34 protein-coding genes (1 of these 34 running past the window's edge) are annotated in these 57,671 nt (G+C 45.9%); 24 read left to right on the top strand and 10 right to left on the bottom strand.

All coding sequences use genetic code 11. The features are described from left to right. The 5 genes from C0033_RS20220 to C0033_RS20200 form a co-directional block, all read left to right on the top strand. A protein-coding gene (locus tag C0033_RS20220) for a galactitol-1-phosphate 5-dehydrogenase (protein WP_103229719.1) crosses the window boundary here: on the top strand, positions 1–489 show its 3' portion. The gene continues 570 nt to the left of window position 1, outside the view; only the last 489 of its 1,059 coding nucleotides appear in the window; the start codon falls outside the window, past its left edge; its stop codon occupies positions 487–489. Next, positions 486–1,424 (top strand): 1-phosphofructokinase family hexose kinase, encoded by a 939-nt coding sequence (locus C0033_RS20215; protein WP_103229718.1) that lies wholly within the window; start codon positions 486–488, stop codon positions 1,422–1,424. Before C0033_RS20220 ends, C0033_RS20215 begins: the two co-directional genes overlap by 4 nt. A 411-nt stretch (positions 1,425–1,835) precedes the next feature. Further along, positions 1,836–5,066 (top strand): chondroitinase family polysaccharide lyase, encoded by a 3,231-nt coding sequence (locus tag C0033_RS20210; protein ID WP_103229717.1) that lies wholly within the window; start codon positions 1,836–1,838, stop codon positions 5,064–5,066. Positions 5,067–5,232: 166 nt separating this feature from the next. After that, on the top strand, positions 5,233–6,858 hold the full coding sequence (locus tag C0033_RS20205) for a sigma-54-dependent transcriptional regulator (RefSeq protein ID WP_103229716.1): 1,626 nt from the start codon (positions 5,233–5,235) through the stop codon (positions 6,856–6,858). Between the two features lie 104 nt (positions 6,859–6,962). Further along, positions 6,963–8,279 carry an MATE family efflux transporter gene (locus C0033_RS20200; protein ID WP_103229715.1) on the top strand — a complete coding sequence of 439 codons (1,317 nt, stop codon included), beginning with the start codon at positions 6,963–6,965 and terminating at the stop codon, positions 8,277–8,279. A gap of 1 nt (position 8,280) precedes the next feature. Here the strand turns inward: C0033_RS20200 and C0033_RS20195 are convergent, their stop codons facing one another. Then, entirely contained in the window at positions 8,281–9,180 is a 900-nt protein-coding gene (locus tag C0033_RS20195) for a LysR family transcriptional regulator (RefSeq protein WP_103229714.1), read from the bottom strand. Between the two features lie 294 nt (positions 9,181–9,474). On the opposite strand from C0033_RS20195, the gene C0033_RS20190 reads away from it, so the two are divergent. Next, a complete protein-coding gene (locus C0033_RS20190) occupies positions 9,475–10,803 on the top strand; it encodes an enolase C-terminal domain-like protein (RefSeq protein WP_103229713.1) in 1,329 nt (442 codons plus the stop codon). A 95-nt stretch (positions 10,804–10,898) separates the two neighbouring features. Here C0033_RS20190 and C0033_RS20185 read toward each other — a convergent pair whose 3' ends face one another. After that, a complete protein-coding gene (locus C0033_RS20185) occupies positions 10,899–11,795 on the bottom strand; it encodes a LysR family transcriptional regulator (protein WP_103229712.1) in 897 nt (298 codons plus the stop codon). Between the two features lie 13 nt (positions 11,796–11,808). Next, positions 11,809–12,789, bottom strand: a complete 981-nt coding sequence (locus tag C0033_RS20180; protein ID WP_103229711.1) for a LysR family transcriptional regulator — start codon at positions 12,787–12,789, stop codon at positions 11,809–11,811. 231 nt (positions 12,790–13,020) lie between these two features. Between C0033_RS20180 and C0033_RS20175 the strand changes: the two genes are divergently transcribed. Both C0033_RS20175 and C0033_RS20170 read left to right on the top strand, forming a co-directional pair. After that, positions 13,021–14,814, top strand: a complete 1,794-nt coding sequence (locus C0033_RS20175; RefSeq protein WP_103229710.1) for a prolyl oligopeptidase family serine peptidase — start codon at positions 13,021–13,023, stop codon at positions 14,812–14,814. 9 nt (positions 14,815–14,823) lie between these two features. Next, positions 14,824–16,125 carry an SLC13 family permease gene (locus C0033_RS20170; RefSeq protein ID WP_103229709.1) on the top strand — a complete coding sequence of 434 codons (1,302 nt, stop codon included), beginning with the start codon at positions 14,824–14,826 and terminating at the stop codon, positions 16,123–16,125. A gap of 13 nt (positions 16,126–16,138) precedes the next feature. On the opposite strand, the gene C0033_RS20165 is transcribed toward C0033_RS20170, so the two are convergent. Continuing rightward, positions 16,139–16,672, bottom strand: a complete 534-nt coding sequence (locus C0033_RS20165) for a methylated-DNA--[protein]-cysteine S-methyltransferase (RefSeq protein WP_103229708.1) — start codon at positions 16,670–16,672, stop codon at positions 16,139–16,141. A gap of 390 nt (positions 16,673–17,062) precedes the next feature. Here C0033_RS20165 and C0033_RS20160 point away from each other — a divergent pair, with 390 nt between their 5' ends. The 7 genes from C0033_RS20160 (at position 17,063) to C0033_RS20125 (ending at position 38,088) form a co-directional block, all read left to right on the top strand. After that, positions 17,063–17,749, top strand: a complete 687-nt coding sequence (locus C0033_RS20160) for a FadR/GntR family transcriptional regulator (RefSeq protein ID WP_103229707.1) — start codon at positions 17,063–17,065, stop codon at positions 17,747–17,749. A gap of 186 nt (positions 17,750–17,935) precedes the next feature. Continuing rightward, complete coding sequence (locus tag C0033_RS20155) at positions 17,936–19,411, top strand: NAD(P)/FAD-dependent oxidoreductase (RefSeq protein WP_103229706.1); 1,476 nt, start codon at positions 17,936–17,938, stop codon at positions 19,409–19,411. A gap of 3 nt (positions 19,412–19,414) precedes the next feature. After that, a complete protein-coding gene (locus tag C0033_RS20150; protein WP_103229705.1) occupies positions 19,415–20,650 on the top strand; it encodes an FAD-dependent oxidoreductase in 1,236 nt (411 codons plus the stop codon). Continuing rightward, positions 20,644–21,006: a DUF1667 domain-containing protein gene (locus C0033_RS20145; protein WP_103229704.1), complete on the top strand. Its 363-nt coding sequence runs from the start codon at positions 20,644–20,646 to the stop codon at positions 21,004–21,006. The genes C0033_RS20150 and C0033_RS20145 overlap by 7 nt, the downstream gene beginning before the upstream one ends. 155 nt (positions 21,007–21,161) lie before the next feature. Further along, the gene (locus tag C0033_RS20140; RefSeq protein ID WP_103229703.1) at positions 21,162–22,361 is read left to right on the top strand and encodes a uroporphyrinogen decarboxylase family protein; all 1,200 of its coding nucleotides are present in this window, start codon (positions 21,162–21,164) and stop codon (positions 22,359–22,361) included. A gap of 1,100 nt (positions 22,362–23,461) precedes the next feature. Then, entirely contained in the window at positions 23,462–23,911 is a 450-nt protein-coding gene (locus C0033_RS20130) for a helix-turn-helix transcriptional regulator (RefSeq protein WP_103229701.1), read from the top strand. Between the two features lie 425 nt (positions 23,912–24,336). Then, the gene (locus C0033_RS20125) at positions 24,337–38,088 is read left to right on the top strand and encodes a doubled motif LPXTG anchor domain-containing protein (protein ID WP_103229700.1); all 13,752 of its coding nucleotides are present in this window, start codon (positions 24,337–24,339) and stop codon (positions 38,086–38,088) included. Between the two features lie 316 nt (positions 38,089–38,404). On the opposite strand, the gene C0033_RS26760 is transcribed toward C0033_RS20125, so the two are convergent. The 3 genes from C0033_RS26760 to C0033_RS20105 form a co-directional block, all read right to left on the bottom strand. Continuing rightward, positions 38,405–38,914: a hypothetical protein gene (locus C0033_RS26760; protein ID WP_146043799.1), complete on the bottom strand. Its 510-nt coding sequence runs from the start codon at positions 38,912–38,914 to the stop codon at positions 38,405–38,407. A gap of 193 nt (positions 38,915–39,107) precedes the next feature. Beyond that, positions 39,108–40,625, bottom strand: a complete 1,518-nt coding sequence (locus C0033_RS20110; RefSeq protein WP_103229697.1) for a tripartite tricarboxylate transporter permease — start codon at positions 40,623–40,625, stop codon at positions 39,108–39,110. A 12-nt stretch (positions 40,626–40,637) separates the two neighbouring features. After that, positions 40,638–41,132, bottom strand: coding sequence for a tripartite tricarboxylate transporter TctB family protein (locus C0033_RS20105; protein WP_103229696.1), 495 nt, complete (start codon positions 41,130–41,132; stop codon positions 40,638–40,640). A gap of 258 nt (positions 41,133–41,390) precedes the next feature. Between C0033_RS20105 and C0033_RS20100 the strand changes: the two genes are divergently transcribed. The 3 genes from C0033_RS20100 (at position 41,391) to C0033_RS20090 (ending at position 46,558) form a co-directional block, all read left to right on the top strand. After that, complete coding sequence (locus C0033_RS20100) at positions 41,391–42,335, top strand: NAD(P)-dependent oxidoreductase (RefSeq protein WP_103229695.1); 945 nt, start codon at positions 41,391–41,393, stop codon at positions 42,333–42,335. A 111-nt stretch (positions 42,336–42,446) separates the two neighbouring features. Continuing rightward, on the top strand, positions 42,447–44,495 hold the full coding sequence (locus C0033_RS20095; protein WP_103229694.1) for an alpha-amylase family protein: 2,049 nt from the start codon (positions 42,447–42,449) through the stop codon (positions 44,493–44,495). Next, entirely contained in the window at positions 44,483–46,558 is a 2,076-nt protein-coding gene (locus C0033_RS20090; RefSeq protein ID WP_103229693.1) for a hypothetical protein, read from the top strand. Before C0033_RS20095 ends, C0033_RS20090 begins: the two co-directional genes overlap by 13 nt. On the opposite strand, the gene C0033_RS20085 is transcribed toward C0033_RS20090, so the two are convergent. Both C0033_RS20085 and C0033_RS20080 read right to left on the bottom strand, forming a co-directional pair. Continuing rightward, the gene (locus C0033_RS20085; protein WP_103229692.1) at positions 46,545–47,240 is read right to left on the bottom strand and encodes a response regulator transcription factor; all 696 of its coding nucleotides are present in this window, start codon (positions 47,238–47,240) and stop codon (positions 46,545–46,547) included. The two genes, C0033_RS20090 and C0033_RS20085, sit on opposite strands and share 14 nt — an antisense overlap. A gap of 12 nt (positions 47,241–47,252) precedes the next feature. After that, entirely contained in the window at positions 47,253–48,806 is a 1,554-nt protein-coding gene (locus tag C0033_RS20080; protein ID WP_103229691.1) for an ATP-binding protein, read from the bottom strand. A 257-nt stretch (positions 48,807–49,063) separates the two neighbouring features. On the opposite strand from C0033_RS20080, the gene C0033_RS20075 reads away from it, so the two are divergent. From C0033_RS20075 to C0033_RS20060, 4 genes are all read left to right on the top strand, one after another. Continuing rightward, a complete protein-coding gene (locus C0033_RS20075; protein WP_180994831.1) occupies positions 49,064–50,461 on the top strand; it encodes an extracellular solute-binding protein in 1,398 nt (465 codons plus the stop codon). Between the two features lie 82 nt (positions 50,462–50,543). Continuing rightward, on the top strand, positions 50,544–51,929 hold the full coding sequence (locus tag C0033_RS20070; RefSeq protein WP_103229689.1) for an FAD-dependent oxidoreductase: 1,386 nt from the start codon (positions 50,544–50,546) through the stop codon (positions 51,927–51,929). Between the two features lie 57 nt (positions 51,930–51,986). After that, entirely contained in the window at positions 51,987–52,889 is a 903-nt protein-coding gene (locus tag C0033_RS20065; RefSeq protein ID WP_180994830.1) for a sugar ABC transporter permease, read from the top strand. Positions 52,890–52,902: 13 nt separating this feature from the next. Further along, complete coding sequence (locus C0033_RS20060; protein ID WP_242984563.1) at positions 52,903–53,772, top strand: carbohydrate ABC transporter permease; 870 nt, start codon at positions 52,903–52,905, stop codon at positions 53,770–53,772. A 242-nt stretch (positions 53,773–54,014) separates the two neighbouring features. Here C0033_RS20060 and C0033_RS20055 read toward each other — a convergent pair whose 3' ends face one another. Further along, on the bottom strand, positions 54,015–55,184 hold the full coding sequence (locus C0033_RS20055) for a sugar diacid recognition domain-containing protein (protein ID WP_180994829.1): 1,170 nt from the start codon (positions 55,182–55,184) through the stop codon (positions 54,015–54,017). A gap of 459 nt (positions 55,185–55,643) precedes the next feature. On the opposite strand from C0033_RS20055, the gene C0033_RS20050 reads away from it, so the two are divergent. Beyond that, positions 55,644–56,753, top strand: a complete 1,110-nt coding sequence (locus C0033_RS20050) for an iron-containing alcohol dehydrogenase family protein (RefSeq protein ID WP_103229686.1) — start codon at positions 55,644–55,646, stop codon at positions 56,751–56,753. Further along, positions 56,750–57,568, top strand: coding sequence for an aldolase/citrate lyase family protein (locus C0033_RS20045; protein ID WP_242984562.1), 819 nt, complete (start codon positions 56,750–56,752; stop codon positions 57,566–57,568). Before C0033_RS20050 ends, C0033_RS20045 begins: the two co-directional genes overlap by 4 nt. Positions 57,569–57,671: the final 103 nt, after the last annotated feature.

Genomic DNA, 57,671 nt, shown 5'->3' with positions numbered 1-57,671 from the left:
GATATCAGCCCGGAACGGCTGGAATTATCAAGAAGACTGGGAGCGGATGAAGTGGTGAATACTTCTTCGGAAGACTATATGGAGAAGGCTATGGAACTAACCGGAGGCCGGGGATTTGACTATGTATTTGAAACAGCGGGGCAGACGGCCACAATGTACATGGCATACCGGTTGGCAGGAAACCATTCCCGCATCTGCTTTATCGGCACGCCCCATGAGCCGCTCGCATTTTCTCCTGAACTGTGGGAACAGATGAACAGGAAGGAATTCAGGATGACGGGATCGTGGATGTCCTACAGCGCGCCGTTTCCGGGACAGGAATGGACGCTGACAGCACATTATTTCGCCTCGGGACAGCTGAAATTTGATGAAGGGCTGATCGGGCGCAGGATGAAGATGAGCCAGGCACAGGAGGCATTTCAGCTTTTTAAGGTTCCTGGAGCCGTGAAAGGCAAGATTCTGCTGGTAAATGAGGAGACGGACGTATGATATTGACGGTTAATTTAAATGCTTCCATCGATAAGCGGTATGTCGCTGATCAATGCAGGGAGGGAGAGGTAAACCGGGTGGTCTCCTGTACCAATACGGCAGGCGGAAAAGGGTTAAATGTGGCCCGGGTGGCCGTTATGCTGGGGGAACCGGTTATGGCGGCCGGAATCCTGAGAGGCCATTCAGGCCAGTTTATCGCAGAACAGATCGCCCGGCAGGAAATCTTAAACTGCTGTATCCAGGCTTCCGGCGAGAACCGCTGCTGCATCAACATTCTGGACCTGTCTACCGGAAAACAGACGGAGTATCTGGAACCGGGAGAGCCGGTCAGTCCGAAAGATGGAGAGAGGTTTTTGGAGAGCTTTGGAAGGCTTTTGAAACAGACGGATGCGGTTGTCATATCCGGCAGCGCAGCGCCAGGAATAGGGAAAGAGATGTATGCGGAAATGGTGCGTATGGCCAAGGACGCAAAGGTACCGGTGCTGGTGGACGCCAGCGGAGAGTTTCTGAAAAGCGCAGCAGAGGAAGGGCCGGATCTTATCAAACCGAATCGGGATGAGATACAGGCGTATGCCGGAAGGAAGTTGGAAAAGGAAGAGGAATTTATAGATGCGGGAAGAAAACTTTTGGAAAAAGGCGTTGGAACCGTGGTGATTTCCCTGGGATCTGAGGGGAGTTTGGTGATGAATGCGCGCCGGGTATACCGGGTAGAGTCCCCAAAGGTGGCCTCAGTTAATACAGTCGGCTGCGGGGATGCGATGACGGCAGGATTCGCTGTGGGAACGGCCCGCGGAATGGATGAGGAGGAGATGGTAAGGCTGGCGTCCGCGGCCGCTGCGGCAAATGCGGCGGATGAGAGAACCGGCTATGCGGATTGGAAGCTGGTAAAAGAATTGATGCCGGAGGTTCGGGTAACTGAGATATGTTTGCGGTAAAAAATGGCTCTTTTTTGATGAGGATTGTGTGTAAACAATTCTTTCTAAAAAAGAGCATTTTTTATGGCATTTTCAAGGCCGCACTTTGGGCCGGATACTTGCCCGAAGGAGAAATCAAGCCGGAATCAGGCTGAATTTGCCTGTATTGGATTATAGTTTTTTGACAAATACCATTATTTTGAGAAAGAAAACAGCTAATATTGTAAATATAACGGGTTATAAAATAATGGTATTTTACAAAATGTTCCAAATTGTTAAGTATTCAAAATCATGTTACTCTAAAAATGTAGTTGTCAGAAAGTTTGTCCGTTCCCATCACCCGACGGGGTGAATGGAGGGAACAAAACGGGAGAAAGGCGCCAGTACCTGTTGAGACTTTCGGCTCAAATTACCAAAAAGGAGGACGCAGTTTTGAAGAAAAAAGCAAAACAACTGCTTGCGGTTGCCGTGGCATATGCTGCAATGGCTTCATTGGCAGGCTGCACAGCCGGGGAGACGGCGGGAACCACCGCGGCGGCTGAGGGACAGACGACTGTCCAGACATCTGAGGCAGCAAAAACACAAGAAACTTCCGCCGCTAAGAAGGAGGAGAAGGCGAAGGAAGTGCCCAAAGGCAACAAAGGGGGAGTGCCGGAGCACATTCAGTCATTTGAAGGGGGAGTGCCGGACAATTGGAGCGCAGTTTCCGGAAACCTGGAAATTTCAGATAAACACTATAAACACGAAAAAACATCGTTGAAGTGGCAGTGGGAATCAGGAGGAAGCCTTCTCGCACTCAACGAAGTCAATATGGATGTGGCAAGTGAGACAGAACACGGCGGGCTCATCGCATGGGTCTATAATGAAACTCCGATAAAGGACAAATTAACCGTGAACCTGGGCACCCAGTCCCAGATTGCAGAGGGAAATCCGGCGTATACATTTGATTATTATCTGGATTTTGAAGGCTGGCGCGCCCTGTGGATTGATTTTAAGATGGATGCGGTCAACCCGGAATTTAAAGGAGAGCAGCCGGTAACCATTGAGCAGATGGAAATTGTATCTCCTGAAAGCGTGAAACAGGGAGAATTGTATCTGGATCTTGTGGAATTTGTGAATAACTTACACTGGTGCCGGGCGCAGGACTATCAGATACCGATCCAACGTGCCAATTCCAACGGGGGGCTTGGAGGCACATGGGAGAGAGGCTATTACTATATCAAGCAAAAACCTCGTACGGAACTGACGCCATTGACGGAAGAAGAGCTGGCAGACATTAAAACCATCGAAAAACGGTTTGATGAATGGGTCTATGGAACCGGCCGGTATAGCGGACAGGGCCCTATGGAGATGCGTAAAGAGGCATTGGACGCTTATATAAAAGAGGGGCTTGAAGATTACGAGACCTTGGAAATCAAACGCCATGAGGACGGATCAATCACAGGAGTGCCTTTATTTGCCAGCCGTTCGCCTTATATTAAAATGGGAAAACAGTTTGGATCAGAAGTTTCCACAGAAATCTTTTTGCCGCTGGTATTTGATTATAAATTGAATCAGAACATGGAGAGTTTTGAGAAACTGATGACCTTATTTGACTATTACCATGACCAGGGCTGGGCGGAAGGCAGCGGCCTGGGAACGCCTGACCATGAAACCAACCGGTCGTCCGGATATTTTGTGGCTGTTTACCTCATGAGGGAAGAACTGAAAGAAACGGGACGTTTTGACCGGGAAATCGGCGCGATGAACTGGTATACGGATTTCGGCAAGGTGTATGGAGAATATAAAGTGGATTATACCGAAACCACGGCGGATGAAATGCGGACCCACTTTTTATACAGGCTGCTCTATGCTATGGCCATGGAGGACACACCGGAAAAGGTTCAGGCTATCAATGCATACAGAGAGTGGGTGGAAAGCGCATTGGAGCTGAATCCCAACTTCGCAGGAACCATTAAACCGGATTACACAGGCTTCCACCACAGAGGAATCTATGTGAGCGCCTATGCGCCTCATGGTTACCATATGGCGGCGGTGATCAATTATTTGCTGCATGACACCGTATTTGAACTGGATCAGACCTCACAGGAGAATTTAAAAGGAGCTTTGGAAGCAGTTGATGTGATGACAAAGGATTACAATCTTCCTCAAAGTTTGACAGGAAGATTTCCGAAGCAGACGGGGATTGTCAGCGAAATCCTTCCGGCCTATGCATATATGGCGCTTTCGAGAGACCCGGTTACAGGGGATGAGATCGATAAGGACATGGCAGGAATCTTTATGAGGCTTTGGAATCCGGACAGCAGCGCGCTGAAAAAACGGTTTAGCAAGTGCAGGGCCGGCATCAGCTATATCGATACCATAGGAGGTTTGGAGCTGGTGTTTGATTTATTGGATCAGGGACTTCCGGCGGGAGAAGAGCCGCAGGGATTCTTTACGATGCCCTATGGCGGCATGGTAATCCACAGGCGGGATGACTGGATGGTGAACCAGAAGGGCTGGAGCCAGTATGTCTGGGATTATGAATCGGGCGGAACGAAGAAAGAAAATGTATACGGAAGATACTGTTCCTATGGAGCACTGCAGATCATGTCTGAAAGCACCCCGGCGGAAAATGGAATCACAGTACAAGACGGCTGGGACTGGAACCGTGTTCCGGGCGCAACCACAAAGTATCTGCCGTTCGATCTGCTTTCCAGCGAGGTGAATGATTATGCCCACCGCAGCTTCTCAGACCAGACATTTTTAGGCGGAGTGAGCAGCCGGGGACAAAACGGAATGTTCTCCATGCAGCTGCACGATACCCAGTATGATCCATCTTTTTATGCCAATAAATCCTCATTTTTCTTTGATGACGAGATCATTTGCTTAGGTTCCGGCATTCAAAATGCGGATAAGGACCATGAAACAGAGACAACGCTGTTCCAGTCCGGTTTAAATGGGGATACGGCCATGCCGTTCTATCTGAACAGCACGGAACCGATTACAGAATATCCTTATGAAAAGACATTTACCCAGGGCGAAACGGTTTGGATGATGGACCCATACGGAAACGGTTATTATATTCCTAAGGCGGAAGGCATCCACATCATCAGGAATACACAGACTTCTAAAGATGAACTGGATAAAGACGAGACTCAGGGCGAATATACGACGGCCTGGATCGGCCACGGAAAAGCGCCGGAAAATGCAGGTTACGAATATGTAATCAAAGTGCAGACAACTCCTGAGAAGATGGAACAGTATGATGGAAAAACATATGAAGTGCTGCAAAAGGACGACAATGCCCATATTATAAAACACATTCCATCCAATACCACGGCATATGCGGTATTTAAGACAGACCAGCCAATCGAACAGGGAATTCTTGCTTCCGCGGATACTCCGGTAATGGTGATGATTAAGGAGGATGGAGCCGATAAGATCGTATTCAGCATGAGCGATCCGGATCTCAGACTGCCTAAATTACCGAATCAGACGATGGAAGAAGATACGGCCACAACGGCCAGCATCGGCAAGACAACCGTTGTCACGTTAAAAGGAGAATGGAAATTGTCAGGAGAACAGGAAGGAATCAGGGTTGTGAAGTCGGAAGGCGGCCAGACGGTTATTGAACTGGACTGCATCGACGGTCAGACCAGAGAAGTGGTATTGACAAAATAAGTTTCAGGTATTGAGAAAATGATTTGATTTGCAGAGTGTCGGGTGTCCGGCACTCTGCTGCTTTTTGTGATAGGGCTTGTTTTTCTGAATTATAGCCAAGATGAAGGATAAACATTGATTATTCATCATTAAGCTATATAATATAGGAAAGACCAGGAGGTGTCCTATGCTTTTACTGATCGCCCCATACACGGGCTTAAAGGAAGTTGCGCTCTCTGTTATTGAAGAAAATGGTTACAGCGGTATCGATGTTTATGTAGGAAATTATCAGAAGGCCCCTGAAATTCTGAGACGTGTAAATGCGGACGGCCGCTATAGTGCGGTCATTACCCGCGGCGGGACAGCGGCAGTCTGCCGAGCCATAACGAGGCTTCCGGTAATAGAGATCCGAATTACGGCATTTGACATGCTGAGAGTATTGAAACTGACGGAGGGATACCAAGGAAAGAAGGCATTTTTGGCGTCTGAAAACCTGGCGGAGGAATTTGAACGCATGGGAAGGCTGTTGGAAAGCGATGTGACAACATTCTGCTACCATGAGCACGTCCAGGTGGAAGGTATGATTCTGAAACTGAAGGAAGAAGGATATGAGCTGGTAGTAGGAGATCATATTGTGTACAGCTGCGCTTCCGGTCACGGACTGAACAGCCTTTTGCTGACCAGCGGACCGGAGGGGGTGAGGGATGCTGTGGAAGAAACGCTGCGCCTTTGCTCTTACCTCAGGGAAGCGGGACAGCAGGAAGGCTATAAGGAAGGGAAGGAGCCGGTTTCTCTGTCTGTACCGGCTGATTCTGTACCGGCCGCGTCTGTACCGATTGCTTCTGTACCGGAGACGGAAGGCAAGGGGCGTCTGCCGAAAGCGTGGCAGGAAAGCCTTCAATATCTGATAATCAAGGACATGGAAGAAATGTCTTTTGACGATGTCCACACCGTATTTCCGAAGAGCCAGGCGGATATGATAAAAGACTACAGCCAGACCCCGTTTCCTACGACCATCTGCGGGCTGGACGGAACCTGCAAGGATGACGCCGGTTATCTGTGCTGTTGTTATAGCAGGAGGAAAAAGGGAATATTTGTCCGTATGGATACAAATTCCGTCCCGGACAGCCAGGACTTTAAGGCATTAGGCGACCTTTTGGAGGAGTTGTTCCAAAAGGAAGGAGGAATCCTGTTTTTAGAGGACATCGATACCATGAGCCACATAGGACAAAAGGGGCTGGTGCGCGTTTTAAGACGTTTGGAACGAAATAAGGAGATCAAGCTGATGGCATCCTGCGAGCCGGCCATTGACGCCTGCGAAGCGGGAAAAACGGTGATCCGTCCACTTCTTTCTATTCTCGACGAGGTGCGGATCGATCTGAAGCCGCTCCACTGTTTTTCCACGGAGATCACCAATATGGTCAGCATCTGTCTGGGGAAAATGGATATGTCCGGGGGGAATTATACCGCAGGCATGGAACAGGCCGGGCTGAGACTTTTGGAGGAATATGAGTGGCCAGGAAATTTAAGGCAGTTCATGCGGGTGATGAATCATCTGGCTCTTTCCAGAAACGGTATTTTTATCAGGGAAAAAGACGTGCGCAGAGTGCTCAAAGAGGAGGCCGCCTGGGAAGGGACTCAGGTAATGCCCATTGATTTGAGCGGAAGCTTAGAAGAAATTGAGAAAAGGGTGATCGGTCAGGTGATGGCACTGGAAGGAATGAACCAGTCCCGGGTGGAAAAAAGGCTGGGAATCGGTCACAGCACTTTGTGGAGAAAATTGAATCAGGGACATAAAAATGTTTCAAAATGAAATGATTCGCTATAAAAATAGATATTAAAATGGAGAAAGCTCTATTATACTTAATTCGTAATGACTTATCAGTTACGGAAAATGATAGAAAAGGAAGAGAGACTATGGTTAGAGATATGACCACCGGAAGCATTAACAATCATTTGATCCGGTTTTCCATTCCACTCATATTGGGAAATCTGTTTCAGCTGACTTATAATGCGGTGGACTCCATTATTGTTGGTAAATTTATAGGAACAGAGGCGCTGGCTGCGGTAGGTACGGCCAATCCGGTCATGAATATCGTGATTCTGGGCATTACGGGTATCTGTATCGGCGCATCGGTTTTGATGAGCAGCTTTTTCGGCGCAAAAGAGATGGATAAATTAAAGAGAGCCGTGTCCACGACCATGATGCTGGGAATTATTTTTTCCGTGCTGATTGTGATATTCGGGGAGTTGTGTTCGGAGGGGATTTTAAAACTTCTTCATGTGCCCGAGGACATTCTTCCTATGGCAACGCTGTATCTGAGGATCATATTCTGGGGAATGCCGTTTACATTTGCATATAATGCCTACTCGGCGGCTATGAGAAGTGTAGGAGATTCCAAAACGCCCATTAAATTCCTGGCGATGGCCTCAGTTCTTAACGGGTGTCTGGATTTTATCTTTATTGCCATTTTACATATGGGAGTGGTGGGAGCGGCTATGGCCACAATTATCGCCGAATGCATTTCCGCTCTGATGTGCTTTATCTACGTTTTCCGCCATGTGCCCATGCTGAAGCTGGGAATGCGGGATCTGAAGATGGATAAGCAGATGCTGAAGCTGACCATACAAAACGGTGCGGTGACAGCCCTTCAGCAGTCCTGCCAGCCAATCGGAAAGCTGCTCATCCAGGGCAGCATCAATTCCCTTGGCGTCAATGCTATCGCGGTTTTCAATGCGGTAAACCGTGTGGACGATTTTGCGCTGACTCCGGAACAGAGCATTTCTCATGGTATGATGACCTTTGTATCTCAAAACCGTGGGGCCAAGAAGCCGGAGCGTATGAAAAAGGGCCTGACTCATGGTCTGACCCTGGAATTTTGCTATTGGATTTTTATCTGTATCATGATCTGGCTGTTTCGGGAGCCCATTATCCGTCTGTTTTTGGACAATGATGATGCCGTGAGTATGGGAGTGAAATATCTGGGACTGATGGCTTTGTTCTACATTTTCCCCGGATTTACCAATGGGCTGCAGGGATACTGCAGAGGGCTGGGCAATATGACCATCACTCTGATCGCAACGCTGATCCAGATCACCATAAGAGTTATTTTCGTATATTTCCTGGTTCCTGTAATCGGGCTGCCGGCTGTAGCCTACGCCAGCATGGCCGGATGGAGCTGTATGCTGCTGGCAGAGGTGCCATACGTTATAAAAGCCAATAAAAAACAATAATTTATTGAAACAGAGGATGCTGTTTGATCGAATGGATCATGTATTCCTCTGTTTCTGTTATGTTCAGCCCTTTTCTGAATGCAATTACATTGTCCCGATACAATCTTGGACTAAGGGAAAGATATACGATTCCCGGTTCGCTGTTTTTATAGGATACCGGAATAAATGCGATGCCCACATCCTTTGATACGAGCCGCTGTGCAGCCAGGTTGCTGTTGACTTCACAGACGCTGATCGGCTTAAAATAATGGGATCGGAAAATGGCGTCCGTGCTTTGGCGAAGCGTGGAACCTTCGGCCGACAGGATAAAACTTTCCTGTTTAAAGATCCGGATCAGGTCGGGAATGGAGATTTCTTTCGCGTCCGGATGGCTGATGTGAAAATGGTGGCTGTCTGGAATTGCAAAGAGAATCTCTTCTTTTCTCAAAAATTCATAAGTATAAGGAAATTCCGCCAAGTCGCTGACTGCCATCACCGCCATATCCAATTTGCCGCTTGACAGGAGCTGAACCTGCTGGTTATATTTGCTTTCATGGATTTTGATGGTGATATGCGGAAATTTCTGCTTAAAAGCAGGAAGGATATCGGTCATCACATCGATTCCCCACTGAGAAGAGATCCCTACCTGAATCTGGCCTGTCTGGGAAAGGGAGGAGACGTTTTGGTACAGCTGTTTTTGAATCTGGATAACTGATTTGGCCGCTTCGATGTAGAGCTGGCCGGCTGGGGTGGGGATCAGCTCGTTTTTGGTGCGGGTAAATAGCGGAGTTCCCATTTCTGTCTCTAATTTGGAGAGGTATTGGCTCAGAGAGGACTGGGAGACGTATAAGTTGTTGGCAGCTTTGGTGATGCTGCGCTGTTTGGCTATTTCCAGAATGTAGGTGAGGTATTTGGTGTCCATGGAGGGGGAATCCTTTCTTTAGAATTTACATAAAGGGTGAAGGCATTTTTCGAAATGCCTTCACGTTTTACATAAAAGGGTGAGGTCATTTTCGGAAATGCCTTCGGGTTTTACATAAAACGTGAAGGCTTTTTGGAAAATGCCTTCACCCTTTATGTAAATAGGTATTAGTAAATGTGATGCCAGCCATCACATCTGCGAATTTGCTTTTTTGACTAAACTAAACTACAATAAATACATAACAACTTAGTAAATTATACCAGACGAATGGGGAAAAGAAAAGGAGAAGACATTATGGTACCAACAATTACAAAGATGGAAGTTTATCCGGTGGCCGGAAAAGATTGTATGGAATTAAATTTAAGCGGGGCGCATTCACCATACTTTACAAGAAATATCGTAGTTCTTCATGCAGATAACGGTGAGACAGGCGTTGGAGAAGTACCTGGCGGCCAGAAGATCACAAAAGCTCTGGAAGAATGCATCTCAATTGTAGAAGGAACAAAGATTTCTGAATATAAGAGCACCTTATTAAAAGTAAAGAGATATTTGGATTCCAAGGGCGAAGTTGACGTAAGAGGAAATCAGACCTTTGACCTTCGTACCGGTGTTCATGTAATAACAGCAATTGAAGCTCCATGTCTGGATCTTTTAGGAAAACATCTGGGAGTTCCAGTATGTGAACTTCTTGGAGAAGGACAGCAGAGAGATAAAGTAAGAATGTTAGGATATCTGTTCTTTGTAGGCGACCGCAATAAAACAGACCTTCCTTACGATTCTGAGCCTGATTCTGACTGTGAGTGGTACCGCATCCGTCATGAAGAGGCTTTAACAGCAGATAAGATCGTGGCATTTGCAAAAGCGACGAAAGAGAAATACGGATTCCAGGATTTCAAACTGAAAGGCGGCGTTCTTGCAGGTAATGAAGAAATGGACGTAATCCGCGCGATGAAAAAGGAATTCCCGGATGCAAGAATCGACTTAGATCCGAACGGCGGATGGCTTCTGGAAGAAGCGGTTGAATATGTAAAAGGAATGCAGGGCATTCTTACATACTGCGAAGATCCATGCGGAGCAGAAGGTGTTTATTCAGGAAGAGAGATTATGAGCGAGTTCAGACGCCGCACCGGCTTCCCAACCGCTACAAATATGATCGCTACGGATTGGAGAGAAGTAGGACACTCCTTAGAGTCTCAGGCAGTTGATATCATCCTTGCTGATCCTCATTTCTGGACCATGAGCGGTTCCGTAAGAGTTGCTCAGATGTGCCATGATTTCGGATATACCTGGGGTTCTCATTCCAATAACCATTTTGATATCTCCCTGGCTATGTTCACACAGGTAGGAGCAGCAGTTCCTGGAGAATACAACGCTTTGGATACCCACTGGATCTGGCAGGAAGGTCTGGAAAGACTGACTAAAGAACCGCTTCAGATCGTGGACGGCTGCGTGGCAGTTCCGAAAAAACCTGGTTTGGGCGTTGAAGCAGATATGGATCAGATTAAGAAAGCTCATCAGCTGTATCTGGATAACTGCCTGGGCGGAAGAGATGATTCTATCGGCATGCAGTATCTGATTCCGGGATGGAAATTCGATCCTAAGAAACCTTGTTTAGTTCGTTAATTGAATAAATCAAAGCAGGAAAAGCTCCTGCGGGCGGCATTGGAAGTTATGTTTCTGATGCCGGACCGCAGGGGCTTTTTCCCTGTCTTCGTGTTTCATCGGATATCCGGCCGCCGGTACACGCTCCAATCCGTTCCTTTTTTTATTTTAAACGGATTCATCAATTCAAGGATCAGCCCGGTTAAATCTTCCATTGGTCCGGTGACGGCAGCGGTGTGGGACATAATTGCAGTAATATAATAAGGATAAGTTCTTTTAAGCGGGAGTTTCTTCATGTCGCTCGTATTTAAATATGCGCTGTTCAGCAGGAAGGAAGTGGCGGGTAATCTGGAAATCAGCGTATTAATGATATTTAAATCCACAGTTTCACAGTATATCTCTCCGGTTATCCCCTCCTGATAATAAATATCATCACAGGTTCTGCGCCAAAAGGTACCGGCAGGCGGCATGATGACCGGAAGATCCCCAAAGTTTCCGGAGATCATCGATGATGCGGTCCAGATTACCTGGTCTTCATAGATGGGGAATGAACGGAACAGGGAATAGTCTGGAAGCTGGTCGATTACCACAGCCAGATCCAATTGGCCTTCGATGATCTGCTGTTTTGCTGTATCGGAATGATAATACCGGATGGAGAGGGAAACATCAGGATACAGTTTTTTAAAGCCGGGAAGGACTTCTGTCAAAAAGAGAAATTCACAGATCGGAGCGACAGAAATCCGTATAGTGCTGCATCTTTTTTGAGCCGCAAGATCCGCTTCAGCGGCCATATTTAAGATGGTTTTAGCCCCGTTGACATAAATTCTTCCGGCATCAGTGAGAAGGAGTTCGTTCTTTTCTTTACGGAACAGAGGAGGAAGTTTTTCGAAAGTCTCCAATCTGTGTAAACACTGGCTGAGTGCTGACTGAGAGATGTATAGTTTTCCGGCCGCTTTGGAAAAGGATTTTTCCTCTGCAATTGTTACGATATATTCCAATTGTTTTAAATCCATAGTAGTCTCATTTCTAAATTTTTTCAAACTGTGTGATTATATCCCGCACCGCCGGACAAGGATCCGGATGAAAATGAGGATGGGTTCTGTATTTGACGGTCTGCCGATAACAGAGATAGATCAGATGCTTGTCCAGTTCGGACAGGCGGCGGCCGTTTTTGTAATACAGCCCTACATATATCCATGTTTTTGGTTTCAGGGAAAAATATTTAAGGCCGGAATGTTTGAATACGTGGGTGGAAGGAAGCAGGCCGATTCCCTGGTTTAAGCTGATCATTTCGCAGACCAAGGCTGTATTATAGGATTCAAACACATATGTGGGAGAAATGCCCGCATCCTGGCATAGGGAATCCGTTATCTCTGCCAATGTGGTACCAGGCCCGGATTTAATAAATGGAACGTCTTTCACTTCTTTTAAGGAGATGTCCGCAGTTCCTCCGGATGGCCCGGAGCCCGCTTTGGCCGCGAGGGGATGGGATTCGGATACGGTAAGCAGCAGTTCCTGCCTTCCAAATTTGAGAAAATTCACCTCTAATTTGGAAAAATCCGAATTCGTACCGATCAAAAAATCGATTTCATCTTTTTCCAGAGAATCCTTTAAAGAAATCAGATAGCCTTCTTTGATGCTCAGACGCGTCTGGGGATAGAGAGGGGAGAATTCCTTGTAAAGGTATGCATAGATTTCAGAACCCAGATGTGGGGTAGCCCCCAGCACCAACTCTGAGGTATATTGATTTTTCAGCATATCGATCGCATGATAGGTCTGCTTTTTCATACGTGTGATATTTTTAGCGGCATTGATATAGATCGTCCCCACACTGGTTGGAGATAAATATCTGGTACTCCGGTCGAACAAAGGTTGCCCTATCTGGTTTTCAAAACTGACTAGATAATGGCTTAATGCCGACTGGGAAATTCCCAGCCGTTTTGAAGCACGAGACAAGTTTCCTTCTTCTGCGATAGCTAAAAGGTATTCGTACATTTTAATATCCATATCTTACCTCATTTCTGCAATGCATCTATATATGAATTTATCTTAAATTATATATGAGCTTAATCTGCTTGTCAATCCTATGAAAATATGGGTAAAATATAAGAAATGCAGAGAAAAATTTATAAAATGTATTGGTTAAACAGCGCTGAAATCAAAATAATATATTAATATTTCTTATAATAATAATCGAAATCTGCAGACAATTAAGAAGGTATAAGGAGTGAAAAGAAGATGGGGATGACTGCAAAAACCATGCCTCAGGCGGACAGCCTGACTTTGGACAGAGATCATTATTACCGCCAGGTACTCTGTGGCTATTATGATTTTGACTGTGTGGTCAATGAGGGGATAACAAGGAAAGCGAAGTTTTATATACCGGAAAACAGCGTTTACAATCAGCCGACTATATTTGTGATGATTCCTGGCGGCTGGGATCCATATGAATTTTTAACGGAAAGCGGCTGGAAGGATCAGGCCGACGAAGAGGGCCTTTACATCGTTCTAATGGAGCCGGAAAACGGCGGGAACTGGGGGAGCCGGGAAGATGAGGCTGCCTATATTAATAAACTGAGGGAGAATGTGGGATGCAGGCCGCTGTTTTGTCCGTTTCCGTCCAATTTTTATGCGGCAGCCTATCACGATGCTGCGGATATTCTGACCTATCAGAGCCTTTATAATCCGAAGGGATGGGCGGCGGTATGCCTGATTGGAACTGAGGGCTTGTCAAAGGAGGAAGAAACGCGCCTTTGTGAGATGGAATCGCCGGTGAAGGGTGTAGGGATGAATGAAATTCAGATGCCGGTATGGATTATTCGTGAGGAAAAGACAGAAAAAACCGAAAGGCTGATTGCATATTATAAACATGCGGATCACAGTGAGGAAATTGGCAGAAAGACGGAATACGCCGATATGGAATATCTGCCTCAGCAGGGAGGCACCATCGACGAGCACTGGTGTGCCAAAGTCCTTGTATCGGAAAAAAACTGGACTGAGTGCATGGGAAAGGAATTCTGCAAAAAGGTCTATGATCATCTGTTTTGTGGAGTCTGGCGTTATGCAGGCAATGAAAACGGAGCACTCAGATACAATCAAAATATCTATGAAAGAGGATTTCAGAAATTCAGCGCCAATGTTCCGGGAGGATATGAAGAGGGTGGTTCTGATTATTACAACCGGATATGGTGGGTCTATGCTCCGAAAAGTGTGGATAAGGAAAAACCTGCTCCTGCCGTATTCCTGTTTCACGGAGCGGGAGGAAGCGGAGATGAGATCGCAGACCGGTCGGGATGGGCAAAGGTGGCAGAGGAAAATGGCATTATTTTGATCTGTCCAAGTGCATCCAATGACAATGTGGCGCGACGTGCGGGCCATGTGATGACCAATGCCATGTTCAGAAGCAGGTGGAACACGGCGGACGCCAGAAAAGAATTTCCCAGCGATATGGTATTCCTGGATTATCTCTATCAATGGCTGATAGAGAATTACTGTGTGGATACCAGCCGCATTTATGCCAGCGGGCAGTCTTCAGGAGGGATGATGACCTGGGGATGCGCCGCATACAGACCGGATTATTTTGCAGCAGTGGCTCCGGTTTCGGCAAAGGACATTAATAAGATGGATGAACCTCTGCCTCCGGTCAAAGGTTCCATTGTGCCGATTATGGCTAATCTTGGTATGGAAGACCGGATTTTTCCGGGAGGCTTTTCCACGGAAGAGGCAAAGAAACTGATCGACTACTGGTGTGAAACCTACCATCTGGACAAGAACTGGAGCAGTTATACATTTATGGGAAATGGTAAGAACTGCAGCTATGAGGATGGAAATTTTATCCATTATCTGTTTAAGACGGAAGAAGGGATTGTACTGCTGCATTTGGTGGAAACGAGAACAAAAACACATGCAATCTGGCCTTCGGAATGCCGTATGATATGGGATGAATGGTTTACAAAGTTCAGAAAAGACGTAAGTAATGGAACGTTGTACTATGAAGGAAAAAAAGTGGAAATTGCCCAAGCGGCGGATTGAGAGGTCAGTATGAATATTACGTTAGCAGCCATTTTAATGGTATCCATTGTTATATTATCTGTATTTGTTAAAAAGATTCCAATGCAGTTTACATTGTGCATCGTTCCGGTTATTTGTGCACTGCTGATCGGATACAGCATACAGGATATAGGGGACATTGCGGTTAATTCCATCAACCGTTCTATGAAAGCGGCGGGATATATGTGCTTTTTCGCCATGATTTATTTTACCATGCTGAGCGAAACCGGGATGTTTACCATATTGATTAAAAAGCTTTTGAAGTTTTCCAAGGGCAGCCTGAACGTATATGCGGTGATGATTATGACCTCAGCGATTGCAGCGGTCAGCATGCTCACAGCTACGATAGTAACTGCCTATCTGATTGTATTTCCAATTATGATGCCGATTTACAAAAAAATGAATTTTAATAGAAAAGCGGCGATGATTATTGCTCAGACATCTATTGCGGCAATGTGTTTCGTGCCTTGGGGGATTGCGGTTGTCAACTCTTCCGTATTTGCAGGCGTGGATGCCATGGAATTATCCAGGCGGCTGATCCCGGTTGCCTTCTGCTTCATTCCGGCAATTGTCCTTCAATGGGTGTATTTTGGATACCGACATAAAAAAGACGGCGGGCTTAAATCTGTGGAATGGTCTGAAGCAGATGGTGAAAGCGGAACAAAGGAAGACTCCATGGAGCGTCCGAAACTTTTCTGGGTTAATTTTGTCGTGTTCCTGGGTGTGATTGCGATGCTGGCAGCCAACCGGGTGCCGAGCTATCTTATATTTATTGCGGCGTCATTTATTACGCTTATGCTGAATTATCCGGAACCTAAGGAATATCAGAAGCTTCTTGGGAAGGCAGGAAACCGGTTCTATAATACGATGTTTATGCTGATTGGAATTTCCATCTTTATCGGTATTTTCCAGGATACGGATATGGTGAGCGCACTGGCGTCTTCCATCGTTGGAAATTTCCCGGTGTTCCTAACACGGTATATACATATTGTTCTGGCGGCGGTTATGATCGTGGTGATCAGGTTCATGCCGAATAAAATCTATAATTCCATGTATCCTGTTCTGATCTCCATAGGTACCAAGTTCGGTCTGGCAGGTACGGATGTGATCGCGCCGTTTGTCTGCAATATGTCTTTGGCTACGGGATCATCGCCGTTTACGGCAACCACCCATGTGGGCGTAGGACTGCTGGAAATCGATGTGGATGAGTACTGTAAAGAGGCAGTGACAGTGCAGACGGTGACGAATCTGCTGATATTGGCGGTGGCGTTAGTTACAGGGGTTGTGAGATAACCAAAAGCGTGTTTTACAGCGCCGTCCCTTTTTTCGGAACAAACAATCCCTCCATGGAAACTCCTTCCAACTTCAGCAACTGAATCTTTTTATCGATCCCACCCGCATACCCGGTCAGGCTTCCGCTCACGCTGACCACTCTGTGACAAGGGATCATGATGGAAATAGGATTGTGGCTGACCGCTCCGCCTACGGCTTGGGCCGATTGTTTCTTCCCTGTTTTTCTTTCCATCTCATCCGCAATGCTTTTATAGGTGATATAGCTGCCGTAAGGAATCGCCTCCAGAATCTTCCAGACCTGTTGGCGGAAGGGGCTGCCTTTAGGGGCGAGGGGAGGAATGAAATCGGGCTCTATGCCCTTGAAATAACAGGTGAGCCATTCACGGGCCTGATTAAATACCGGAAGTTCCTGTTCCACCGCGTCGCTGCCTAAGGTGGAGCCGTAATATTTTTGAGCTTTCAGCCACAGGCCGGTGATGTTCTGGCCGTCGCTGGATAAGGTGATGAGGCCTGCCGGAGACTGCACTTTACAGATGTATTCTTTCATAATACTTATATGGAAACTAATGCTATGGGTATGAGAAGAGATAGGAAATGCCAAGTCTCTTACTTATCATCGCACCAGAGTCGCACCAGAATCCTTTCCTCCTGTCACTTTTTGGATCGAACATATGTTTTGATATGACTATATAATATACCCAAATGGAGCTGAGATCAACTGTTTTTTGCTATTATATAATATTTTTAAATCCTGCATATAAATGCGTTGTAAAATTCTGCAAAGTCATCAAAAACAGTAATCAAGGTATAAGAAATACAGACATTGAAATACAGGGCATTAGCTGCAGAAGCGGATAAGATGAAGTTTCATATTTAAAAACAGCCGGATGTGGAATATAATAGTAAGTAACGATGCAGTTTGAGAAGGAGTACAGAAATGTCTAAAATCAACTATAAGCCCCTGCCGGAAAAAACGGCCGATGCCATTTCCGATATGATTTACCGAAACAATTACAGGGTGGGAGCTAAGCTCCCCAATGAGATTGATCTGGCCGGAGAATTCGAGGTGAGCCGCAACACCGTCCGGGAGGCGATCCGCATCTTGGTGAGCAGAAATGTTTTGGAAGTCAAACGCGGTTCCGGTACCTTTGTATCCTCCCGCCTGGGGCTGACGGAGGACCCATTAGGCTTGTCCCTGATCTGTGATAAAAAGAAGCTGGTAAAAGATCTGATCCAGATCCGGCTGATGATTGAACCCAAGATGGCATCCATGGCGGCTGAATATGCAAATGCTGATGAAATAAAGGCATTGGAAGAAAATTGCCGAAAAGCTGAGGCGGCATTCAACAGTGGAGAACGGTATTATGAGCTGGATATGGAATTCCATACACTGATTGCCGGATGCAGCAGGAATCTGGTGGTACATAACCTTTTGCCTTCGATTCATCAAACCATCCTGCTTCAGGAAAATATGACCATGAACCGTCTGGGTGAGAAGACTTTGGAAGGCCACCGGAGAATTTTCGAGGCCATTGCACGCCACCGCTGCAATGACGCTTACGATGCCATGCTGGCCCACCTGGTTTTAAATCAGGACCGGATCAGCCGTCTGGATGAAGGGTGAGAATGGCAAGGTACAAATTTGTACTTTTTAAAGAGAAATAGGGTGGAATTAGATCCTTTCGTGAGACTAGTATTGTAAGTCAAAAGAGGCTGTGATAAATATAAATCATAGCTTCTTTTTTGTTATCAGATGCTGCCGGAACCAAAGAATATCAGAATAATACCGGCAGGGAAAATGGAGGAACGTATGAATTCTTATGATGTAATGGTAATAGGGGCCGGAGCGGTAGGATCGGCTGTTGCCAGGGAACTGTCCAGATACCAGCTGAAAACGGCAGTTTTGGAAAAGGAACTGGATGTGGCAGCCGGCAATTCCGGACGCAATTCCGGAGTAGTGCACGCAGGATTCACTTATAAAGTGGGTTCTTTAAAAGCGGAATGTGCGGTGGAAGGAAACAGGGAGTTCGATAAGGTGGCAGAGGAACTGGACGTGCCGTTTCGCCGTACCGGAAAGCTGGTGGTTGGCTTTACGGAACAGGACATGAAAAATATTTTGAAATATAAAGCCATCGGAGAACAGAACGGCGTTCAGGGCCTGGAAATCATAGACAAAGAGCGGATGAAGGAGATCGATCCCAGCGCGGGCGGAGAATTTGCCATGTATTCCCCTATGTCCGGAATCTTGGACCCCATTCAGTACAACATTGCCCTTGCTGAAAATGCCTGTGAAAACGGCGTGGAATTTCTCTTTGGAGAAAAAGTGGTTTCCATTGAACGAAAAGATGGAATTTACAAAATAGATACCGAATGCCAAAACGGGATAAACCGGCCTGAGCCCCATCATTATGAAACCCGCTGGGTGATTAACTGCGCAGGCATGTACGCTTCGGAAATCTCCGAAATGCTGGGATTTCCCTATTATCCGGTAAAAGGATTTAAAGGTGAATATTTTGTCCTGGATAAAAAAGCGGGGCAGAAACTGTCCGTCCCCGTTTATCCGGCGCCCAATGAAAAGGGCGGATTTGCGACCCATGCAACGATTACAATTGATGGAAATGTTCTGATTGGCCCGGATTCTTATGTTACGGACGACAGAGAAGATTATGGTGTTACAAAAGAACATCTGGACGGTTTGGTAGTGGACGGAAGCAAGATGTTTGACCAGATTAAGAGGGAGTATTATATCCGTAATTTCGCCGGAATCCGCTGGAAACGTTATGACCCGGAAACGGGAGAAATCCTGGATTTCCTGCTGGAATCCGATGATGATCATCCGGGGGCGGTCAATCTGGTCGGAATTGAATCGCCCGGACTGACCAGCGCACTTCCGCTGGCCCGGAGAGCGGTAAAACGTCTTCTGGAAAAGGAAAATGCTGCGCCAAATCCCAATTTTAACCCACGCAGAAAGGGAATCCGCCGCTTCAGTGAGATGAACCATGAGGAACAGAAAAAGGCTGTTGAAGAAAATCCGGATTACGGCGAGATCATCTGCCGCTGTGAATCGGTCACAAGAGCGGAGATTTTACAGGCCATTCACAATCCGCTGGGCGTACATACGGTGACGGGGATTAAAAACCGCACGAGAGCGACCATGGGGCGCTGCCAGGGCGGCTACTGCGAAACCAGGATTACCGGGTTGATTGAAAAAGAACTGGGAATACCGGAAACAGATGTCCGATATTCAAAAGCCAATTCATATATGTTTACAGGAAAGGTCAGGTAGAATATGAAACAGGTAGATGTAATTATCATCGGCGGAGGCCCGGCAGGGCTGGCAGCAGCCGTGGAACTATACCGTCAGGGCATCAAGGATATTCTGATATTGGAACGGGAACACAGCCTGGGCGGAATTTTAAGACAGTGCATTCACGACGGTTTCGGCCTGACCCGGTTTAAAGAAACTCTCAGCGGGCCGGAATATGCAAAGCGGTTTATCGATCAGGTGGAAGAACTTAAAATTCCCTATATAACAGATGCCACGGTCATTGATGTGACAGAGGATAAAAAAGTATATGCGGTTTCTAAGGAAGGAATGATGGAATACCAGGCAAAAGCGGTGATTCTCACCATGGGATGCAGGGAACGCACCAGAGGAGCCATCAGCATTCCGGGACAGAGGCCGGCCGGAGTGTACACAGCCGGAGTCGCACAATCCTACATCAATCTGCACAATAAGATGGTGGGGAAAGAAGTGGTGATTTTAGGTTCAGGAGATATCGGAATGATCATGGCGCGGCGTATGACGTTAGAGGGTGCTCATGTGCAGGCGGTTTTTGAAATCCAGCCTTATCCCAGCGGGCTTCCGAGAAATATTGAACAGTGTCTGAATGATTATGAGATTCCATTGTATTTAAGCCATACGGTGACGGAGATCAAGGGGAAAGACCGTTTGGAGGGAATTACTGTAGCAGAAGTAGACGATCATATGCAGCCGGTTCCGGGAACTGAAAAGGAGTATGTCTGTGATACGCTGATTCTGTCGGTAGGCTTGATTCCGGAGAATGAACTGTCTCTCTCCGCCGGAGTAGTTTTGGATGACAGGAGCAAAGGGGCTGTGGTGGATGAGCATTATCAAACCAATGTTGAGGGCATTTTTGCCGCAGGAAATGTACTGCAGGTGCATGATCTGGTGGATTTTGTTTCCCTGGAGGCGGAAGGCCTGGCTGATTCGGCCGCCCGTTATGTGAAGGAAAACAGTCTGATTCCATGTAACCTTAACGTTGTCACGGACAGTAACATTACCCATACCATACCGCAGAAGATAAGCGGAACCAGTGATTTTAAGCTGTCTTTCCGTGTGAGAAAGCCGATGAAGGACTGCACGATTGAGATGGTTCAGGGAGACCGGGTGATCCGGAGTAAAAAGATGAAAAAAGCCCTTCCGGCTGAGATGATACAAATTCCTGTAAAAGCAGAGCAGTTGAATGAGAAGGATAATCTGGAGGTGAGGGTGATATGCTGAGAACATTTACATGCATTATGTGTCCCAAAGGATGCGAGGTGGAAGCTGAGTTTGCCGACGGCAGGATTTTGTCCGTAAATGGCAATGACTGTCCCAAAGGAAAGGATTATGTAACTCAGGAATTGACCAATCCCATGAGAAATATAGCAACTTCGGTTCTGGTGGAGGGCGGAGAGATGGAGCTCGCCAGCGTCAGGCTGAACCGTCCGATTCCTAAGGCAAAGATATTCGAAGTGATGGAACAGATTAAAAAGGTGAAAGTAAATGCGCCTGTAACGGTGGGGCAGGTTGTTCTTCCCAATGTGCTTTCACTGGGCAGCGACGTGATCATAACAAAACAGGTAGACAAAGCCTGATTAGGATTGAGATACGTTATTTAACGGTATTATTGGTTTCAAACCACAATGAATTTCCTTTCCGCATTTGATATACTGGCCTCATAAAGTGATAGAAAACAGAAGGCCGTTAAATGAAAGAATCATTTAAATGAGTGCTTGTATGGAGGGAAAATATGACTGTTAAAGAGAGAATTCTGGCGACGTTAAGAGGAGAACCCACGGATCTGCTTCCATTTGTTCCGCGTCTGGATAACTGGTTTTATGCCCACGAGGCGACCAACACGCTTCCGGATAAGTATAAAAATGCAACGCTGAGAGATATGGTGGACGATCTTGGAATCGGATACCATTCCATTATTCCTAATTTTAAAAACTGGAGGGAAGGCGGATACGGCGATCTTCATGTAGGATTGGGAATCTATGATCTGGAACTTTCTCCGTGGAAAGTGATATTTCACAATGTGAAGATTACAGAGGAGCGTAACGACAAAGGGGAGTTAAAAGTGACCTACGAAACGCCCAAGGGAACCATAACAACCAGAGTCGTCTACACCCCGCAGATGCTGAGAGACGGAATCGTGCTGTATGCGCACAAAGAACACGCGGTAAAATCCTATGAAGATTATGACGCCATCGCCTATATATTCGATAATGCGGAAGTAATTCCAACCTATGAAAAATATGCGGATTACCGTGAAAATTACATCGGCAGCCGTGGAGTAGCGGTGGCGCTGTCCGCCATGTGGGCGTCCGCAGGCCATTATCTGATTAAGGAACTCATGTCGTTTGAAAATTTCTATCTGGAACGTTTTGATGATCCGGAAGCCATGCAGGATGTGGCAAAAAGACTTCATCCATTCTGCGACAAGCTTTTCCAGGCTGCGGTCAACAGCCCGGCGGAGGTAATCTTGTCAGGCGCCAATTACGATTTCATGTTCACAACCCCGGATATGATTGAGGAATATGTGGTGGACGAACTGAAACGCCAGAGCGATATCGCTCACAGCAAGGGGAAATTTATCGCCACCCATACGGACGGTGAGAATATGAAACTGCTGGATTTGTACGTAAAATCGGGATTCGATATTGCCGATTCCATCTGCCCCGCCCCGATGACAAAAACGTCGCTGAAAGAAACCAGGGATGTGTTCGGAGAGAAGATTACCATCTGGGGAGGAATCCCCTCCATCGCAACACTTCAGTCCACCATGTCGGATGGGGATTTTTATAAGCTGGTGGATGAGACGATGGAGACGATTGGGAGAGGGGATCATATGATTTTTTCTGTAGCTGATACGCTGCCTCCGGCGGCTGATTTTGACAGAGTGCTTTATTTGAAACGGAAGATTGAGGAGTTTGGGGCGGTTGTGTAAATCTTTATTTAACTAAGAAACGCCGGAAAGAAGGGGAAACCTGGGCGGGCGACGGACATTGAGAAAGACAGGGGATTCGGGTTACGCCCCTAAGTGATACTAGACCGCCAAGAGCGGAAAAAGGCAGCGCGGCGCCATTCGCGATGAACTCCTGATGACTTCATCGCTCAAGGGCGCCTCAAATACTGATTCGGATTTCAGTATTTGTCTGCCTTTTTCCACTCTTGCCGGCCAAGTATCACTAAGGGGCTGCACACGATCCCCTGTCTTTCTCAATGTCCGCCGCCCGCCCAGGTTTCCCCTTCTTTCCGGCTGGTGCTTGGCTAGCTAAGGAAAAAAAGATTTGGTGGATGGGAAAGTAAATTTTTATATCAACCGTTAAGTCTTTTTCAGAAATGCCTTCACCATTTAATGTAAAGGGTGAGGTCTTTTCGTGAAATGCCTTGACGTTTAAAGTAAAACCTGAAGTCATTTCTGAAAATCCCTACATAATCTAGGTAAATTTGGCTTTATGTAAATACCGATACATAACATTGTTTTTAACTAGGCTAGCGAAAATCAGCACGGAATGGGGAGGCGGAACCGGGAGCCGAAGGTCGAAGGGGGTGTCCGGGTCAGGGGAAGGAAGATGCAGCCAAATGGGATCGTATGGAACCCCTTTAGAACTACTTAGGCCCGTAAGGGCAGAACGAGGCAGGTAAAAACTGATTTCCGTCTCAGTTTTTAAAGCGCCTCTGAGCAGCGAAGTCATCAAGAGTTCACTGCGAATGGCGCTGGCCTGCCTCGTTCTGTCCTTACGGGCCTAAGTAGTTCTAAAGGGGTTCCATACGATCCCATTTGGCTGCATCTTCCTTCCCCTGACCCGGACACCCCCTTCGACCTTCGGCTCCCGGTTCCGCCTCCCCATTCCGTGCGTATCTTTCACAACCCCGTTAAATCACAATTTTAGAACGCCAATTTGTAGGGGGCAACGGATTTTGACATGACGCAACGGTCTGTCTCTTGCTGTTCTTTTTGTCGCATGATATCATGAGATTACTAAGAATGTTAGAAAAAGCGTGTATGCAGATTCTATCAAATGGCGGAATGGAGGATGAGCGGTGGACAATAAAGAAAATGACAGGACGGCATATAATTTATTCAATTATCGCCAAAAAGCCGGAATCACACAGCAGGAGGCAGCTGATTTTCTGGGAGTCAGCAGGCAGACTGTATCGAAATGGGAAGCGGGAAAAAGCGCTCCGGATGGAGTTTATCTGAAAGGAATTTGTGAACTGTATCATATTTCACCCAATGAGTTTTTTGAGATGGGGGAATGCGCCAATGAAATTGTGGAGCAACAGAACGGGGAGAATGCGAAAAAAACAGTAAAGGGAGTCTTTAAGCCAGTAAGTATATTTTTAATCTCAGATCTTTTGATCTGCATTGTTTTAACCAGCTGGAGCTTGAAGATGCTGTTTTGGGTGATTTGGGCGAATATTTATATTGGAATCATTTATGGAAGTTATTTAGTCATAAGCTGTCTTCGAAAATATATGAGAGAGCGGTAAAAGATGAGAAGTACTGTGGAAGTGGTGTTGTCTGGAGTGTAAGGACTGCATTGGTTTTACAGTACTTTTTTGATGTACGAGCCTGTATGAAAAAGTGCAAAAAAGGCGATGAACACAATTAGGAAAGCAGAAATAATATAAAAATAAAAATTGAAATGAGCTTGAAATAAAATATTTATACAAAATGTAAAAAAACGTACGATTACGAAAGAAAAACTTAATAAAATAAGAATTTGTAACCCTATTGTAACTGAAACCTGTTATACTTATTAAGAATATAGTATTTGTGTTATAAAAAGATGGGGGAACAGGAGCTGAGGAAACGTTATGAATCAATGCAAAAATTTCAATAACAGTTAGGCTAAATAGAATGATAGGATTAAGATATTCTTACCAATCCGGGTAAGGGAAAAGGAGAAAACAGTATGAAAGAAAAGTTAAGAGGCACGAGCGTGTGCCGGAAAATCAGACATGAGTACAAACGCATTCTGGCGTTTATGCTGTCTTTCATGATGTTTTTCACGAATGTGGGAAACAATGTCAGCGTGGCTCTTGCAGCTAATGCGGTTCCGACTGCAAGTGCGACATTCCACCTGAATGGTGAAGACATCCGGGAAGCAGCCCAGGAGGCGATTGAGGGAGGAGGTATATTTGACTTAGCGTCGTTGGAGATGAATACCAAAGATGCGACATTGATGTCAAAGTATGAACGTTTGCTCAGCGACGGATATGTTTATGAAATATACCCGAATATGGATGACGAAGGGATACCGGAAGGTGCAGAACTGCGTACCTTCATCCGTGTTGATAATATGGAGGAAGAGGATTATCAGATTACCGGTAATGAGGAAATGATCTTCCTTTTTGTTAACAGCTCAGAACAGAGAATCCAATTTTATGCGGATGTGGACGGATATATTACTTCCAGAGTAACCGTTGACGGACATACGTCAGGTGTTCAGAATCAGCCGGCAGTGACAACTCCTGTGGAAGAATCTAAACCAGCTGTGGAAGAGACAACAGAAGAAACTGTACCGGAAGAGACAATTGCAGTTCCCAACAGTTCTGAGACAGAATCTACAGAAGCATCTCTGGAAGAAAGTACAGAGGCAGCGGAGTCTGAAACTTCAGTGGAAAATAGCGAATCTGCAGCAGAGCCAGAAACGACAGAAGCATCAGAGCCTGAGACAGAGCCGGAAACGGCAGAAGCATCAGAGCCTGAGACAGAGCCGGAAACAACAGAGGCAGCAGAACCGGAAACTGAGCGTGAAACCGAAGAGGTAACTGAACCGGAGACGACAAAGGCAGAAGAGAAGGAAGTAACCCTCAGCAAGTCCAGAAATGTAGTTTCCATAGTAGCAGCTCCTGAGGGAGAAGAAGTTGATGCGGAAGTTGAGGCAGAGCCTGAAACGGAAGCAGAGGCAGAGGCTGAACCTGAGACAGAAGCAGAGACCGAACCGGAAACTAAAGAAACAAAAGAAGAGACAGCAGCAGAAATTGAATCAGAAACCCAAGTTACTAAATCAGAGACTGTTGAGACGGAAGAAAGCGCAGAAGCAAAGCCGGAGGAGTCTTCCGAAACCAATGAGACTGCAGAATCTGTTGAAGCTAACGGTCAGGAAACAACTGAGTCAATCACTGAAACAGTTCAGCCGGAGAAAGAAACAACTGCGGCACCTGCCAAAGATCCGGATGAATATATTATTGAAGAAGATAAAGATTATTATGATGGAATTGAACTTATTGATGATGTAACTCCTATCGATGAGAAGCTGGATGATGAAAATCATGGCGGAAGCATCAGCGGAACTACATACAACCAGATAGAATTGGGCGAAGAAGCATACGCAAGAGCATTTAAGACCACATTAAATGCACTTCATATTGATGCCGAAATAGAGGGTTACTCTATCAGCTACATGATCGACCCAATGGGCAGCGCAGACATTATTAATAAGAAGAGTTCGGTTTTAGAGGGTGAAAGCATAAGATTTGGAGTAAGACCTCAGATTGGTTATGAGATTGAGGAAGTTACTGCAAACGGCGTAAGCTTAGAAGAAGCAGAAGAAGCTTCTGAATCCAATGCTTCCGGAATTCTGTATTATACAGTTGATGGTGTGACAGAGGATGTAGATATTGAAGTGACCTTGTCCGAGGTCGGTGAGCATCCGGGACTGAATGAATCAGTAACGGTTAAGGGCGTTACCATTACGGCTACAGCTCTTCCTGGCATTATTCCGGAAGGAACAAAACTGGATGTCAAAGAAGTTACAACCCAGTTAGAAGAGGCGGTTAAGGAAAAGATTGAGTCTGAGACACAGGGAGAGAAAGAAGTAACTTCTGTTCTGGCATATGACATCAACCTGATCCATAACGGCAAGAAACTGGAAAATGACTGGGCTGGAGATGACAATTTCGTTAAGATCAGCTTTTCCGGTAATAAAATAGAAGAAAACAGTAAAGAAGCGGAAACCATCGAAGTTCTTCACGCGGATACAGAAGCTCCTGAACCATTAGAGGCAGTGACGGCTGCCAGCGTAACAGCGGCAGATCTTGTGTTAGATGACGAGGGCCGTCAGGCCGTTGACGTTGCAGGCGAGAACAGCGTTGATGAAGTGGATTTCGATGCAACACATTTTTCTATTTATGTTATCGTTGGTTCTACAGATTCAAAGCAGACGCAGAACGATGTGGCAACGCTGCAGTTAGGCAGTACAAAGAAATTATATTGTGATACTACGGATGGAAGCAATTACAGCTGGATCACATCAGACTCAAATATTGCCAAAGTTAGTAAAGGTTCAGATGGTTACAGCGCTACAGTGACTGCTAGTTCAAAAAAAACTGGTACGGCGAGGATAACTTGCTCCTATAAAACTGCATCCGGATCAAATAAGTCGGAGATATTTACCGTTACGGTTGTTAATGGGGATACGAAGTATAAGGGATATTTCTATATCAGAAAACCAGGTACGGAAAATAATGAGACCATAAACTATACGAATGCATGGTATTATGTGGATACAGTTGAGAACGCGATAACCGGAGTGAATAGACCCTCTGCAAGTAAGCAAAAATATACAGACCTGACAAAGATCGTAAAGTATCCGTCGAGCTATCCGACTATTCAATATGATGGAAATGGAGACGGAAAGCCTGAAAACTATACGTATGCTACCACAGGCGCCACCGGAACCTATTCTGTTGACTGGGGATATATTATAGATTCATCGGGTGCAAACAATGGGAATACAACAATAACCTCAGCTGCCTGCTATCATGTGGATGGATTTGCCACTCTGTATATTGATAATAAAGTCAACGTGAATTTTAAAGCAAAGCATCCGGGCAGCGATTCATTCGGACTCGTTTTAAATTATCCAAAAGAAATAGGAACTGAGTACCGATACCTGCTTCAGCCAACATATGGTTCAGGAGAGGGCCAGATTCAGCAAAATATTTCCTATAATTGGGAAGATTATGAGTTTGACGGATGGTATGCCGATGAAGCATGCACACAAAAAGTCACGTTTTCCAATAATAAAACGAAATTAAATGATGATACAACCTTTTATGGACATTATGTGACAAAGGCGAGGGCAACCATAACCTATAAAGTATCCCCGGAAGGCAGTGGTACCTTAACCAGTTATTCAGAAACCTTGGCTCCGATCAATGGAGTTGCAAAGGGTTCTACTGCAACAGCAAATGACAATTATGTGTTTAAAGGATGGTTCGATTCTAACGGAAAGAAGGTATCTGATAATCTTTCCTACACTCCGGCTCAAAGCGGAGGGCAGTGGAAGAATGCAACATATACGGCTGTTTTTGAAGAAAAAACCGGCATTTTAAGATACAACTTAAATCCAAAAGGCAAATCAAATGCTACATGGAATATTCCAACTGGATTTACGACAGTAACAGCAGGACGTGAGTATCAAGACGGTTTGAAGTATTTAAACGGAGAAACAGTAGAGATACCAGGTCAAATACCACAGAGCAAAGGCTATGAATTCGTAAAATGGAACGGTAATCAAGCCGGTACATCTGAGATTAATGCTTTAGCCGGAAAAAACCTTACGTATCCTTCGGGCAATCTTCTGACATTGTATGCGGTTTGGAATCCGGTGACTTACACCATCAATTATGTAACCAATGGAGGAACCAACTCTTCTAAGAATCCAGGATCATATACCATAGAAAGCCAGAACATTACATTTGAGCCGGCAGAACGGGATGGATATATATTTGAAGGGTGGTATACAGACAATACTACTTTCAGAGATGAAAAAACAGGAATTGCTGCAGGAAGCATCGGCAATGTAACTGTATACGCAAAATGGACTGCTGACACATCTAAGTTAGCAGTAAGCGGCGTTGAGAAAGTGTATGACGGTATTGCCAGCAGCGTGACGGTAACAGGAGCTCTTGAATCAGATACGATAGAATATAAAGGACCAAACGCTTCATGGAGCAGTACGAATCCTTCCTATACGAATGTGGGAACATATAATGTAGATGTTCGTGTCACGCGTAATGGAACGGCGATTTGGAGTGATAAAGCTCAGGTAAGCATTACAGCGCGTCCAATCACAATAACCGTGGATCCGAGTGAAAAATTCTTTGGCGAAAAGGATCCAACATTTACCGGAGATTTTAATGCGGAAAGCCTTGTAAATAAAAATGATTTGGGAGAGGTCATTTATGTCAGAGATAACGCTGGGGTTGAAACTGTTGGAACCTATACAGGAGTTTTAAATGTATCCTATACAGCTAATTCTAACTACCTTGTAACTGTTAATCTAGGAACATTTACAATTAAAACAGCAACTGATGCAAAGGCTAAGTTGATTGGAGCTGGAGGAAGCTGGACTTATGATGGAAAAGAACATTCAGCCAGCGCAAATGTAACCGGAGCTAAGGGATATACAATCGAGTATAAGGTAGGAAACGGGGAATGGACAACAGAACCGCCGGCTGTAACGGATGTAAAAGACGGAATTGTTACCGTATCCTTCCGTGCAACCAAAGAGGGCTATTATCCATTGGAGGCAGAAGACAAGACCATTGCCATTACTCCGAAGGATGTCGCAATTAAAGTAAATGACAGCCGAAAGGTTTATGGAACAGATGATCCGTCCTTTAGCGGAACCGTTAATGGGCTGGTTGAAAATGATCCGGTAGGAATAGGCACCGTTTCTTATGAAAGAAAAAATAAAGATCAGGATGTTAATGTAGGAACTTACAAAGGCGTATTGGATGCAACCTATACAAAGAATCCTAACTACAATGTAACAGTAACTCCTGCAGACTTTACAATCACCAAGGCGGCAGACAGCGCAGCAGAGCTTGAAATCGTTGGAGGAAGCCAGGTATATAACGGAAAAGCATTTAAAGTTCAGATGAGCACTCTGGATAAGATCAAATATGCGCTTCAGAATTATACCATTTGGTATACAACGGACAACGGAGCAACCTGGTCTAAGGATGTACCGAGTGTAACCAATGTTGAAGAGGGAACCGTTACGGTACAGGCAAAAGGAACCCGTGCAAACTATGAAGATATCTTGTCAAATGAGGTAACCATATCCATAACCGAACGTCCGGTGACGATCACGGTTCAGGATGACAGCAAAGCGTTTAATTCAGATGATCCGACATTCAAATGGAGCGTAACATCAAAAAACAAGCTGGTGAATTCCTCAGATTTAGGAGAGATTACCGGCTACAGAATCCAGCTGCCGGAGAGAGACAATGAAGAGGTAGGAACCTATCCGCAAGTGCTGTCTGTAAATTACACAGATAATAGAAATTATCTTGTAACGGTAGAAAAGGGTAATTTCGAGATTACCAAAGCAAAGGATGAAAATGCGAAGCTGAATGTAAGCGGAGGAAGCTGGACTTACGATGGAAAAGACCATGGGGTATCCGCAGAAGTAACCGGAGCGGAAGGCTACACCATCTACTACAAGACCGGCGAGGGTGATTGGACCACAACCATACCAACCGTAAAGAATGTGGAAGACGGAGAAAAACAGGTAGCAGTAAAGGCAGTGAAAACTGGATATGAAGATCTGATAGGCAGTACGTCGATTCAGATTACAGCGAAGAAAGTAACCATAACCGTACACGACGCCTGGAAATACTTTGATGCCGCTGATCCAATGTTTACCGGTGAAATGCCGGAAGGCAGCCTTATAAATGCAGATGATCTTGGAACTATTGAATATGTAAGGACGAATCAGGATCAGGCAGTAAAGCTTTATGAAGATGTTCTGAGCGCAGAGTACAAGAAGAATCTGAATTATGATGTAACGGTAGTGCTGGGAGATTTTGAGATTCGTACCGCATCAATTAAAGGCGCAGTATTGTCAGCAGAAGGCGGAAGCTGGATTTATGACGGAAACGCCCATAAGGCAAGCGCAGCTGTAAGCGGAGCAGAAGGTTATACGGTCTATTACAAAACCGGTAAGGGTGACTGGACAACAGTGGCGCCGGAAGTAACCAACGTGTCGGAAGGCACGAAGACTGTATCTGTAAAAGCGGTCAGAACCGGATATGAAGACCTGACAGCAGAAGATGTGGATATCCGTATCACGGAAAGACCGGTGACGATCAAGGTAAACGATGCTTCTAAATTTTATAATGAAAACGATCCGGAGTTTAGTGGATATGTGTTGGAAACTACAGAAGATCAGGGACTTATAAAAGCAGAAGATCTGGTTGATATTACGTATTACCGAATCAATGCTGACGTAGGAGCGGTAGGTAAGTATCCTGATATGTTGTCGGCTCATTATACACCGAATACAAACTATACTGTTACCATTGAACCGGGCGATTTTGAAATTATAACAGCAACAGATAAAAATGCAAAATTGACTTTGGAAGGCGGAAGCTGGCCTTACGACGGAAAAACACATGAAGCAAAGGCTGATGTGATTGGAGCAGATGGATTTACGATCTATTATCAAGTAGACGGCGGAGAGTGGACGACAAAAGTTCCTAGTGTTACGAATGTAGTAGATGGAGAAAAAATTATAGCTGTAAAAGCTGTAAAGACAGGATATACCGATCTGACAGCAGAGGAACCAAAGACAATTAAAATAACAGCGCGTCCAATCACGATAACCGTGGATAACAAGGAAAAGGACTTTGGTGAAGATGACCCAACCTTTACCGGAGGTATTACCAGCGGTACGCTTGTGAATAGTAATGATTTAGGCCCGATTGAGTATCGAAGGGATGATATAACAGTTGAAGCCGTTGGCATCTATCCGGATTTCATAAATGCAGCCTATATAGCCAATGACAACTATAACGTAACTGTTAGAAAAGGAACGTTTACAATTAATACCGCAACCGATACGAAAGCCAAATTAATTGGAACCGGAGGAAGCTGGACTTATGACGGAAAAGAACATTCAGCCAGTGCGAATGTAACCGGAGCCAACGGATATACAATCGAGTATAAGGTAGGGGACGGCGAATGGACAACAAAACAGCCGGCCGTAACGGATGTAAAAGACGGAATTGTTACCGTATCCTTCCGTGCAACCAAAGAGGGTTATTATCCATTGGAGGCAGAAGACAAGACCATTGCCATTACTCCGAAGGATGTCGCAATTAAAGTAAATGACAGCCGAAAGGTTTATGGAACAGATGATCCGTCCTTTAGCGGAACCGTTAAAGGGCTGGTTGAAAATGATCCGGTAGGAATAGGCACCGTTTCTTATGAAAGAAAAAATAAAGATCAGGATGTTAATGTAGGAACTTACAAAGGCGTATTGGATGCAACCTATACAAAGAATCCTAACTACGATGTAACAGTAACTCCTGCAGACTTTACAATCACCAAGGCGGCAGACAGCGCAGCAGAGCTTGAAATCGTTGGAGGAAGCCAGGTATATAACGGAAACGCATTTAAAGTTCATATGAGCACTCTGGATAAGATCAAATATGCGCTTCAGAATTATACCATTTGGTATACAACGGACAACGGAGCAACCTGGTCTAAGGATGTACCGAGTGTAACCAATGTTGAAGAGGGAACCATTACGGTACAGGCAAAAGGAACCCGTGCAAACTATGAAGATATCTTATCAAATGAGGTAACCATATCCATAACCGAACGTCCGGTGACGATCAAGGTTCAGGATGACAGCAAAGCGTTTAATTCAGATGATCCGAAATTCAAATGGAGCGTAACATCAGAATATAAGCTGGTGAATTCCTCAGATTTGGGAGAGATTACCGGCTACAGAATCCAGCTGCCGGAGAGAGACAATGAAGAGGTAGGAACCTATCCGCAAGTGTTGTCTGTAAATTACACAGATAATAGAAATTATCTTGTAACGGTAGAAAAGGGTAATTTTGAGATTACCAAAGCAAAGGATGAAAATGCGAAGCTGAATGTAAGCGGAGGAAGCTGGACTTACGATGGAAAAGACCATGGGGTATCCGCAGAAGTAGCCGGAGCGGAAGGCTACACCATCTACTACAAGACCGGCGAGGGTGATTGGAGCACAACCATACCAACCGTAAAGAATGTGGAAGATGGAGAAAAACAGGTAGCAGTAAAGGCAGTGAAAACTGGATATGAAGATCTGATAGGCAGTACGTCGATTCAGATTACTGCGAAGAAAGTAACCATAACCGTACACAACGCCTGGAAATACTTTGATGCCGATGATCCAACGTTTACCGGTGAAATGCCGGAAGGCAGCCTTATAAATGCAGATGATCTTGGAACTATCAAATATGTAAGGACGAATCAGGATCAGGCAGTAAAGCTTTATGAAGATGTCCTGAGCGCAGAGTACAAGAAGAATCTGAATTATGATGTAACGGTAGTGCTGGGAGATTTTGAGATTCTTACCGCATCAATAGAAGGCGCAGTATTGTCAGCAGAAGGCGGAAGCTGGATTTATGACGGAAACGCCCATAAAGCAAGCGCAGCTGTAAGCGGAGCAGAAGGTTATACGGTCTATTACAAAACCGGTAAGGGTGACTGGACAACAGTGGCGCCGGAAGTAACCAACGTGTCGGAAGGCACGAAGACTGTATCTGTGAAAGCGTCCAGAACCGGATATAAAGACCTGACAGCAGAAGACGTGGATATCCGCATTACAAAAAGACCGGTGACGATCAAGGTAAACGAAGCTTATAAATTTTATAATGAAAACGATCCGAAATTTAGCGGACACGTATTGGAGGCTACTGAAGATCAAGGACTTATAAGATCAGATGATCTTGGAACCATCACATATTACCGCACCAATAAAGATGAGAAAGTAGGTCTGTATCCTGATGCATTGTCAGCTCGTTATAAGGAAAATACAAACTACGATGTAATGATTTATCCTGGTGATTTTGTAATCATGACAGCGACAGATGCAGATGCAGAACTGACATTAAAAGGCGGAAGCTGGATCTATGATGGTGACAATCATAAAGCGGAAGCAGAAGTGACCGGAGCAACCGGTTACACGATCTATTATCAGGTAGACGGCGGAGAATGGACGACGGAAGTTCCTGGCGTTACTAATGTAGACGATGGAATTAAGGCAATATCTGTTAAAGCAATAAAGGAGGGTTATACAGACCTGACAGCAGATGGAGTTACACTCCAGGTAACAGCCCGTCCAATTATAATCACCGTAAAACATGGAGAGAAATTCTTTAACGAGGAAGATCCGGAGTTTAACGGCGGAATTTCAAGCGGTGAGCTGGTAGGCAAAAACGATCTTGGAACCATTACATTTGTAAGGGACAACAAAGACATTGATACGAGTGTCGGAACCTATGAACAGGTGCTGAACGCAGAGTATACACAAAATAACAACTATGATGTAACCGTTGTTAAAGGAAACTTCCAAATCAAAACAGCCAGCAGCCAGGGCGTAACATTGGATGCAAAAGGCGGAAGCTGGGTATATGATGGAAAGGCCCATGGAGTTACTGCAGAAGTAACCGGAGCAGAAGGTTATACCATCTCTTATAAGGTGGGTGAGGGCGACTGGACAACAGAGGCACCAAGTGTAACCACTGTTTCAGAAGGCAGGAAGACAGTAGCTGTAAAAGCAGAAAAAACTGGCTATGAGGATGTAAACGCAGAAGTAACCATTGAGATCACGCCAATGGAAATCATCATTAAGGTTGATAATTCAGAGAAGTTCTTTGATGAAAAAGATCCTGATTTTACAGGAAGAATTATCGAAGGCAGCCTGGCAGATGCCAATGATCTTGAAACGATCGAATATGTAAGAATAAATGGTGAAGAAGCAGTAGGCGTATACCCAGGAGTTTTATCTGCATCCTATACAGACAATACAAACTACCTTGTAACGGTACAAAAGGGTAACTTTGAGATTAAAACAGCAACAGTAGAAGGCGCAGTACTGACAGCCGCAGGCGGAAGCTGGATCTATGATGGAACAGCACACGAAGCGACAGCAGAGGTAACCGGAGCAGAGGACTACACCATTTCCTATAAGGTGGGAGACGGCGACTGGACTACAAATGCACCGAGCGTAACTGAAGTATCAGAAGGCACAAAGGTGGTATCGGTTAAAGCAACCAGACCGGGCTATGCGGAACTGAACACAGAGAATGTGGAAATCAGCATCATGGCGCGCCCGATCACCATTAAGGTAAATGACGCATGGAAATACTTTGATGCATCAGATCCTGACTTTACTGGATCCATCGTAGTTGATGAAACCCACAAAGGTCTTGTAAATGATGGAGATCTTGGAACAATCAGCTACTACAGAAACAGTGATGAAAGTGCAGTTGGTATTTATGAAAAAGTTCTGACGGCCGGATTTGAATCAAATGCAAACTATTCTGTGACAGTATTAAAGGGTAACTTTGAAATCCGTACAGCAACAGACGCAAATGCGGAATTGACATTGGAAGGTGGAAGCTGGATCTATGATGGAAAAGCGCATGAAGCAAAAGCGGAAGTGACCGGAGCAGAAGGTTATACAATTTACTACAGAGTAGGAAACGGAAGCTGGACTACAGAAGTTCCTAAGGTTACGAATGTAATCGACGGAATTAAATCCGTATCTGTCAAAGCCGTAAAGGATGGCTATACCGATCTGACAGCTGATCCGGAAACAATTCAGGTAACAGAACGTGAATTAACAATAACCGTAAATGATGGCTTTAAGTTCTATGATGAGGATGATCCGATTTTTACCGGCGATTTTGATGAAAGTAAGCTTGTAAATAAGGATGATTTAAAAACTGTTGTTTATGTAAGAGATAACAAAGGTGTTGAAGATGTAGGAACTTATAATGATGTCTTAAATGTAGCTTATACAGCCAATAGCAACTACAGAGTAACCGTTATAAAGGGTGATTTTATAATCCAAACAGCGACAGATAAAAATGCAAAGCTGACCCTGGAAGGCGGAAGCTGGATTTATGATGGAGAGTCTCATGAAGCAAAGGCAAAAGTGACCGGAGCGGATGGTTATACGATCCAATATCAGGTAGACGGCGGTGAGTGGACTACAGAAGTTCCTAACGTTACGGATGTAAATGATGGTGTTAAAACGATAGCTGTTAAAGCTGTAAAGACTGGCTATACTGATCTGACAGCTGATCCGGAAACAATCAAGGTAACAGCACGTCCAATTACTATCACCGTAGAACCTGGAGAGAAATTCTTTAACGAGGAAGATCCGGAGTTTAACGGCGGAATTTCAAGCGGTGAGCTGGTAGGTAAAAACGATCTTGGAACCATTACATTTGTAAGGGACAACAAAGACATTGATACGAGTGTCGGAACCTATGAACAGGTGCTGAACGCAGAGTATACACAAAATAACAACTATGATGTAACCGTTGTTAAAGGAAACTTCCAAATCAAAACAGCCAGCAGCCAGGGCGTAACATTGGATGCGAAAGGCGGAAGCTGGGTATATGATGGAAAGGCCCATGGAGTTACTGCAGAAGTAACCGGAGCAGAAGGTTATACCATCTCTTATAAGGTGGGGGAGGGCGACTGGACAACAGAGGCCCCAAGTGTAACCACTGTTTCAGAAGGCAGGAAGACAGTATCTGTAAAAGCAGAAAAAGCAGGCTATGAGGATGTAAACGCAGAAGTAACCATTGAGATCACGCCAATGGAAATCATCATTAAGGTTGATAATTCAGAGAAGTTCTTTGATGAAAAAGATCCTGATTTTACAGGAAGAATTATCAAAGGCAGCCTGGCAGATGCCAATGATCTTGAAACGATCAAATATGTAAGAATGAATGGTGAAGAAGCAGTAGGCGTATACCCGGGAGTTTTAACTGCATCCTATACAGATAATACAAACTACCTTGTAACGGTACAAAAGGGTAACTTTGAGATTAAAACAGCAACAGTAGAAGGCGCTGTACTGACAGCCGCAGGCGGAAGCTGGATCTATGATGGAACAGCACACGAAGCGACAGCAGAGGTAACCGGAGCAGAGGGCTACACCATTTCCTATAAGGTGGGAGACGGCGACTGGACTACAAATGCACCGAGCGTAACCGAAGTATCAGAAGGCACAAAGGTGGTATCGGTTAAAGCAACCAGACCAGGTTATACAGAACTGAACACAGAGAATGTGGAAATCAGCATCACGGCGCGCCCGATCACCATTCAGGTAAATGACGCATGGAAATACTTTGATGCATCAGATCCTGACTTTACCGGATTCATCGTAGTTGATGAAACCCACAAAGGTCTTGTAAATGATGGAGATCTTGGAACAATCAGCTACTACAGAAACAGTGATGAAAGTACGGTTGGTATTTATGAGAAAGTTCTGACGGCCGAATTTGAATCAAATGCAAACTATGATGTAACAGTAGTAAATGGCAATTTTGAAATCCGCACAGCAACCGATGAATCTGCGGTATTGGATGCAGAAGGCGGAAGCTGGACCTATGATGGAAATGCTCATAAGGCTAAAGCAGAAGTATCAGGCGCAGAAGGTTATACGATCTATTACAAAGTCGGAAATGAAGACTGGACCACAGAAGCGCCAAGCGTAACTGATGTAAATGATGGAACTAAGACAGTATCTGTAAAGGCAGTAAAGACTGGCTATACCGATCTGCTGACAACAGATGTTGAAATTCAGGTGATTCCAAAGGGCGTTACCATTACGGTGGACTCTTATACTAAGGATTACGGTTCTCAGGACCCTATATTTAGCGGAAGTGTAACCGGATTAGTAAATACCGGTGACTTAGGAGAAATCACCTACCAACGGGTTGAACCGGGAAAAGAAAATGTAGGAGATGATATTCCGTTAACTGCAGTATTTATAGGAAACAGCAACTACACTGTAGAGGTAATCCCAGGAAAACTGAATATTATCGCATCTACTGAGAATGCAGTTAATGTCGGCAGTCAGACAGTCACTTATGACGGAACAGCCTATGGATTAAAGACTGCGGAAGCTTTGAGAGATGGATCTACCTTGTTATATTCGACCGATAATCAGAACTTCAGCAGCAGCGCTCCTGTATTTACAGAAGCCGGAACTCATACGGTATATGTAAAAGCAACAAATCCGAATTATGTGGAAACCGCAGTTGTAACAGGAACAGTAGTAATTAACAAACGTCCGTTAACCATTACAGCAGGAAGCGCAAGCAAACGCTATGACGGCAGCGCAGTTACCAACACCTCAGCAGAGATCACAAGCGGTTCTCTTGCAGAAGGACAGCAGCTGGTTGATGTAAACGTAACAGGAAGCCAGACAACTGTCGGAACCAGCGATAATGTAGCCAGCGATGCAGTGATTATGGCAAACGGTGAAGATGTAACCGGAAACTATGAGATTGCTTATGTAAACGGTACTCTTACTATCACATCCAGAGGCGGCTCAAGCAGTGGCGGTGGCGGCGGTAGCAGCACCACTACCCCAGGCTACGGCAATGGCGGCGATACCGGAAACGGTCCTGGAAGCACAACGATCAATCCGACTGACGTTCCATTAGCAAGCATGCCAAATGACATCACAACAGGTGAAAACATCCTGATTGATGACGGAGAAGTTCCGTTGGCAGCACTTCCTAAGACCGGAAATCAGGTAGGAATGAATGCAGTATTAGCAATGCTTTCCGGAATGCTGTTGGCAGCATATCTGACAATTTCAAAGAAAAAGGATGAAGAATCCTAATTAAAAGTCTGAAAGGGGCGCCGCACTAACAAGTGCGGTGTCCCTTTTCACATCAGAAAACTATTGCAAATCTTTATTTAGTTAACTAAGATACGCCGGAAAGAAGGGGAAGCCCAGGTGGGCGGGGGAAGTATTAAGATCAATGGGATTCGGGATTCGCCCCTAAGATGTACTAAGACCCGCAAGGACAAAAAGAGACAGGGCGCGCCCATTCGCAGTGAGCTCTTGATGACTTCACTGCTCAAGGGGCGCTTAGAACCTGATTCGGAATTCAGTTTCTACCTGTCTCTTTTTGTCCTTGCGGATCTAAGTACATCTAAGGGGTTCCATACAATCCCATTGATCTTAATACTTCCCCCGCCCACCTGGGCTTCCCCTTCTTTCCGGCTGTTGCTTGGCTTGCTGAGGATAAAAAAGATTTGGTGGATTGTGAGTAAGTTTTTACACCAACCGTGAGGGCTTTTTCAGAAATGCCTTCACCATTTAATGTAAAGGGTGAGGTCTTTTCGCGAAATGCCTTGACGTTTAAAGTAAAACCTGAAGGCATTTCAGAAAATCCCTTCATGATCCATGTAAATGTAATTCTACATAAATATCTACGCACCAATATTGTTTTTAACCTGGCCAGCGAAAACCAGCCCGGAATCGAGATGCGAGGAAGGGAGAGACGGTCTTTACGGGAACCCGGGCGGGGGAGAATGAAAAAAGGACAATTGGGATCGTATGGAACCCCTTTAGTGATTCTTAGGCACGCAAGTACAGAAAGAGACAGGTAGAAACTGAATTCCGAATCAGTTTCTAAGCGCCCCTTGAGCAGTGAAGTCATAAGGAGTTCACTGCGAATGGGCGCGATCCTGTCTCTTTCTGTACTTGTGGGTCTTAGTATCACTTAGGGGCGAATCCCGAATCCCGAATCCCAATTGTCCTTTTTTCAATCTCCCCCGCCCGGGTTCCCGTAAAGACCGTCTCTCCCTTCCTCGCATCTCGATTCCGGGCATACCTTCCGCAACTCCGTTAAATCACAATTTTGCCTCCCCCATCATTTTCCTTCGATTCAGCTTCATTTCTTTATACACACTCCACACCACAATAAAGATCGCCAGTGCAAAGAACACATCAAAAATCGGCCGTTTAAAGAAAGCGCCGAAACTCTTATACTGCATAAGCCCCCGCCTGAGATAAGTTTCCACCATTTTACCGATCAGGAAACAGAGTACAAATGGAGAAGATGACATTTTAAACTTCACGAACAGATATCCGATCAAACCAAACAAAAGGATGGACTGAACGTCGAAAATCTTATTGTTTGTAGCGTAAGCACCTACAGAACACAGTACCAGAATAAAAGGCATTAAAATATGTTTAGGAATCCTCAGCGCCTGAACGAAGACCTTGATTCCGAAGAACTCGATCAGCAGCATCAGAAGGCTGCACACCATACAAGCTGCGAAAATACCGTAGACGATATCAGAACTCTTAACGAACAGCAGCGGTCCGGTGGACAGGCCGTGGATCAGGAATCCGCCCAACATCATGGCGGTAACGCCGTCGCCGGGGATGCCTAAAACAAGGAGGGGGATCATTGCGCCGCCGATGGTTGCGTTGTTGGCGGTTTCTGTTGCAACTACGCCGTCCGGGCATCCTTTGCCGAATTCATCGGGGTGTTTGGACATATTTTTAGCAGTCACATAGGAGAGCATACCCGAGGTGCTTCCGCCGATGCCGGGGAGGATGCCGATGCCGGTTCCGATCAATGCGGAGCGGATGGCATTGGGGATCTGGTATACAAATTCGGCCCAGGTGAAGCCGAAGCCCTTTATCTTATTGACTTTTACGGTTTCCAAAGCTTTGCCGCTGCCCATTTTTTCAGCGGTTGCCAGAATTTCTGAAATGGCGAAAATACCGATCAGGGTCGGAAGGGTGTCAAAGCCGGCCAAAAGATTGCGGTTGCCGAAAGTAAAACGGGCAATGCCGTCGATGGGAGCCATGCCCACCATTGCGACCATCAGACCCAGCATACCGGACAGAACGCCCTTTAACATGGAACCGGAGGCCAGAACCGCCACCATGGTTAAGGCGAAGATGCAGATGCCAAAGTTTTCAACCGGTGTGAATTTTAGCGCAATGCCCGCGATTGGCGGAGCTGCGAATGTCAGAATAATAAATGAGAATACACTTCCTAAAAATGAGAATACGATTCCATATCCAAGAGCTTTTCCGGCGTCTCCCCTCTGAGCCATAGGATGACCGTCAAAACAGGTGGCGATAGAAGAAGCGGTGCCCGGCATGTTAAGCAGAATGGCGGAGATCAGACCGCCGGAAATACCTCCTATGTAAACGGCAACCAGAAGATTTAATCCCATAGACGGGTCCAGAGAAAATGTGAGAGGTAAAAACAACGCTACGGCCATCGCTGCGGAAAGTCCGGGAATGGAGCCGAAAATGATTCCGACAGCCACTCCGGCTGCCATGAGTAACAGTGAACTGGGCGCGCATACGCGGACAAGCGCCTGACCTAATAAACCAAATGCTTCCATAAATAATTCCCCCTATAAATTTATTGTGAAAATTCCGGCCGGCAGTACGATCTTAAATCCATACCGGAACAGGAAAAATACAGCAAATGTAAATGCGATGGAGATGGCGGTAAGAAAGACCGGTTTTCTCCCTTCGTCAGGAGCCAGAACCAGCATCTGCAGCGGAAGATAGATACATGTGGTAACGATGAACCCAACCGGTTTCATGATAAATACATAGGCGAGAATTAACAAAAAGCTGATTATAACCCGCTTCATATCAGGCGCTTCCTCAGCAGGATCGACTGCGATTTCAACTCCGGCATTATTCTTAATTGTTTTGAGACTGAGCACGATTAAAGCGATGGCTAAACCCAGTGTCAGAATTGCAATACACAGCGGTACAAAATCAGGACCTATCTTCATCACCGTCGACTTTGGAAGAGCAATGGAACCCCCAATCATTGCTAAAGACAGAACGGAAAAAAAGATTCCAATGGTCAAATCTCCGTACTTTTTAATAAACATCCCCTCATTACCTCCTTGAAAATTAGTAAATATATCTAAAAACGACACTATCTTATCATTGAAAATACAGGATTACAATCATTTGAGAGCGTCTTTAACATCATCTTAGCAAACCGCTAAAATAGTGTTAAAGACGTTCGAAAAAAGGAATTATTCCCGGCATTTGCCCGGGGGGTGTAAGTTTTTTCAACCTTGTTTTCTAATGCCTATGCCTTATACTGAATATATAAAATAGTTCTATGATGGAGGTAAAACGAGATGAAGGTTGTGATTATGGAGGATTTGGGAATTACAAGTGAGGCGCTGAATGAGCTGAAACGGCCTTTGGAAGCAAAAGGCTGCATTTTTACTGAATACCAAAAGACTGCGGATACGGCAGCTTTGATTGAGCAGGCAAAAGAGGCGGAGGCAATGATACTGGCCAATATGCCCATGCCGGCAGAGGTTATCAATGCCTGTGAAAAATTGAAATTTATCGATATTGCGTTCACCGGAGTGGATCACGTTGCAATGGAAGCTGTAAGAGCGAAAAAGATAGAGGTCAGCAATGCTTCCGGTTATTCCAATGAAGCGGTGGCAGAACTGGCTGTGGGACTGGCAATCGGGCTGACGAGAAATATTCCCCAGACAGAGCGCTGCTGCAGGAACGGGCAGACGAAAGCCGGCTTTGTCGGTGGAGAAATCAAAGGGAAGAATATCGGTATTATCGGTCTTGGCAACATCGGAAAGCGGTCCGCCCAACTGTTCCATGCCTTTGGTGCACAGATTATGGCATGCAGCCGTACCGTTCATTCAGACTGGCCGGAATACATTTCTCAGGTTTCTATGAATCAGCTGCTGGCGGAATCTGATATCGTGATACTCCATTGTCCGCTGAATGATTCCACCCGCGGGATGATAAACAAGGACTGTTTGGAAAAAATGAAAAAATCCGCTTATTTGATCAATCTGGCAAGGGGGCCTGTAGTCGTGGCACAGGATCTTGCAGATGCGCTTAACCATGAGGTGATCGCAGGGGCCGCTGTGGACGTGTTCGATAAGGAACCGCCGTTGGATAAAACAGAACCGCTTCTGAATGCCAAGAATACCATTTTGACCCCGCATATCGCATTTGCATCCCATGAATCCATGCAGTTGAGGGCTCAGATCGTTTTTGATAATCTGACTGCATGGATAGACGGAAAGCCGCAGAATGTTGTATAGCAGCATGGGAAAAGAATGGGTAAAGAATGAGAACAGAATAGAAACAGAATAGGAACAGAATAGGAATAAAATAGAAACAGAATAGAAGCAAATTCCGGAGGAAACAGATAAATGAAACATTGGTGGGAAGGCTATCCCTGGAGAATGATACAGACCAATCTTAGAGAGATTGATATGGAATCCATTGACGCGGAAAGATATGTGGGTGAGCTGAAGGAATTTGGTGCGACCGTGGTTCTTTTAAATGCAGCCGGCATCATTGCGAGTTATCCCACAAATCTTGAATTTCAGGAGAAAAGCAGGTATTTGCATGGGGACAGCCTAAAACGGATCATTGAAGTATGCCGCAATCAGGGAATCCGAGTTATCGCGCGCACGGATTTTTCAAAGATCCGGTATGGCGTATATGAGAAACATCCGGAATGGGCCTACCGCACGTCTCAGGGTGAAATTGTCAATTACAACGGGGATGTGCATACCTGCTTAAATGGGGAATACCAGCAGAAATTCATGTTTGAGATAATCAAAGAGCTTTTTACGGACCATGATTTTGACGGCATTTTCTGCAATATGGGCGGATTTATCCAACAGGATTACAGCGGCCGCCGCTATGGAATATGCCATTGTGAAAGCTGCAGGAATAAATTCAGAAATCAGTTTGGCCTGGAACTGCCGGAAGATGAGGATATGAAAAACCCTGTATACCGCAAGTATCTGAGCTTTAAGCGGGAATGCCTGACGGAGCACAATAAACGGTTCTATCAGTTTATGAAACAGATCAGTCCTGAACTGGCTGTTAACGGATTTGATTATATCAGGTGCGAATCCAATACGGAAATTGGCAGGGAACAGTGGCAGTATAGCGCATCCTCCAATTCCCGGGCTATTGGAGGCGCGGGCCGTTCCTGTCCTTCCGACAATGCCTGCGTGGATTTTATGGGCTATCGGTACAGGCATATATCGGTTTCACCGGCTCTTATGGAGCTGCGCCAATGGCAGAATCTGGCCAATGGAGGAAGCGTAAGCCTCTACCTTATGGGGCGGCTGGATAATCACATGGACCGTTCCTGCTATGAAGGGACGAAAAAGGTATTTCACTTTCACCGCAGAAATGAGCCGTATTACAGAGGACTGGAATCGGCTGCCAAGGTGGTGGTCATGCGCAAAGAACTGTGGGAAAAAGATAAGGAAGTGTTGGGCTGGATAAGGGCTCTGACCGAAAGCCACATCCCATTTGATGAGATGCTGCCGGAGCGGTTAACGGATGTATCCGCCCTTCGTGGAAAAGAGATTTTGATATTGGGCAATATAAAGTATCTGTCGGATGTTCAGGCCGCTCTGATCGATGAATTTGCGGCTGGCGGAGGATGCGTCATAGCGACAGGAGAAACCTCCTTTGGCGATACGAACTATGAGGAACGGGACGTTCCGGCCTTGAGGTGCCTGGGAATACAGGCGTTGGAAGATGTGAGACATGATTTAATGTCCGGCATGTTTCTGATCGGTGAGGATGAAAGAGATCAGTTTCCGCGCTGTGAAAAAACGCCGTATATTGCTCCGGGGCCGGATCTGGTTTTTGCCCGTATGAAAGTGGAAGCAAAGGGATATATGAAGCTGATACCGGAACATCCATTTGGCCCGCCGGAACGGTGTTTTTATTCCGGGATAACGTCCAGGCCCGGAATATCTGTGTTTCCATATGGAAAGGGGAAGGGAATCTATATTCCGTGGAAGATTGGCAGTTTCTATCAATGCGAGGGATACCAGAATACACTTTCCGCCATCCGGGATATTATGTTTTCCATAGGTAAAGCGGAGGAAATGGCGCCGGAGCTGACGGAGATGGTGGAGCTGAGCATTTATAAAAGTCCGGAACGGACCGTGGTTCAGCTGGTCAACAATTCGGGGTGTTTTGCTAATTCTTATTTTAATCCGCTGCCCGTTACGGACATACAGATAAAATTGAAACATGTGTGTGACTTTGGCAGTGTGTTTACGCTGAATGGAGGCCGGGTCTGCTGTATGGATGCGGAAGATGGGCTGATGGTGAAGCTGGACCGGCTAAAATCGTATGAAGCTATTGTATTTGAAGCTCCCGGCCATCCGAAGGATAAAAACGTCTGCGCAGAGAGCGGAAAGGAGAATCCTTGTTTTACTTAGAATCGGAAATGGATCTGACATCCGCTGTTTTGTTCGGGTGGAAGGAACTCAAAAAAATGGAAAGATCGGTTTCCGGGGACGCAGCATTCATTTTAATCCGGGATCTGTCATTAAAGGAACAGTCCTATCGTCTGGAATTGGCCGAAGGGAAGATTAACATGTTTGTCAGAGATGACGCGGGGGCCATGTATGCCTTTTTCGACCTGGCGGATTCGGTTATTGACGGATGGTTTTCCCTGGAACCGGTGTGCTGTGGGGAGCCATATATGATGCAGAGGGGAATCAAATTCAATATTCCTCTGGACGCCAGAACGCCCAGCTATTCCGACGCGTCAGACATTGCGGCAGAAACCATTGAGTACATATGGGATTTTACCTTCTGGAAAAATTACCTGGATCATATGGCGAGGAATAAATATAATGCGCTCACCCTGTGGTCATTGTCACCGTTTCCATCCCTCGTAAGGATTCCGGAATACCCACTGACGGCTCTGGCGGATGTGAAGAGACCCACAAGGCCCATACGGGCGACAACCACGGGGCTTAATATGTTTACAAAAGATGTGGAAGAATCCCTGGTAACGGTCAAAAGGATGACAATAGAAGAGAAAATCGCATTTTGGCAAATGGTCATGGAATACGCTTCAGACCGCTGTATCCGCATATTTCTGTTTACCTGGAATGTGTATGTATACGGCACCGAAAACAGCCCATACGGAATCACTGCCGATCAGAATAACCCCGTTACAGAGGACTATCTCTACTGTGCGGTAAAGGCATTGCTCCGCACGTATCCCTTACTGGCCGGTATCGGAATCACGGCCGGTGAGAATATGAAAAGGGACGAAACCGACATTCCGTTTCTGGTGAGAACCTACGGACGGGCGGTTTCTGAGGTGTTAAAGGAACAAAAAGACAGACAGTTTTCATTGATCCAGAGATATCACTACAGCGATTTTAAGGCGATTCAAAAGTCATTTGCGGATTTTCCATGCCCCTTTTATATCAGCTTTAAGTATTCCCAGGCACATATGTATTCCGGCACAGCACCCCAATTCATCAGGGAATTCCATTCTGAAAATAAAGGGATGTTTCCGGTCTGGCTGACGGTGAGAAATGATGATTTTTACTATTTGCAGTGGGGTGATCCTGATTTCGCCAGAGATTATATCTGGAATATGCCGAAAGACGGGGCGGAGGGATTCTATCTGGGAGCGGATGGATACACGTGGGGGATCGATCTGTTTGATAAGAAAAAGAGACATGGAACGTATTTGCAGAAACACAGATATGAGACTGCCATCTGGGGACGCCTTTCCTATTGCCCTCAGCTTGGGGATTCCTATTTTAAAAGATATCTGGAAAGGGAATACCATGTGAGCAGTGCAGAATCCTTTTATCCGGCGTGGAAAGAGGTATCTAAGATCATACCTTATGTAACCTGCGTCCATTGGCATAATTATGATTTCCAATGGTACCCGGAAGGCTGCTGCTGTTATGATCAGGATCTGGATAAGCTGCTGTTCGCCGACATTAATGAATTTATGGACTGCCCGGCGATGCCGGGAGGGGATTATCTTTCGGTCAAAGACTACTGCAGCGCTGTGCTTGGCGGGAAGGCGGTCAGTCAGAAGCATCCTCTTCAGGCTGCAGAAGACATTAAAAAAGCGTCGGAAAATGCCATAAAGTATTTAAACCGCTGTTCCGGTATTGAGAAGGAGACTAGAGAGTTTCAGGATATAGCTAAAAGCATCAGGCTGAATGCCATGCTGGGCATCTATTACAGCAAGAAAATCAGGGCGGCAGTGACGCTTTGTTTCGGATGCCTAAAAAAGGATAATGCAGAGATAGAGGCGGCAGCCGCCCTGTTAAAAAGCGCGGCAAAAGACTGGCGGCAGTATTCCGGAGGATTGTACCGCATCTGTTCTCCGTCGCAGATGGCCAGGCTGTGTTCCTATGTGGATTTGCGCAGCTTTAACAGATACGCGGAACTGGACTGTGATTTGGCGCTGGAACACCGGTTTTCCGGCCGGCAGGGCATTACTGCGGTTACAGATTCTTAATAATATTGTCAAATGACACCAGATGCAGCATGGCGGTGACATCGCTCATTCTCTTCTTGGAAAACTTTTTTAATATGCTGTTGACCTGGCTTTTGATGGTGGCCTGGGAGACATACCTCATCTGCGCAATCTGCTTGTAAGAATAACCCTCGTAAACGGCTTTCAGCACATCGAATTCGCTGTTGGTCAGTTCACTTAAAATGTGGAGCGCAAATAAAAGCGACTGGTTCTGAAGCCGGAGGGAATTGAATTCCGCGCGTATCTTGTCGGCGATCTCAGGCCGCAGCAAAAGATCGTTGGAATAGACGTTTCGTACGGAAGACAGAATGCGGTCTATGGAGTCCGTTTTGATAATATAGTCCATGACGCCTACGGAATAAGCATAGAACAGCAGTTCATCGTCTTCGTGGATTGTAACGATTATGATCTTAGCTGCAGGAAGCAGCTTATGTATTTTTTCGGCCGCCAGGATGCCGGAATTATGGGTTTCCATCTGGATATCCATGAGTATCACATCCGGGCGGCAGGAGCCGGCCACCGAAACGGCCTCCATGCCCGAATTGGCGGTGCCGATCACATTGAGATCGGGCTGGGCATTGAGATTTTCCTTAAAATAATTGACGATTTCCGGCATGTCGTCAACAACCATAATATTAATTTTTCCTGTTTCATTTTCGTTCATGATATCATCTCCTTATGACTCGCTCATACAACCTGGTAATAGAATTTCGACCTTAGTAAACTGCTGTTCCCTGCTTTTAATGCGGATATGTCCGCCGTGTGACTGCACGATTTTCATGACATAGGGCATTCCCATGCCGAAATTATGGGTTCCCATGCCGGTTGAAAAATTTAGTGAGAAAACTTTTCTCAGATTCTTCTTTGCGATTCCGCATCCATTATCCCAAATAGAACAGTAAATCCAGTTTTTGCTCCGAACGACAGAGACTTTAATCTTCATATCCTCTTCATGATTTTCCCTTTTCATAAGCGCATCGATGGAATTATGAAAGATATTGGAAAAGAGCTGTTCCATCTGATAGGAGTCAAATAGCCCCATGAGTTTTTCATCCGTATAGTCCTTTTCCAACGTCACGGAAGGCGGAATTAGCAGTTCCGAAATGGTTTTATCCAGGATGCCGGTAAAGTCGCTGTAACTCATCTTTGTATTCAGATTTCTTATATTGTTCAGCGTATTATCCAGCACATTCAGCTGGTGGGAACTCAGCTCATGGATCTTTTTCAGCGCATTTTCTCCTTCCGGCGTTCCATAGCAGCGCAGCGCCGTGTCGGAAAGCATTTTAAATGTAAACATCATATTTTTGTTGGAATGGAATACGTCCCGCAGGTTGGCATAAAGCGTGTTCAGCTGCTTTTTGATGGAAATGGAGCGGATCTGGAGGAACATGCTGTCTATCCCGGTCCAAATGATGAAGTAGGTGACGATAATCAAAAGGATAAACACGATGATGGGAAACTCCACATTGTAAAATTTGGATATCTGCGTTTCCGGCGCAATGCTCCATAGCCCTGTGTATAACAGGCTGGAGGCGGACAGCCGCAGATCGCTTATGAAAATGGTGAAATAAAACAAAGAATTTAACAGCCCAATGCTGATGCTCAGACCCAAAAGCTGGTCAAAAAAGAAAGTGATGCGGTTTTTAATGCCGTTATAGAGCAAAAAGCCGATGGGATAGACCAGACATATGGTGCCCAGACACGAGATCAGGCGGTCCAAGGAGATCACAGCCGTGCGGATAAAGTTTTTGGCCTCGCCGGACTGCGCGGTATGATACAGAAGATACAGCTTCCAGGCAGTTTTCGAATGGTAAAATAGAAAGAAACTGACGATGTATATGGTCAGTATGGAATAAGCCATAAACATCAAGGGGCTTTTTCGTTTTGTCTCCTGACCGGTCAGCAGATTTTTACAAAAAAGATTGACAAATAAAATAATAGTACAAAAATAGATGGAAATCGAGCAGTTTCTAAGCAGAAGCAGCTTGGAAAGAGGCAGGTATTTGAGAACGTTCAGCATCATCAGATAGATTTTGTGAGCCAGAATGGAAAGAACCGGGCCGAAATTAGCTGCATAATTCACCTTTTTGGTGGCAAGCATCAGGGTGGCAGTCAGAACAATGGCCATGCTAAGCAGCATCACAGCAAAAAGAATGTGATACAGATTCCTGATATCACTGATCAAAAGGCCAATAGCAAATAAAAAAAGCAGCATGATGGTCAATTCCATGAAACAATCCCCCCAGTCAAGTATTTCAATGGATGAATGTAATTGTTCAGTGCCCTCACAATTACGGATGAATTCAATATAGCATAGGGAAATGCAAATGGCAACATGAAAGGGAGGGGGAGCCGGTTGTAAATTTTTTCAACCTGTTCAAAGCAAAATCAGCAGTATATAATGGGATCAATCCAAGTACGGGGGCATCGATAAGCCGTTTAAATGTTAAGGGGTTGAGATGTTAAATGATTAAGGAGGATTTCGGGATGAAGGGTTTGAAACGAGTTATGGCATTATCACTGGCGGCAGTGATGGCGGTATCCGGCATCAGCGGATGCGGCGGGAAGGGTGATGCACCGGCCGGGGCACAGAGCTCAGGCGGCCAGGCAGGAGCTAAGGAGATCGACACGGTGGTTGTGTGGTCGGATAACATTTCACAAAAGCCGATCAGGGACGAACAGGTGGCGGCGTTTAACGAAGGAATCGGAAAAGAACTCGGCATTAAGGTGGAACATACCGTCTACGGAAGCGACTATATGGACACCATTAAGCTGGCGGCCAGCAACGGGGATGCGCCGGATCTGTTCCGAAGCGATTCCAAATGGCTGACGGATTTTGTCAGGGCGGGGTATGTCGTTCCGTTAGAGGAGTTAGACTGTGAAGCCAGCCGCAATCTGATCGAGATGTTCGATCCCTACTGTTTGAAACAGAGGCATGTGATAAACGGAAAACACTATACGCTTCCATACAGCATCACTACATACAAATTTTTAATCAATGAAGATCTTTGGGCAAAGGCCGGTTTGACAGAGGCTGATTATCCTAAGACATGGGCCCAGGTGAGGGAATGCGCGGCCAAGATCACAAAAGCCGGCAATGGGGACGCATTTGGATTTGGCTTAGGACTTGGAAGTTTATGGACTTTGAGCACATACCTGACCATGCCTGCCGGAAAATGGACGGGACATTACGGCTATGACTACGAAAAACAGCAGTTCGATTACAGCGCCTACGCCCCTATGCTGGAACAGGTATACGGCATGGTGGAAGACAAAAGCGTGCTTCCGGGATATGAAACCATGGACGCGGACAGTCTCAGAGCCCAGTTTTCGGCCGGTGTGATCGGCATGATGCCGGCAGCCAGCTTCGACTGCGCGCTGTATAACGTACAGTTCCCGGCGGAATGCGACTGGAGCGTCATCGATGTGCCGACGGTTACCGGGGACAATGAATTCAAGGATTTTGTGCAGCCTGCGGATCTTTTATGCATCGGCGTAAATGCGAAAGACCACTACGAAAATGTAATGAAAGTAATGGAGTATTTCTATTCAGACGAGTGTGCGGCTGAATTTTATGAAGAGGCGGTTCTGATCCCCGTGCGCAAAGAGGCCATCGAACTGGCGAAAAAAGAGCCGGCCGGCAAGGGATTTGCCGAATTCGCTGAGGGAATCGAAAATACCTTCCTGATGGAAATGAGCCCGGACACGGTGATTAAAGTAAAAGGACTGACATACAGAGAGGTCATAGCCAATTATCTGACCGTGGGCGGCGATATAAAGGAACTGCTGGGTGAGGTGGATTCCAGATATAACGAGGCGTTAAAGGATATTAGCCCGGATGAATTAGCACTTTATTTATCCACCAACGATGTGATAAAGAAATAGAAATTGGTAAAGTGCACGGAGACAGGTTGAAAATCTTTATCCGTGCATTTTGCATGTAAAATATAAGGGGAAAGGGCAAAATATGGAGATTATCAGACAGCAGAAGGAAATAGAGGTTTTTAAGACAACTGATGTTTTAGTGGTCGGCGGAGGCCCGGCAGGAATCGGAGCGGCCGTGGCGGCGGCCCGTATGGGCAGTTCTGTGATACTTCTTGAAAAACGGGGATATCTGGGCGGAAACATAACCGCCTGCTATGTGGAAAACGCCAATTACTTCATGGCAGGAACTCCATTTCATTCAGAGGGAATCTATGCGGAGATTGAAAAGGGCAGCAAAGAAAAATACGGAACCGACAACATACGGGAATGCAACCCAAATGCATTTAACAGCGAGTATCTGAAGGTATATCTGGATGAATTTTTGAAGGATCAGGGAGTGGAGCTTTATTTTCACGCATTTGTAAACGAAACCATTGTGGAAGACAACAAGATAACCGCAGTGGTCATTCAGACGAAGAAGGGGCCTTTGGCAATAAAGGCAGGTGTGGTCATAGATGCAACCGGAGACGGCGACGTGGCGTTTGGCGCAGGCGTTCCGTTTGAGCAGGGAAGGGATTTGGACGGTCTCTGCCAACCCGGCACGGTGGGGCTGAGATTCGCCGGGGCGGATGTGGAAATGCTGTCCGGTTCGGAGACAGACCGCCTGAAAGAGATCGGACGGGATTTCAAAAAAAGGTACCGGGCAGGAGAGACTGGTTTAAAATGCAGACGTCAGGATCTTCCCTTTGGAAGGCTGACAAAGGGCGGACAGATCTCATATGTGAATTACGCCTGCGCATACGGCATTGATCCCACGGATCTTTCCGATGTTTCGAGGGGAGAAATGGAGTGCAGGCAGTATATCATGGAGATATACCGGTATCTGAAACAGAACTACGAGGAACTGAGAAATATCGAAATCGCCTCCATAGGGCCTGAAATCGGCTTCAGGGACAGCAGAAGGATCAAGGGACAGTACCGGCTTAGAATCGATGATATGAGGTCCGGAAAAATGTATGATGACGTGATCGCAGTGTATCCGGGATTTTATGATATGCTGGCCCCGGACGCATCCATGGATGGAGACGGCAGCTTGGAAGGCGGGGGATATGAAGGTCATATCTATCATCCCATAGAAAAGGATGACAGCTTCCAGATTCCATACCGGTCGCTGATTCCCCTGAATGTGAAAAATCTGCTGACAGCCGGAAGATGCATATCCGCAGACCATGTGGCGGAAAGCGGAATCCGGGCAATTTCCGCCTGTATGCTGACCGGCCAGGCGGCCGGCACGGCGGCGGCATTAGCGGTTCGAAGCGGCGCCGATACGGATCAGGTCAATATCATGGAGCTGCAGGAGTGTTTAAGAAAACAGGGCGTGAACATTCCCTATAATCAAAACTCCCAGAATGAGAAACTCCAAAAATGAGAGACTCCCGAAATAAAAAACTCCCAAAATGAAGGAAGGGTGAACCATATGAATTTTATGATAGGTAAACAAAAATATAATAAATCATCCATTCAGGCCATGCTGATGCTTGCGCCGGTAATGATTGGATTTTTTATATTCACATATGTGCCGATTGTCTATATAGTCAGATATGCGCTGTATGATTATTCCGGTTACGGGGAGCCGCTTTGGCTGGGAATGGAAAACTTTGTGCGGGCGTTTAAGGACCCTGCTTTTTGGGAATCCATAGGAACCACATTTATTCTGACCTTTGGAAAACTCCTGATCCAGATGCCGTTTGCCATGATACTGGCGCTGTTTTTGAATAAAGGGCTGAAATGTACGGGGCTGTTCCGTGTGCTCTTTTTCCTTCCTGCCATCATAAGCACGGCGATTACCGGTTTGATCTTTTCGTTAATGTTCCAGAACTTCAAAGGAATTATCAACGGAATGCTGATCCACAGCGGCATCATAACCGACCCGATCAACTGGATGGGCAACAAATGGACCGCTCTGCTGGTAATTGGATTGGCTGCGGTATGGAACGGTTATGGAATTACGATGACATTTTTCTTAATGGCCCTTCAGAGCGTGCCGAAAGAGCTGTATGAATGCGCGGAACTGGATGGAGCCACAGGAGCAACAAGATTTTTCAAAATCACGCTGCCGATGATCGGTTCCACAGTCCGGGTGGTGGTTATGCTGGCTATTGTGGGAAGCATGAAGATGAACGATTTGATCCTCGCTTCGACCAACGGGGCTCCTGCGGGACAGACTGAAGTGGTTATGACGTATGTATTTAAATATTTCTTCGGCTATTCCGCCCGGGTTCAGGAAGTCGGATACGCTTCCGCAATGTCCGTGATTACCGGAATCATTCTGGCCGTATTTGCCATGATTTATATGAAATTCAGCAACCGGATGGAAGTGGATAAATAGGAGGTTTTATTATATGAAAGAAACGAAGATGCATTCCAAGAGCACGAGGACCTTGGTCAGCAAAGTGATTATCTACCTTTTTATAGCTATCGTGATGGTTTTAGTCATGTTTCCGCTGGTTTATACGTTTTTCGGTTCATTTAAATCCAATGCGGAACTGCTCACCAACGCCCATAAAGTGCTGCCGGAGAAATTTCAGACATCCAATTACGCAAATGCCTGGAAGAGCGCAAATTTCGCTCAATATACCTGGAACAGTCTGGCTATGGCGGTTCCCATCGTTATCGGAACGATCTTTTCTTTAACCACGGCGGCTTACGTGTTTGAACGGGGACATTTTCCGGGGAAGAAACTATTGTTTTTAATCATCACTTCCTCCATGTTCATCTCCCTTGGAAGTTTAACGCTCTATCCGCTTTTTAAGATCGCGAAGTTTTTCAGCATCAATAAATCCCTGTGGGGTGTGGTGATTATCCGTGTGCTGGGCATTAACGTGACAAATCTGTATGTTGCGAAAAGCTATATAAATTCCATCTCTACGGAAATTGACGATGCTGCCAAGATAGACGGATGTTCCTTTTTCAGCATCTTTACCAGGATTATTTTCCCCCTGTGCAAGCCGCTGATCGCCACACTCGGCATCCTTGAATTCCGGTTTGCATGGAATGATTATCTGCTTCCGATGGTGTTCACCATGTCGAATAAAGCAAGAATGCCTTTGGTGGTTGGAATTATAGGTTTGAAGGCTTCTGAGGAAGCAGCGTCTTCCTGGACACTGATGCTGGCGGGAACGACGATTTCATTGATACCGATTATTGTGGTTTATATTTTCTTTAACCGGCTCTTTATCGACGGGCTTACGTCGGGGGCGGTGAAAGGATAAGAGGATTTATGGTGAAAATACGCCCGGAAGGAGAAACGGAGCGGGAATCAAGAGCTTAGGAGGAAGAATCCGGCAGTTCTTGACGCACGTTCTTGGTTTCCTTCCGGGCGTATTTGGTTTTATGTATTATGCTTCGGTGCGGTTAAAGTCTGCAATCCATTTATCGGATAATCCCAGGTATTTCTGGCCTTTAATAGAATATTGAAATGCGTTGCGTGCGCCTGTAATCTGGACGTATACGATTAAGCGACGGGCGCATGCCCTTCCATATAGTGAAACAAGCCGATCAGAAAGATGGCGTCCTTCACATTGAAAAACGGATCAATCCCAAGCAGGGTTTTAATCTTTTTAATCCTGGCATTCAGCGTATTTTTATGGATATAGAGCTGTTGGGCGGTGGCCGCCAGGTTCATATCGCAGATAATCAGCGCTCTGATCGTGGTCAGAAATACTTCCTCAGCCATATGCTCCCGGATCACGGCGGCATACTTTTCAAATACCGGCTCCAGCTGGGCGGCAGGCGACATGCTGAAGAGATAACTGATTAAATGCTGCCGGAACGGGTGGATGCGCTCTGCTGCATCCTGGATATGGCAGCTTAACCAGTGGAGGCATTGGTAGCTGTTTCTGAAATCATTAAAATCCTGGCACGGAGCCGAATAATAATAGTAGACAAGAAGGCCTTTTAAATCGCAGAGTGAAGTGATTAAAGCGTCTAAAGAGGCACAGAATTCCTTCATATCATCGTCAAAATAGGAAGGGTCAAACTGCTTTAAGGACTTTAGGATCAGCAGATTGGTGGCATCCACCTTTAATATCATATCCTGGGACTGGTGCTCTTTTAAGGACGCATAGCCGGTGATCACATGGTCCAAAAGGTCATTGTCATATTCTCCCCTGAGTTTAACCAGAATGGGAATCCGAAGGGTATTGCTGTGAAATCCCCGCTCTTTTGCCAGGCGGCTGATGCGGGAAGGATTGATGGGCTGCTCGAATAAAAGGGCGTTGCAGAGCTTGCTGTTGGCCTGCTGTTCCCGGATGACGGAACGCTGTCTGCTGTCCGCTTCCAAAAGCGTTTCCAATGAAAATTTAATGAGCTTTGCCAGCTTAATATTCTCAGCCGGAGAACCGGAAAGGCCCAGAACCCCGGATATCTCCGTGCCGTCCTGCAGAAGCATATTAATTCCCGGTTTTAAGACCCCGTACATGGCCTTCCCTTCATCCAGATTTTCCGTAATGCTGATGGACTGGCGGCTGACGATCATGTCATAGGCCAGCTGATGAAAGTCGCCCACCCGTTCCGGGCTGGAACTGGCGATGATAATTCCCTTCTCGTTCATAATATTAATCGGCACATCAATTTGCCGCTGCATTTTCTGAATAAAATTCTGCGCAATCTCCACATCTATCATAGGTAACCTCATTTACTTCCCAAAATGTGCTGGAAACACTAAAAATTGTTATTTAGTTCTATATTTTCATAGGATTATTGTAGTCGAAACACATGACTTTTGCAAGCCGCTATCCTATAATAGAATTAGCAGCAATCAGAAAAACGTTGCTCATCACAGTCCCGTGTGGCTCTGCCGTCAGGTCAGGTTCCGGTGGTTTGCAGACACTTTCCAGTGACTTTGCAGGGAATTAGCAATTCTTAACGCGCAGAATTTTTCGTTCAAGGGAAATGTCCACCTGTTTGAGCGTAAGCGAGTTTGGACATTTCCCTTGGTTTTTAGAAAAATTTTGCACGTTTAGAAGTGCTTATGCCCGAAACCGGAACAGGAAAGTGTCTGCAAACCACCGGAACCTGACCTGACGGCAGAGCCACACGGGACTGTGATGAGCAAAGAAAAAACTAATAGGGGAGATAAATCATGTGGAAATTTTATCAGCCTGTTGATATCGTGTTCGGCGCGGGCAAGGTGGAGAAACTGGCAGAAATTATGGAAGAAAAGAAACTGGACAAGGCGTTGATTGTGGCCGATCCGTTTACTGAAAAATGCGGACTTGCAAAAAAAGTGATGGATATGTCCAAAGGAAAAGTGGTGGGAATCATCAGTGAAGTGGAACCAAACCCATCGATTCAAAACGTGGACGCCTGTATTGCAAAAGCGAAAGAGACGGGAGCGGAATGCATTATTGCCATCGGCGGTGGCAGCGCCATGGACTGCGCCAAATCCACGGCAGCAGGCTGTAAAATGAACCTCTGCGGCTCAGAGCTTCTGGCCGGGGCCGCGGTTACATCCGCACTTCCGGTCATTGCCGTTCCGACCACTGCGGGAACGGGCAGCGAAGTAACGGCAGGAGCAGTAATCAGCGACAAGGAAAAAGGGATTAAGGCGGCGGTTTTCAGCCCTGCCATTTTCCCGGTGCTGGCAGTTGTGGACCCGGAACTCACTTATACATGCCCTCCTGCAGTAACCGCTTCTTCCGGCATCGACGTGCTGGCTCACGCTTTGGATGCGCTGACCAGCGTAAAGGCTAGTCCAGCAACGGATGCGCTTGCAGTCCGGGCGGCTAAGATGGTGTTTGAAAATCTGGAAAAGGCCTATTTGGACGGCAATGATAAGGCGGCCAGGGACAATATGTCTGAAGCCTGCGTTACGGCCGGACTGGCATTTTCCCAGACCGGAACGACGGGGTCCCATGCCTGCTCCTATATTCTCACTTCCAAATTCGGAATCCCTCACGGAGAGGCCTGTGCATTTACCTTGGATTCCTGGTTCCGGGAAAATGCCAAGGTAAGGCCCCAGCTCAACGAATTTGCAAAAATGATGGGATTTTCGGATGCAGATGAAGCCGCGGATGAAGTGGCGAAGCTGAGAGATAAATTAAAGCTGAGATCCAGACTTTCGGAGATCGGCGTAACCGAGGCGGATTTAGACGAAATCGCCAAGAGCAGCAATGCATCCGGCAACATGACCAATAATATTGCAAAAATAGGCGTTGACGGAATCCGCAGGCTGTTTGCAGAAAAAGCATGAGAAACGAAAAAAGAGAGGGCCGCGCAAGCGGACCTATGGAGGTAGCGATGAGAGCGAATATGGTGAATTGGAAAGAACAGATGAAGGAAAGGCCCTTGTTTGGCTGCTTTGTAACATACGGGCTGCCGGATTTGGCGGAATATACGGCAAGCCTTGGATTTGACTTCATTTTAATCGATAATGAGCACGGCGTGATGGAACAGAGCACCTTATGCGATATGGTGCGGGCGTCCCAGTGCGAGGGAGTTCCTGCCGTTGTGAGATGCACGATGAATGAATATGACCACGTGCAGAAAGCCCTGGATTTCGGCGCAAACGGGGTTCAGGTTCCGTTAGTGAATACTGTGGAAGACGCAAAAAAGATCGTGTCCCTGACCCATTATGCCCCATTGGGAAAACGTGGAACCGCCTATCTGCCGAGAGCAGCGGGATATGGACTGGTGGAAGATAAATGCGCTTACCGGGAAGAGGCCAACCGGGTGAAACTGGTCAGCGTCCATATTGAGACCGTGGAAGCGGTGGAGAATTTGGATGAGATACTGAAAGTGGACGGAATTGATGTGTATTTTGTCGGGCCTGGAGACCTCTCCTCTTCCATGAACTTGCCGTCGGATGATCCGAAGGTGCAGGAAACTGTGAAAACTTGTATTCAGAAGATCGCGGCAGCAGGAAAGATTCCGGGGTATTATGTGGGATCAGCCGTTGCGGCTAAACAGGCGGTGGAATGGGGAGCCAGATACCTGGTGACAGCGATTACACCGTATATGACGGCGGGAGCGGTTCAGTATCTGTCAGATGTTAAGGGATTTATGTAAAGGGTGAAGGGATTTCGGAAAAAGCCTTGAAGATCGATGTAAAAAAAGTGGATATTCCAACTTTTTTCACATCGATCTTCAAGGCTTTTTCCGAAATCCCTTC

Source organism: Clostridium sp. chh4-2 (assembly GCF_002899675.1).
Taxonomy (GTDB): Bacteria; Bacillota; Clostridia; order Lachnospirales; family Lachnospiraceae; genus CHH4-2.
This window is presented reverse-complemented; position numbering and strand designations above follow the sequence as displayed.

Bases quoted from the DNA above. Each gene is read 5' to 3' on its own strand.
- C0033_RS20165 (WP_103229708.1), bottom strand. From the start codon at position 16,672: ATGAAAGAATACATCTGTAAAGTGCAGTCTCCGGCAGGCCTCATCACC.
- C0033_RS20150 (WP_103229705.1), top strand. From the start codon at position 19,415: ATGAAACAGGTAGATGTAATTATCATCGGCGGAGGCCCGGCAGGGCTG.
- C0033_RS20180 (WP_103229711.1), bottom strand. From the start codon at position 12,789: ATGGATATTAAAATGTACGAATACCTTTTAGCTATCGCAGAAGAAGGA.
- C0033_RS20195 (WP_103229714.1), bottom strand. From the start codon at position 9,180: ATGGACACCAAATACCTCACCTACATTCTGGAAATAGCCAAACAGCGC.
- C0033_RS20075 (WP_180994831.1), top strand. From the start codon at position 49,064: ATGAAGGGTTTGAAACGAGTTATGGCATTATCACTGGCGGCAGTGATG.
- C0033_RS20080 (WP_103229691.1), bottom strand. From the start codon at position 48,806: ATGGAATTGACCATCATGCTGCTTTTTTTATTTGCTATTGGCCTTTTG.
- C0033_RS20215 (WP_103229718.1), top strand. From the start codon at position 486: ATGATATTGACGGTTAATTTAAATGCTTCCATCGATAAGCGGTATGTC.
- C0033_RS20125 (WP_103229700.1), top strand. From the start codon at position 24,337: ATGAAAGAAAAGTTAAGAGGCACGAGCGTGTGCCGGAAAATCAGACAT.
- C0033_RS20050 (WP_103229686.1), top strand. From the start codon at position 55,644: ATGTGGAAATTTTATCAGCCTGTTGATATCGTGTTCGGCGCGGGCAAG.
- C0033_RS20065 (WP_180994830.1), top strand. From the start codon at position 51,987: ATGATAGGTAAACAAAAATATAATAAATCATCCATTCAGGCCATGCTG.
- C0033_RS20205 (WP_103229716.1), top strand. From the start codon at position 5,233: ATGCTTTTACTGATCGCCCCATACACGGGCTTAAAGGAAGTTGCGCTC.
- C0033_RS20060 (WP_242984563.1), top strand. From the start codon at position 52,903: ATGAAAGAAACGAAGATGCATTCCAAGAGCACGAGGACCTTGGTCAGC.
- C0033_RS20140 (WP_103229703.1), top strand. From the start codon at position 21,162: ATGACTGTTAAAGAGAGAATTCTGGCGACGTTAAGAGGAGAACCCACG.
- C0033_RS20085 (WP_103229692.1), bottom strand. From the start codon at position 47,240: ATGAACGAAAATGAAACAGGAAAAATTAATATTATGGTTGTTGACGAC.
- C0033_RS20105 (WP_103229696.1), bottom strand. From the start codon at position 41,132: ATGTTTATTAAAAAGTACGGAGATTTGACCATTGGAATCTTTTTTTCC.
- C0033_RS20175 (WP_103229710.1), top strand. From the start codon at position 13,021: ATGGGGATGACTGCAAAAACCATGCCTCAGGCGGACAGCCTGACTTTG.
- C0033_RS20100 (WP_103229695.1), top strand. From the start codon at position 41,391: ATGAAGGTTGTGATTATGGAGGATTTGGGAATTACAAGTGAGGCGCTG.
- C0033_RS20200 (WP_103229715.1), top strand. From the start codon at position 6,963: ATGGTTAGAGATATGACCACCGGAAGCATTAACAATCATTTGATCCGG.
- C0033_RS20155 (WP_103229706.1), top strand. From the start codon at position 17,936: ATGAATTCTTATGATGTAATGGTAATAGGGGCCGGAGCGGTAGGATCG.
- C0033_RS20170 (WP_103229709.1), top strand. From the start codon at position 14,824: ATGAATATTACGTTAGCAGCCATTTTAATGGTATCCATTGTTATATTA.
- C0033_RS20110 (WP_103229697.1), bottom strand. From the start codon at position 40,625: ATGGAAGCATTTGGTTTATTAGGTCAGGCGCTTGTCCGCGTATGCGCG.
- C0033_RS20055 (WP_180994829.1), bottom strand. From the start codon at position 55,184: ATGATAGATGTGGAGATTGCGCAGAATTTTATTCAGAAAATGCAGCGG.
- C0033_RS26760 (WP_146043799.1), bottom strand. From the start codon at position 38,914: ATGACTTCACTGCTCAAGGGGCGCTTAGAAACTGATTCGGAATTCAGT.
- C0033_RS20145 (WP_103229704.1), top strand. From the start codon at position 20,644: ATGCTGAGAACATTTACATGCATTATGTGTCCCAAAGGATGCGAGGTG.
- C0033_RS20095 (WP_103229694.1), top strand. From the start codon at position 42,447: ATGAAACATTGGTGGGAAGGCTATCCCTGGAGAATGATACAGACCAAT.
- C0033_RS20045 (WP_242984562.1), top strand. From the start codon at position 56,750: ATGAGAAACGAAAAAAGAGAGGGCCGCGCAAGCGGACCTATGGAGGTA.
- C0033_RS20070 (WP_103229689.1), top strand. From the start codon at position 50,544: ATGGAGATTATCAGACAGCAGAAGGAAATAGAGGTTTTTAAGACAACT.
- C0033_RS20160 (WP_103229707.1), top strand. From the start codon at position 17,063: ATGTCTAAAATCAACTATAAGCCCCTGCCGGAAAAAACGGCCGATGCC.
- C0033_RS20190 (WP_103229713.1), top strand. From the start codon at position 9,475: ATGGTACCAACAATTACAAAGATGGAAGTTTATCCGGTGGCCGGAAAA.
- C0033_RS20185 (WP_103229712.1), bottom strand. From the start codon at position 11,795: ATGGATTTAAAACAATTGGAATATATCGTAACAATTGCAGAGGAAAAA.